This window comes from Variovorax sp. Soil_C_39 (assembly GCF_057656815.1).
This window is the reverse complement of the sequence record NZ_JBDGJQ010000004.1, coordinates 220,213-275,826: the sequence shown is the minus strand read 5'-3', so window position 1 is coordinate 275,826 and position 55,614 is coordinate 220,213. Positions and strand designations below refer to the sequence as shown.

Genomic DNA, 55,614 nt, shown 5'->3' with positions numbered 1-55,614 from the left:
TCGGCTACGGCTTCAATTCGAACGGACGCTACGGCCAGGGCAAGCTGATGCGCGAGCGGTTCATTCCGCGCATCCTCGAAGCGGACCCGGCTTCGCTCGTCGACGAGACGGGCGACAACCTCGATGCGCACAAGATCTGGAGCACCATGTTCACCAACGAGAAGCCGGGTGGCCATGGCGAGCGCTCGGTCGCGATCGGCACGATCGACATGGCGGTGTGGGACGCAGTGGCCAAGATCGAAGGCAAGCCCCTCTTCCAGCTGCTGGCCGACCGCTATGGCGACGGCAAGCCGAACCGCAAGATCTTCGTTTACGCCGCCGGCGGCTACTACTACCCGGGGCAGGACCACCGAAAGCTCCAGGACGAGATGCGCAGCTACATCGACCGCGGCTACACGGTGGTCAAGAAGAAGATCGGCGGCGCCTCGCTCGACGAAGACCTGCGCCGCATCGACTCGATCATGGAAGTGCTGCAGGACGGCCAGAAGCTCTGCGTCGATGCCAACGGCCGCTTCGACCTCGAGACCGCCATCGCCTACGCCAAGGCGCTGTCGCAGTACGACCTGTTCTGGTACGAGGAGCCTGGCGATCCGCTCGACTTCGAGCTCCAGGCGGCGCTGCGCAACTTCTACAAGAACCCGATGGCCACGGGCGAAGACCTCTTCTCGATGCAGGATGCGCGCAACCTGATCCGCTACGGCGGCATGCGCCCCGACCGCGACTGGCTGCAGTTCGACTGTGCGCTGAGCTACGGCCTGGTGGAGTACTTGCGCACGCTCGACATGCTGAAGGAGCACGGCTGGTCGGCCACCCGCTGCATCCCCCACGGCGGGCACCAGATGTCGTTGAACATCGCCGCCGGGCTCGGCCTGGGCGGCAACGAGTCGTACCCCGATCTGTTCCAGCCCTTCGGCGGATTCCCTGACGGCGTGAAGGTCGAGAACAGTTTCGTGACGCTGCCCGACTTGCCCGGCATCGGCTTCGAGGGCAAGGCCGACCTGTACCGCGAGATGCAGGCGCTGTCGGCCTGACCCCCCATCCAAGAAAAACCCCAGGAGACAAGACCATGACCCATTTCTGGCGCTGCGGCGCCGCCCTCGCCGCACTCGGCTTTGCTTCGCTGGCCTGCGCGGAATTTCCCGACAAGCCTGTCACGCTGATCGTGCCTTTCGCCGCCGGTGGCCCGAGCGACAAGATCGCGCGCGACCTGGCCGAGGCGCTGCGCAAGCCGCTCGGCCAGACCGTGGTGGTCGACAACGCGCCCGGCGCGGGCGGCACGATCGGCTCGGCCAAGGCTGCCCGTGCCACGCCGGACGGCTACACGCTGCTGGTGCACCACATCGGCATGGCCACCGCGCCGGCCCTGTACCGCAAGCTCAGCTACAAGGTGCCGGAAGATTTCGAAACCCTGGGCCTCATCAACGAAGCGCCCTCGGTGCTGATCGGCAGGCCGAGCCTGGCCGCCGGCAGCTTCGCCGAGTTGCGCCAATGGATCGCGTCGAGCGGCGGCAAGGTGAACCTCGCCAACGCGGGGGTGGGCTCCGCATCGCACCTGTGCGGCCTGATGCTCCAGAGCGCGCTGAAGACGAGCATGACGCCCGTGCCCTACAAGGGCACCGCACCGGCGATGACCGACCTCATCGGCGGCCAGGTCGATGTGATGTGCGAACAGGCGACCAACGCCGTGCCGCAGGTCGAGGGCAGGAAGGTCAAGGTCTACGGTGTCACCAGCCTGGCGCGGCTGCCGCTCGCCGCGCTGAAGGACACGCCGACCCTGTCCGAAGCCGGCCTGAAGGACTTCGACGTCCAGGTGTGGCACGGCCTGTACGCGCCGCGCGGCACGCCGAGCGCGGTGCTCGCGAAGCTCAACGCCGCGTTGCGCGCCGCCTTGAAGGACCCCGAGCTGATCAAGCGCGAGGAAGCGCTCGGGCTCAGCATCGTGAATGACGACCGGCTCGATCCTGCGGGGCACAGGAAATACCTCGAAGCCGAGAAGGTGCGGTGGTCGAAGGTGATCAAGGAGGCGGGGGAATACGCCGATTGATGCGGCGTTCGACATCTCGAGAAAGGTGGCAAGTCAGGCGGACTTGCCCTTGGCCTTCTTGCTCAAGAAGGCATTCATGTGATGCTGCGGCTCGCCCGTGTTGAAGGCCTCGCCGAACTCCGCCACACTGTTTTCGACGGCAGCGTCGAGCGTCATGGTCTCCCACCGGCGAAGCAGGCGCTTTTGCTGGCGCAGCACCGACCGCCCGATCTGCGAGAACGCATGCGCGACGGCCTCGATCCGCGCATCGAGTTGGTCCTGCGGCACGCACTCGCTGATGAGGCCCCAGTCGCGCGCCTGGATGGCGCCGATGTTCTCGCCGGTCAGCAGCATCCAGGATGCCCGGGTCGTGCCGATCTGCGAAGGCATCATGGCCGCATGAATGACCGATGGGATGCCGACCTTGACCTCCGGCATCCCGACCACGGCGTTGTCAGCTGCGATCCTCAGGTCGCCCGCCATCGCCACCTCCAGGCCACCCCCCAGGGTATGCCCCTCCAGGCGCACGATGACTGGCACCGGAAAGTGGCGGATGGCATTGCAAAGGTCGCGCAGACCGCTGATGAACGTTCGGCCGCTCTCAGCATCGAGGCCTGCCATCTCCTTGATGTCCGCGCCCGCAATAAAGGCCCGCGAGCCACTGCCGCGCAGAACCACGCAGTTGATGTCTTCATTGCTTGCCAGGCGCTCCAGCGTCTGGATGAGGCCCTGAATCACTGGCGTGCCCAGCACGTTGAGGACGCCGCCGGCGGTGATGGTGACCACCGCGGTGGCGGGCATCGGGAACGAGACCTCCGCAGGGGCAGCCGTTGCATTCATTTGTTCAGTCGCTGCCATCACATCTTCTCGAAGGCGATGTCCTGGACGAGCTTGGACCATGCCTTGTTCGAGCGCTCCACCGTTTCCTTGAACTGCTGCGGCGTCGTGTAGTCAATGATGGCGCCTTGATCCTGAATCGTCTTTTTCATTCCCGGGTTCTCCAGCGCTTTCCTGGCTGCCGAGCTCAGCTTGGCAAGGACGGCCGGATTCAGGCCCTTGGGCGCGCCGATTCCATACCAGGACATGTTGTTCATAGCCTTCAGGCCAACCTCGGCGAAGGTTGGAACGTTGGGCAACTGGGGCAGACGCTCCGGGCTCGAGACAGCCAGCGCGCGCAACTTGCCCCCGGCGATCAGCCCGCCAGAGGAGGGCATGTTGTCGAAGACCACGTCGATCTGGCCGGACATCAGATCGTTCAAGGCCGGGCCCAGGCCTTTGTACGGCACGTGGGTGATCTGGGTCTTGGTCGTGCTTCCAAAAAGCGCGCCACTCAGGTGGCTGTAGCCGCCGTTGCCCGACGATCCGTAGTTCAGCTTGGTCGGAGCTTTCGTCGCGGCGTCGATGACATCCTGGACGCTCTTGTAGTTCGATGACGGGTTCACCACCATCACACCGGGAACGTTGGCGATGTTGGTGATGGGTGTGAAGTCCTTGACGGGATCGTAAGCCCGGGTTGCATACACGTTCGGGTTCACGGCGTGGGAGCTTTCCACCATCATGACCAGCGTGTAGCCGTCTGCGGGCTGGGTGGCCGCGAAGCTCGATCCGGTGCTGCCGCCGGCCCCTGGCTTATTTTCAACCACGACCGACTGACCGAGCGCTTCGCCAAGGTAGCGCGCCATGACGCGGCCGATCACATCGGTCGCACCACCCACCGCATAGGGAACGATCAGGCGAACTGGACGATCTGGATACGATGAGGCGTCTGCCGCCTGCGCCATGGGGAGGGCGCTCATGCACAACGCCAGGGACAATATGGTTGTCGAGAGTTTCACTGCTGTCTCCATTCTTGAAGTTGACCGTCATCGCGCACCAAGCCACATCGAGCCGCAGGCGCGCGGGTGATTGCTTGGACCTAGGCGAGTTCTGGCCTGGCGTTCTCCACGGCTGATCGGCCCAGCGCAGGCGGTGGATGAACCGTGTTCTGTTCGTCGGGCAAGACCATGGGGTTGCGCACGAGCTTGAGCGTGCCGAACGTCGGATGCTCGACGGTCTGCAGCATCTGACGGTGAACGACCTGCGGATGCTGGAAAACCTGCTCCATGGTGTGGATGTTTCCCCAGGAGATGCCGCGCGAATCCAGTGCCTCCCCCAAAGGGCTTGCGCACCAGCGCTTCATGGCGTCCCGAAGGAGTGGACGAAGCTCACGCATGTTGGTCAGGCGCCCCGCGTTGCTGGCAAACCGGGGATCCAGATGCCATTGAGTCTCCATGAGCGCACAGAAGGACGCGAACTGCTTGTCGTTGCCGATGGCCAGGATGATGTAGCCGTCCGCGCATTCGAAGACCTCGTAGGGCGCCAGGTTCGGGTGAGCGTTGCCGCTGCGCGTCGGGCTTTGTCCGGAGACCAGGTAGTTGGCACCCTGATTCGCGTTCATGGCCACCGATACGTCGAAGAGCGCAATGTCCAGGTGCTGCCCCGTGCCGGTCCGTCCGCGCTCGATCAGTGCCGCCAGCACGGCGCTTGTCGCATACATTCCCGTCATGAGGTCAACGACTGCGACTCCCGCGCGAAGTGGTCCTGCGCCTTGCTCGCCGTCGGGTATGCCGGTGTAGCCCATGAGTCCGCCCATGCCCTGGAAGATGTAGTCGTAACCTGGCTTGTGAGCAAACGGGCCGGCTTGTCCGAAGCCAGTCACGGACAGGTAGATCAGCCGCGGATTCATCTTGACCATGCTTTCGAAGTCCAGGCCGTAGCGCGCGAGGTCCCCTACCTTGTAGTTCTCGACCAGGACATCGGCCTCACGGATCTGCTGAATCAGCCATTCACGCTCGGTAGGGCGGGCGAAGTCGAGGGTGACTGAGCGCTTGCCGCGATTGCACGACAGGAAATAGGCGGAGACTTGCTCTCCGGTTTCGCCGACCACGAAGGGTGGGCCCCAGCTGCGAGTGTCGTCGCCCACCTGCGGGCGCTCGATCTTCAAGACGTCGGCACCGAGGTCCGCGAGGTTCTGGGTGCACCACGGACCCGCCAGGATTCTCGACAGGTCGACGACACGGACGCCGCTAAGCGCATTTGCAAGCATTCAATCTCCGATAGCTGGGCCCGATTCTTGGCGCAGCGTATCGGAGGGTCAATTGAACAGTATCAAAGTGAGCGTTCGTGAAAGTTGGACGCGGCCAAGCGAGCCCCGTCACTGCTCGCCGTCGCTCGCCTGTCGCGTCGCTGCCACCCGGGGGTCGTCCAGCAGAAAGTCCACGCACGCCTTGATGAAGTCCGGGAAGCGCGCATCGGCTCGGACGGCCAGACTGAGTTCTCGGCGTGCCCAAGGCTCGTCAAGGGCAAGCCGTGCGACCCGGCGAGGCTCCTGACGATTCTCAAGAACGCTGCTAGGAACCAGCGCAACCCCGACGCCCGCGGCTACCAGCGAGAGCACTGCTTCGAACCCCTGTGCATGCAACCGCGCCGTGACTGTTCTGCCTTGCATGGCGGCCGCGTCGCGAAGAAACAGGTAGTTGCTGCTGTCACGATGCATGCAAACAAACTCAAAGTCCAAGGCATCACACAGGCGCACGGACGAACGCGTCGATATCTCATGCTCCGGCGGCGCAACGATGACCAGCTGATCGATGGCGTAGGGGTGAATGGCCAAGCCCTGGACATCGGTCTTGCCGGCAAAGATCCCGATGTCCGCCTCTCGGGCGAGCACCGCGGCCGGAATGATTTCGCTCTGACGCTCCTCGACATCTGCATCAATGCCAGGGTGAGCGACCAGGAAGCGCCCCAGGGTCTGGGTGACGAAGCTGTTCAGTGAGCTGCTGTTGGCGATGATGCGGACGTGGCCCTTGATGCCAGAGATGAACAGGCGCACGTCGCCTTGCATTCTTTCGACGTCTTCGAAGATGTCTCGAACATGCGCAAGGACCGCCTCGCCGGCTCGGGTCAATTCCATGCCGCGCGAGTTGCGTTCGAACAGGGGTGTACCAAGGGCCTGCTCCAGGTTCTTGAGCCGGTAGCTGGCTGCCGAGCTGGTGATGAACAAGGCTGCAGCTGCCGCGGTCAGGCTTTTCGCCTGGGCGATCTCCAGGAAGAGCCGAAGATCCGTGAGTTCGTATCGCATGGAATGGTCTTGCTCGAGGAGTTTCCGGATTACTGACTTGCCGGCGTGCCGGATGTGCGCGCGCCGAACTGACGCGCAGCCGCAGTGTAGATTTGGCGCGGGCAGAATCACCCGACCAGGCCGAAGACCGCTTCGCGAGGAGCGGAACTTCTTCATTCTTGCAACGGCGGCGCACTCACACTGCAGCCGCCATTCACACTTTGATTCCATGGCCAATCGCTCTTATCTGTACAGCCTCAGCAACCGGCCCACGTCGTATGTGGACCGGCCCGAAACGATCTCGGGCGTGTCCGAGTGGAACTACGACGTGCCGTTCATGTACCGGCTGCTGATGTCGGGCGACCCACAGCTGTGCGCGTCGCTGATCGCCGATGGGCTCGACGACGACGAGGCGGACGAAAAGGTGAAGCTGTATGCGATCAGCAGCCGCTTCGAGCCCGGCTTTGCGCGGGTGAAGCGCTTCATCGAGATCGTGCGGTTTCTGGCAGCGCAGGGGCCGATGCCATTGCCCTCGGCCCCGCCCGCGGCGCCTGCTGCGGCACCGGAGGCCCTGTCGCTGATCGACCGGATCAAGGGCCGGCTATCGTCGGCCGCCGCATCGAAGGCGCCCCCTGCCATTGCCGCGCCCGCAGCCACCACACCCGCGACGGGTTCAACGCAGCTGCCAGCATGGCTGGACGAGACCCTGGTCTTTCTTGAAGCCCACCGCGATGAGCACCTGCTGCTGGAGACGGTCGAGCTCGACACCATGTCCGAATCGGAAGAAGCCCCGCTGCGGGCCTGCGTCGAGCAGGAGCTGGCGCGCTGCCAGCAGGCCGGCGCCGCGCTCGATGCGCTGCCGCAAGACATCGCGGCGGCGGCGCAGTTGCTGCGCGAGGCCGGTGCGGCCAAGCAGGCGGCGCCGCTCGATGCCTTCTTCGGGTTGCGCTTCGACGACGACTGCGACAGCACGCGCAGCCGCGCGACGGAATATCCGCTGGGGCTGCAGTGGTCAGAGGTTCTGTACTTCGGCCTGTTCAACCGCGCCGAGTTCGAAGCAGCGCAGCACGGCGACGACGCGGCTGCCTAGCGTTTCAGTCATCTGCCCTCAACCGAATTGGCACGATGCGCCCGGCTTGAGATGCTGATGGAATTCTTGTCGACGTCTTTCGCATTTGCGAACGCATACCCGTTGGCTTCGTGGACTGGACCGAATGCGAGACCTCGCATCTTGGCTTGCGCGGCAAATGCCGCGACGTCGCGCACGTGGAAGCTCAGCTTCACACCCACTTGGCCAAGCTTCACAGACTTGGCTGCTTGATGGACCAGCAAGCCGGCGCCGGCGCCTGGATGCTTCAGCTCGATCAGGCCCTCGATGACCTCACCGGTGGTCTGGAAGCCGAAATGCAGGGCATAGAAAGCAGCCGTCTTCTGCATGTCTCTGGCGTAGATGATGACTGTTCCCAGTGGCGAATCCATGTGTGCTTCTCGTTTCGGTAAAGGATGCCAAGCGTCGGCTTCTGTTCGACATGCATGCTACGGCGCCGCTCGCGGCAGCGGGCGCGCATCGACCGCCTCGCCATCGACGATGAAGTGCCCGCCCGCCACGTGGTGCAGCGTGCGCAGATCGTCGTGGCCCTCGAAGTGCCAGCGCCCTTCGGAGAACACGCGCGCGTCGGCCTGCGCCGCGATCACCTCGCCCAGGAACAGGTCGTAGCGCTGCTGGATCGGCGGCTCGGGCAACAGCCGGCATTCGAGCCAGGCCGCGCAGCCTTCGAGCAGCGGCGCACCGGTGGCCTCGCCAGTGAAGGTCGAAAGGCCGTAGGCCGCGAACTTGTCGCTGCCGTCGCGCTCGGCGATCTCGCGGCCCGAGCTGTTGCCCAGCGCGTCGGTCAGGTCGAGCTGTGCGCGCGTCGGCACCTGCAGCGCGAAGCTGCCCGCGCCTTCGAGCAGCACGCGCGTCCAGGTGCTCTTGTCGAGCACGACCGCGACCTTGGGTGGGTCGAAATCCAGCGGCATCGCCCAGGCCGCGGCCATGATGTTGCGCCGCCCGTCGTGCGCGGCGCTCACGAGCACGGTGGGTCCGTGGTTCAGCAGCCGGTAGGCCTTGTTCAATGAAACCGGCCGGCGGTGAGAAGCATTCATGCGCGAAGGACCTGTGCGGGCGAGCCCGCCTGCCGCCTGAACTCGCTCGGGCTGCCGCCCGTGTGCGCGCGGAACACGCGGCTGAAGTGCGAAAGGTTGCCAAAGCCCGCGCCGAGCGCGATGTCGGTGATGGAGCGCGCGGCGTTCGCGGGGTCGATCAGGTCGCGGATGCTGGCGGCCAGCCGCTGGTGCTGGATGTAGCCGGTGAGCGTGTCGTCATCACCCGCGAAGGCTTGGTGCAGAAGGCGCTTGCTGCAACGCAGCGCCAGTGCCATGCCGTCGATCGACAGCGCGGGGTCGCGCAGGTTCTGCGCCACATGGCGCTGGATGCGGTCCTTCAGCGCCTCGCGCTGGGTCTGCGCGGTGCCCTGGCCCGCGAGTTCCATGAGCGACAGGCGCACCAGCTGGATCAGCAGCTCGCCCGCGCCGCGCGCGGCGGCCTCGCTCATGTAGGGCAGCTCCAGGTAGGTGTTGCGCATGGTCTCCAGCGCCACGCGCGAGATGCCGCTGTCGCCGCCGATGCGCCGCGCGACGAGCTCGCGCAACGGCAGTGCGGGCGAGGCGATCTGGTCCTTCGGCAGCATCACGATGAGATGGTCGCTGCGCTCGGGGTTGGCCACCGTGTAGTCGAGCGTGGTGTCGTACAGCGTCCAGCCGCCCGCACGCACCGCCGCCGCGCGCCCGCGCTGCGTGACCTCGGCCGAGCCCTGCCAGGGCGCGACGATCTTCAGGTAGGGCGCGTCGCTCAGGCGCGCCATCTGCGGGGTTCGCAAGACGCGATGCCGGTTGGCCTCGAGCCGCGTGAGGATCACGTCGCCCGCGTGCGAGGACGCGAGGTGGCCGTCGAAATCGCTGTCGCCGTACAGGTCGGAGCCCAGCCCGCCGAAGTGGCGCCACACCCACTCGCACCACAGCGGCCCGCGTTCCTTCGGCGGAATCTGGTCGGTGGACAGGAGCAGGGACGCGGTCATGGGCGAAAGCAGTGAAGACGAACGAAAGATTGCAGCACGGAGCCGGGTGCCGCGCATTGTGGAGTGCCCGGAAGGCCCTCGCCCTTGCGGGTTAACCACTAGGCGCCTGCACGCTGCGTCAAGTGCTTTGTGCGCGGCGGGCACAGCGGCCGAAGGCGTGCCTTCCTACGATCCCGGTCAGCGGGCGCATACCGACGCCCGGAAGGAGACCTCCATGCTTCACCCCACCCGCCGCCACTGGATCAAGGGCACGGCCACCGCGCTGGGCGCGGCCGCCGTCGCCCCGCAGCTGTTCGCTCAAAGCGCGCCGGTTCGCATCGGCTACGCCATCGCCCGCACCGGCCCCTGGGCCGCGGGCGCCCAGGTGAGCCAGGAGCCCAACTACCTGCTGTGGACCGAGCAGGTCAACGCCGCGGGCGGCCTGTCGGTGAAGGGCGCCAGGCGGCCGATCGAGCTGATCGGCTACGACGACCGCAGCGAGACAGAGACCTGCGTGCGCACCTTCGAAAAGCTCATGGGCAGCGACAAGGTCGACCTCGTGCTGCCGCCCTGGGGGTCGGGCGCCAACTTCGCGGTCGCGCCGCTGGCCAACCGCTTCGGCTATCCGCTGCTGGCGCCCACGGCGCTGTCGCGCAAGCTCATCGACATGCGCCTGCCCTTCTTCTTCTCGCTGCTGCAGCAGCCCGACAAGATGATGGGCGCGCTGGTCGACATGCTGGTGGCGCAGAACGTGAAGACCATCACCATCGTCTACATGGACGACCTGTTCGGGCTGGAGAACTTCGCGGCACTGAACAACGCGCTGAAAAGGACGCAGATCCAGGTGCTCGACCGCAAGAGCTACCCGCTGGGCGTGAAAGACCTCGCGCCCGTGCTGCGCAGCATGAAGGACCTGAACCCCGATGCCTTCATCGGCATCACCTACCCGCCCGACACCATCCTCGCGAGCCGGCAGGCGCGCGAGGTGGGCTTCAATCCGAAGTACTTCTACGCCTCGGTGGGCACCGCCTTCCAGCTCTACAAGAACGTGATGGCCGCCAACACCGAGGGCGTGATCGGCATGGGCTCGTGGAACGGCAAGACCAGCCCCGAGGCCCGCGCCTACTTCGATGCGCACACCAAGAAGTTCGGCAAGGAGCCCGACCGCTGGGCCAGCGGCCACGCGTGGGCCGGCCTGCAGATCCTGCAGCAGGCGGTGGAGAAAGTGGGCCTCGACCGCAAGGCGCTGCGCGAGCAAATCGCCAGGAACGAGTTCAAGACCATCCTCGGGCCGATCCGATTCGAGGGTAGCGAGAACGCGTCGATCCCCGGCACCGTGTCGCAGTGGCAGGGCAGCGACTTCGAAGTGGTGTGGCCGAAAGACCGCGCCACCGCGCAACTGATGCCCAAGCCGGCCTGGAAATAGCAGCGTGTCGTTCTCTGGATGGGCCGAACTGCTGGCCGGCGGATTGATCACGGGCGGCATCTATGCGCTGGTGGCCATCGGGCTGAACCTGCAATACGGGCTGATGCGCATCATGAACATCTCGCACGGCGAGTTCCTGATGCTCGGCGCCTTTCTCACGTGGTGGGCGCACACGGCGCTGGGCATCTCGCCGCTCCTGTTCATGCCGGTGGCCTTCGCGCTGCTGATGGCGCTGGGCATGGCGGTGCACTGGCTGTGTTTCCGGCAGGTGGCGGCGCGTGCGCCGAACGTCGACGTGTTCGAGGCGCGCAGCCTGATGGTCGGCTTCGGCCTGATGTTCTTCGTGCAGAACACCGCCCTGCTCGTGTGGGGCGGCGACCTGCGCGGCTACGACTACCTGGCCGAACCGGTGCAGCTAGGCGAGATGCGCTTCACCGCCAACAAGCTGGTGCTGTTCGGCGTGGCGCTGGCGCTGAGCCTCGTGCTCATCGCGCTGCTCAAGCTCACGCTGCTGGGCAAGGCGGTGCGCGCGCTGATGCAGTCGCCCACCGGCGCGCAGCTCGTGGGCATCAACACCAAGCGGCTGCACCCGCTGATGTTCGGCATCGGCCTGGGCCTGTCGGGCGTGGCCGGCGCGCTGCTGTCGATGACCTATGAAATCTCGCCCTCGATGGGCGAGCCCTACACGGTGACGGCGCTGATCGTCATCACCCTCGGCGGCTTCGGCAGCATCGCGGGCAGCCTCGTCGGCGGCCTGCTGCTGGGCGTGGTCGAGGCGCTGGGCATGTACTACACGAGCCCCTCGCTCAAGATGCTGCTGTCGTATGCCGTGTTCATCGGCGTGCTGATCTGGCGGCCCAACGGACTGTTCTCCCGCAAATGATTTCACTCTTTCAAAACAAGCCGTGGTGGGTGCTGTGCATCGGCCTCGCGCTGGCGGCCGCCATACCGTGGATCGCGAGCGAATTCATCGCGTCGGTCGCGCTCGGCTGCCTGATGTACATCGCGCTGGCCACGAGCTGGTCGTTGTTCTGCGGCGCCACGCGGTATCTCTCGCTCGCGATCTCGGCCTTCTTCGGCCTGGGGGCGTATGCGAGCGCCACGCTGCTCGAGGTGCTGCCCTGGCCGCTGGTCATTCTGAGTGGCGCGGCCATTGCGAGCGCGGTGGCTGTGCTGATGGGCGCGGCGGTGCTGCACCTGCGCGGCACCTATTTCGCAGTGCTGACCTTCGGCATGACCGAGCTGATCCGCCATGCGGTCACCTTCGTGGAGAAGCAGGTCTCGGGCACCGTGGGGCGCGTGCTCACTGTGGTGCCGTCGAACGAGACGGTGTACCTCACGGTGCTGGCGATTGCGGGCGCGGCCATCGCCACCGCGCTGCTCGTGAAGCGCAGCCGCTTCGGCCTTGCGCTGGCCGGCATCGGCGCCGACGAGCAGCGCGCGCAGACGCTGGGCGTCGACACGCGCCGCGTGAAGATCGCCGGCTTCGCGCTCACCGCCGCCTTCGCCGGTGCGGTCGGCGCGGCCATGGCCGTGCGCTGGACCTACATCGAGCCCGCGGCCGTGTTCAGCCCCTTCATCGGCTTCCAGACCGTTCTGATCGCGATGATCGGCGGCGCCGCCAGCATCGGCGGTCCGGTGGCCGCGGCCATCGTGTTCAGCCTGTTGTCGGAAACGCTGCGGCTGCAGCTGCCCTACGGCTACATGATGGTGCTGGGGCTGCTGCTGATCCTGTGCGTGATGTACCTTCCCAACGGCCTCGCGTCGCTGTGGCAACGCAAGCGCGCGGCCCTGCGGAGGCATGCGCCATGACGGCAACAACCCCGCTTCTCGAAGCCCGTGAACTCACGGTGCGCTTCGGCGGACTCACGGCCGTCGATGCCGTGAGCGCAACCTTCCATGCCGGCGAGCTGGTCGGCATCATCGGCCCGAACGGTGCAGGCAAGACGACCTTCTTCAATGCCATCTCGGGCGTGGTCATGCCGACCTCGGGGCGGCTGCTGGTGGAAGGCGATGTCGACCTGACCCGGCGCGGGCCGCACCTGTACGCCGCGCACGGCATCGCACGCACCTTCCAGACGCCGCGCGTGATGGCCGACATGACGCTCGAAGACAACGTGCGCTTCGGCATGCAGTTCGCCGGACGCCGCCGCGCGCCCATCGCGGGCCTGGGCAGCACCGGCGAGATCCTCGACATGCTGGGACTGGCCGGCCTGGCGACGCAGGCCGCGGCCGACGTCACGCCCTCGCAACAGCGGCTGCTCGAGATCGGCATGGCGCTCGGCACGCGGCCGCACGTGCTGCTGCTCGATGAAGTGGCGGCCGGCCTCACCGAGGCAGAGGTCGATGCGATGGCCAGGCGTATCCGGCGCCTGCGCGACGACCACGGCCTCACGGTCGTGTGGATCGAGCATGCGGTGACCACGCTGCTCAAGTACGTCGAGCGCGTGCTGGTGCTGCACCAGGGCCGCAAGATCGCCGACGGCACGCCGGCCGAGGTGGTGCGGGATGCCGGCGTGGTCGAGGCCTACCTGGGCGACGAGATGGAGGCCACGGCATGAGCGGCACCTCCATGACCGTGCGCGGCCTTGCGGCCGGCTACCACGGCTTCCAGGTCATCCAGGGCCTGGACCTCGACGTGACGCCCGGCGTCACCGTCGTGCTCGGGCCCAACGGCGCGGGCAAGACCACGCTGCTCAAGGCGCTCGCGGGGTTGCTTGCGCGCACGGGCGACGCAGTGCTCGACGGTGCGGCGCTGCCATCCGCCGACGCCACCGCCTGCGTGCGGCGCGGCCTGGCGCTGGTGGCCGAAGGCCGGCAGCTGTTCCCGCAGATGACCGTCACCGAGAACCTCGAGCTCGGCGGTTGGCTGGTCCCCGCGCGGCTGCGCGCCGAGCGCCTGGCGCGCGCCTTCGACGACTTTCCGCGTTTGAAAGAACGCGCCACGCAGTTCGCCGGCACCATGAGCGGCGGCGAGCAGCAGATGGTCGCCGTGGCGCGCGCCCTGATGAGCGGGCCGCGCCTGCTGATGCTCGACGAGCCCTCGCTCGGCCTCGCACCGCGCATGGTCGACGAACTGCTGGCGATCGTGCGCCGCATCGCGAACCAGGGCGTGACCGTGCTGATGGTCGAGCAGAACGTGCGCAAGGCGCTGCAGGCCGCCGACCGCGGCTATGTGCTCGAGCGCGGACGCGTGGTCGCCGCGGGCGAAGCGCAGGCGCTGCTGCATTCCGACGCCGTTCGCCAGGCCTACCTGGGAGTAGCCTGAACACCCCTCTTCCTCTCTTCATTTGAAAAGGACACCCATGACCGACATCTCCATGCTCATCGACGGCGAACGCCGCGCGGCCACCGGCGGCGCGACCTTCGAGCGCCGCAACCCGCTGGACGGCGGCATCGCCACGCGCGCCCCCGCGGCCACGCCGGCCGATGCCGTGGCTGCCGTCGAGGCCGCGCAACGCGCCTTCGCCACCTGGTCGCAGACGGGGCCCAACGAACGCCGCGCGCTGCTGCTGAAGGCCGCCCACGCGCTCGAGGCGCGTGCCGACGCCTTCGTGCAGGCCATGGCGCGCGAGACCGGCGCCTCGGCGCTGTGGGCGGGCTTCAACGTGCACCTCGCGGCCGGCATCCTCACCGAGGCCGCCTCGCTCACCACGCAGATCGCGGGCGAGGTCATTCCGTCCGACGTGCCCGGCAGCCTCGCCATGGGCGTGCGGCAGGCGGCCGGCGTGGTGCTGGGCATCGCGCCGTGGAATGCGCCCGTGATCCTGGCCACGCGCGCCATCGCCACGCCGCTGGCCTGCGGCAACACCGTCGTGCTCAAGGGTTCCGAGCTGTGCCCCGAGACGCATGCGCTCATCATCGAAGCGCTCGCCGAGGCCGGCCTGCCCAAGGGGACGGTCAACTTCGTGACCAACGCACCGGCCGATGCCGGCGCTGTGGTCGAGGCCATGGTCGCGCACCCGGCGGTGCGGCGCGTCAACTTCACGGGCTCCACGCGCGTCGGCCGCCTCATCGCGCAGACCTGCGCGACGTACCTGAAACCCGCCGTGCTCGAACTCGGCGGCAAGGCGCCCTTCGTGGTGCTCGACGACGCCGACATCGACGCGGCCGTGAACGGCGCGATCTTCGGCGCGTTCGCCAACTCGGGTCAGATCTGCATGTCGACCGAACGCATCGTCGTCGACAACGCCGTTGCCGACGCGTTCGTTTCCAGGTTCGCGGCCCGCGCGCAGGCCCTGCCGCTGGGCGACCCGCGCGAAGGCCCCGTGGTGCTCGGCTCGGTGGTCGACATGAGCACCGTGACGCGCTGCAACGCACTGATCGACGACGCGCTCGCCAAGGGCGCGGTGCTCGTGTGCGGCGGCAAGGCGCAGAACACCTTGATGCCCGCCACCGTGCTCGACCACGTCACGCCCGCCATGGCGATCTACCGCGAAGAATCGTTCGGGCCGGTGAAGGCGGTGGTGCGCGTGAACGGCGTCGAAGAGGCCGTGGCAGTGGCCAACGACAACGAGTTCGGCCTGTCGTCCGCAGTGTTCGGCCGCGACGTGGCGCGCGCTTGGAACGTGGCGCAGCGCATCGAGGCGGGTATCTGCCATGTCAACGGACCGACGGTGCACGACGAGGCACAGATGCCATTCGGGGGCGTCAAGGCGTCAGGCTACGGGCGCTTCGGCGGGCGGGCGGGCGTGGAGGCTTTCACGGAACTGCGCTGGATCACGGTGCAGATGGCGCCTCGGCACTATCCGTTCTGACCACCGGAAGCCTTGGCGGCGCGCCGCTGGCGACGTAGCGCGCGCCCGACCACTGGCCGCTCTCGCAGAGGTCGCGCACCAGCTCGCAGATCAGCCGGCAGATCGCGAGCTTGGCGTTGGTCGCCGGGATGTGGCGCGAGACGCACAGGCCGAGCACGCGCACCATGTCTGGCGAGTCGATGCGGTGGGCCACGAGGCGCCCGTCCGCCACCTCGCGCTGTGCGAGGCCGAGCGGCATGATGGTGGGACCGATGCCGGCCTCGACGGCGCTCTTGAGGACGTAGACCGAATTGATCTCGGCCGCGATGCTCTGCGGCGGAAGGCCGGCACGCTTCAAGGCGTTGTCGACGGTCCAGCGCGTGCAATGGCCATGCTGCGGGCTCGGCAGGACGAGCGGTCGCGCGACGGCCGCGTGCAGCGACACGTCGCCCGCCGCGGGCGCTTGCGGGTCCTGCGGCGAATGCATGAGAACGAAGGCTTCCTCGACCAGCGGCGTAAAGACGATGTCGCGCGGCGGCATGGTGTCGGTGAAGATGGCCACGTCGACGCGGCCGCCGAGCAACTGGTCCGCCATGTTGCCGGTGAGCTCCTCGTTCAGGTGGAACAGGATGTTCGGATAGCGGCGTGACACCGCGCGCATCAACGGGAGCGCGAGCGTGGCGGCCACGCTCTGCGGCAATGCCGCCACCACCGAGCCGACCACCGTGTCGGCGGAGCGCAGCACTGCCGCCCGGGCATCGCTGATCTGCTTGGTGATGCCTTGGGCGTACTCGTAGAACACCTTGCCTGCTTCGGTCGTTGCAACGCCGCTTCGGCTGCGTGACAACAGCTGCACGCCGAGTTCCGACTCCAGTTCGGCGACCTGCTTGCTCAGTGCCGACTGCGCCACGTGCAGGTGCTCGGCGGCGCGCGACAGGCTCTTGTTCTCGACGATTGCAAGGAAGTATTTGAGCTGGCGAAGTTCCATTCCCGGATTTTGAACCGATCGCGTTCAGGGGCTCGCGCAGACGAAGCTCGCCGCGTCGTTCAGGTCGCCGCTGCCCTTGTAGCGCGGGTAGGCCGGGTACTTGCAAAGCGGGCGCGACGCAGTGGTCGCGCCACCCGCATCGACCTTGCGATGCACCAGCGATTGCGCCGATGCCGGCGTGCCCTGCTCCACCCATGTCGCGAGGGCTTGGAGCAGGTCGACCCGGTCGGGTCCGGCGCCCCCGTAGCAGTGACCCACGCCGGGCGCCAGGAACAGCTCGACGGTCTGGTCGGCCTTGGCCTGCCCCATGGAGCCCACGACATCGTCGTAGTAGCGCTCGGTGTCCCGCGGGCTCACCGAGCTGTCCGTCGTGCCGTTCCAGAGGATCATCTTGGCGCCCCGGGCGTTCAGCGCCGTCAGGTCGGGATCGAAGGCCTGGAACATGCCTCCGACCACGCCCATGCGCGGCAGCCAGTCGTCGTAGTTCCAGGAGAGCGTGTCATGGCCGACATCCTGCGTGATGAAGGAGCGCACGAAGCCGTCCGAGAACATGCCCTGCACCGAATTGCCGCCGAGCGCCATGCTGGGCCAGATGTATTCGCCCCAGCCCTTGGCCGTGTTCTCGGCACCCGGGTTGTAGCCCGGATGCGTCCAGGCGCCGTCGGCGGTGGCGATGGCCGACGTCACCGTTCGGACGGTGGCGATCTGCGCATCGGACAAGCAGGTGTCGCCTGCGTCTGCGCCCCCTGCGCAGCGCAGAGGCGCCGGATCGTAGTGGCATGCGCCGGGCCTGGAGATCACGCCGTCCGTGGCGCCGTCCAGCGCGTCGCACTGCGCAAGCACCGCGTTCGCCAGCAGGCTCTGCTTGGGCGCATCGAGCGTGTTCGCGGGCGTGCGCACCTGCTTCGCGATGCGGTTGAACTGCATGAACAGGCCCATGATGTTGCCGGCCGGCGCCCGCGCGACGATGCCGTCGAAGTCTTCGGGGTAGCGCTGTGCCTGCACCAATGCATCGTGCCCGCCCATGGAGCAACCCTCGAAGTAGCTGTGGGACGCGGGCGCACCGAAGAAGTCGGCAACGAGCGCCTTGCCCGCGGGCAATGCGCGGTGTTCCGATCGGTGCGTGAAGTCTGCCAGCTGTTCGGGGTCGAGCGCGAACGCTGCCTTGAAGTAGTCGGGGCCGCGCACGCCCGGGTAGTCGTAGCCGCCATTGGTGCCGAGCGTGGCGTAGCGCTCGCCGACGATCGATGGGCTGAACTGCAGGTCGGTGGCGACCGGCATGGTGCCGTCGAAACCGCCGCCCCCGAGGAACGCGATCTTGCCGTTCCATCCACTGGTCGGCATGCGGGCTTCGAAGCGCAGGGTCGAGCCGTCGAGCCTGGCCTGCACCACGCAGTATTCGGGTTGCGCGCCGGTGGAGGCAACAACCTGTGCGCTCTGCACCGTGGCGCCGCCGCCCAGGGCCTGGCCGGCCAGCAGCGGGCACTTCTGGGCAAGCGTTGGCGTCGGCGCGGGGGCAGGTGCAGGTGCGGGCGGCGGGGCAACGAAGCCGCTGCCGTGCCCGCCGCCGCCGCCGCATGCCGCGGTCGTCAGCACGGCAATCAAACAAACGCTGCGCGAGAAATGCATGGTCATACCTTGGTGATGTGATCGGCTGTTTGCAGGGCGCTGCCCTCAGCCGAAATGGACAACCTTGCCCGGGTTGAAGATGTTGTGCGGATCGAAACTCCGCTTGATCGCGCGCATGAGCGCCACCGTGTGAGGCCCGTGCTCTTCGACGAGGTACTGCATCTTGTGGAGCCCGACGCCGTGCTCGCCGGTCGAGGTGCCGCCGTGCTTCAGCGAACGCTGGACCAGCCGATGGCTGAAGGCTTCGGCTGCATCCACCTGTTCGGCCGCCTCAGGGTCGACCAGCACCAGGCAATGGAAGTTGCCGTCGCCGACATGGCCGAAGACGGGCGCCAGCAAGCCGTGCGCCCGGATGTCGTCCAGCGTCTCTTCCACGCAGGTAGCCAGCGCAGACAGCGGCACGCATGCGTCGGTGGTGATGCTCCGGCTGCCGGGCTTGAGTTGCAGCGAGGCGAAATAGGCGTGGTGCCGCGGCGTCCAGAGCCGCGACCGCTCTTCCTGCTGGATGGCCCATTGGAATTCGCCACCGCCATGGCCGTTGGCGATGTCGCGCACGACGGCGGCCTGCTCGTCGATCTGCGCCTGGCTTCCCGCAAACTCGAGAAAGAGCGTCGGCCGCTCGGTCAGCGTGGTGCGGCTGTGCGCATTGACGGCCTTGATCGTCAAGGCGTCCAGCATCTCCGCGCGCGCGAGCGGCACGCCCAGCTGAATCGATTCGATCACGCAATCCACGGCCGCGCGCACCGTCGGAAAATGCACCACGGCGGCTGCGGCCACTTCGGGGTGCGGATGGATGCGCACGGTCGCCTCGGTGATCAGCCCGAGCGTGCCTTCGGAACCGCAGAAAAGCTGCGTCAGGTTGTAGCCTGCAGAGCTCTTGCGCGCATGCGACGCGGTGCGGATGACATCGCCCTGCGCCGTCACGACGGTCAGGCTCACGAGGTTGTCGCGCATCGTGCCGTAGCGCACCGTGTTGGTCCCCGAAGCGGCCGTGGCGACCATTCCGCCGATGCTGGCATCGGCGCCGGGGTCGACCGAGAAGAAGAAGCCGGTGCCCGCCAGCGCCGCATTGAGCATGTTGCGCGTCACGCCCGCCTGCACCGTCGCCGTGAGGTCCTCGGTGCGGATCGCCAGCACTTCGCTCATCTGCGAGAAGTCCACGCAGACGCCGCCTTCGACGGCCAGCACGTGGCCCTCGATCGACGAGCCGACACCGAAGGCGATCACCGGCACCCGCTCGCGTGCACAGGCGCGCACCACGAACGCCGCCTCGTCGGTGCTGTGCACGTAGACCACCGCGTCGGGCGGTGCCGGACGGTAGCTCGACTCGTCGCTGCCGTGCTGCAGCAGCACGCTGTCGGCCGTCGAAAGCCGCGCGCCGAAGCGGTGCCGCAAGGACGCCAGGAGTTCGGCAGACGGTGCGCGGCGGTCGCCGGGCGCGGCAACGGCGCGCACAGGGTTCATCAGATCGGCATCCATGGTGCTAGCGCGCCGTGCGTTGGGCGGTCGGGCTCGACGGCTTGACCCAGAACACCAGCACCGCGCCCAGTACCAGGAGTGCTGCGAGCATGTGCAGCCCGGCGTCCGTGCTCTGGGTCGCATCCTTGATCACACCGATCATGAAAGGCGCGGCGAAGCCGGACAGGTTGCCGAACGAGTTGATGAAGGCAATGCCCGCCGCTGCTGCGGCACCACCGAGGAACCCGGTGGGCATGCCCCAGAAAACGGGCAGGGTCGACATGATGCCCATCGTCGCAATGGTCAGGCCGACCATCGACCAGGTGGCGCTCCCATGCATCGCCACGCTCATCATCAGTCCCGCCGCGCCCACCACGGCCGCGATGGCCGAGTGCCAACGGTGCTCGAGGCGACGGTCGGCACTGCGTGCCGTCAGGTACATCGCAACGACGCCGAAGGACCAGGGGATCGCGCTCAGCAGGCCGATGTCGAGTGCACCCTTCACCCCGATGGCCTTGATGATGCTGGGCAGCCAGAACGAGATACCGTAGAGACCTGCCACGAAGGAGAAGTAGACCAGGGCCAGCAGCCAGACCCGGCCGTTCGAGACCACACGCCATACGCTCGCTTCGGACTTGCCTGTGCCGTCCGCGGCGATGTCGCGTGCGATCAGCTCGCGTTGCTCCGCGCTCAGCCAGGCCGCATCCTTCACGCGGTCGTCGAGGTAGCGCCAGACCACCATGCCAAGCGCCACGGTGGGCAGCCCCTGCAACAGGAACATCCACTGCCACCCCTGCCAGCCGTTGACACCCGCCATGCTTTGCAGGATCCAGCCGGAGACAGGCCCACCCAGGATGCCGGCGAACGGGATCGCCGCCAGGAAGAGCGAGGTGGCCTTGCCGCGCCGGGCAGCCGGATACCAGTAGGTGAGGTAAAGGATGATGCCGGGGAAGAAGCCCGCCTCGGCCGCGCCCAGGAGGAAGCGGATGACATAGAAGGTCATCGGCGAATTCACGAACATGGTCGCCGCCGACAGCAGGCCCCAGGTGACCATGATCCGGGCGATCCAGCGGCGCGCGCCCACCTTGTGCAGGATGACGTTGCTGGGCACTTCGAAGAGGAAGTAGCCGACGAAGAAGATCCCCGCGCCCAGGCCATACACCGCTTCGCTGAACTGAAGCGCATCCTGCATCTGCAGCTTGGCGAAACCGACGTTGACGCGGTCCAGGTACGCGACGATGTAGCAGAGGAACAGCAGCGGTATCAGCCGCCAGCTGACCTTGCGGTAGACCGCATCCGCAGCCGAAGAAAGAGAATCCGCGCCGCCGTGGGGGGCCGACAGGGTAGTGGTGGTCATTTCGTGTGCCTCGCGTTGCTTGCTCGGCACGATGGTCGATCCACGCGGCAACCGGACGTACCGGGTTAACTCGCGAAATTCATACCGATGGGAGAAGGCACCATCTCTTGCAGAGATGACCTGGCCGGCCAGCGTGCGCCCCGCCGAAGCGAGCGACCGCTTCGGCGCCGCGGGCTGTTGCTATGGCCTTCAGTCGCCGCAGTCGGCGGCCTCCTTTTTGTAAGGCTTTGGGCCTACACGAGCGCAGCGCGAAGGCGCAGTGCGGCTGCCGAGGCAGACAGCTAGTTTGTGATTTCTTTGACATACATGTGTCAACAAAATCAACTGTCCCGCCGGTGCCGCCATTGCTGCGCCGTCCTGGATGCCAGCAATCGGAGGAATGAATGCCGCTTTTATTTCTGATGAGACTGCAGCATGTGCAACTCCCTGTCCGCGTGGGATGCCCTGAAGAACTGCGCCAGGTCTCGGTGCTCGTCGCCACCGGCCTGATCGAGGCCGAGATCGCGCCGGCCGATCCGTCCGGGCGCTACGCCTTGCCGCGGCTGGCGACCGTGCTTCGCATCACCGAGGCAGGGCGCGCCGAACTTGCGGCCATGAACCGGCCGCCAGCGCCCCGGCCCTACACCCCGCACCCGCGCGCGCGTCCACGACGGGGCTTGCAACTGATGTGAGCGCGGCGCGACCGGGGTACCTATGCCCCGTTTGCATCCACAATCCTCAACAAAAGGAGCGTGCGATGCCATCTGCCAACGATTTTGAGTCCATGTTCGAGTTCGCGCCCATGTCGCTGTGGCTCGAGGACTACAGCGGCCTGCAGCGGCTGTTCGGGGCCTGGCGCGCCGAAGGCGTGATCGATGTCGCCGCACACCTGAAGGCCGACCCGCAGCGCGTGCGCGACTGCATGGCCCAGCTCAAGGTGGTGAGCGTCAACCGCAGCACGCTCTCGCTCTTCGGCGCGCGCGACCAGGCCGAGCTGCTGTCGCAGCTGCACAGCGTGTTCCGCGACGACATGGCGGCGCCGGTGATCCTCGAGCTCGAGCAGCTCTGGCGCGGCAACCTGTGCTTCGACAACCAGAGCTTCAACTACACGCTCGATGGCCGCCGGCTCGACGTGCATGTGCGCGTGCGCGTGCTGCCGGGCCACGAGGCATCGTGGGACCGCGTGCTGGTGTCGCTCGAGGACGTCACGGCTCGCGTGCAGGCCGAGCGGCTGCGCGACGAGAGCGAACGCTATGCGCGCGAACTGTTCGAGCGCTCGCCGGTGTCGCTCTGGGTCGAGGACTTCAGCGCCGTGAAGGCGCTGCTCGACGACATCCGCGCGCGCGGCATCACGGACTTCGGGACCTTCATCAAGGTGCACCCCGAGTTCGTGACGCGCTGCATGAAGGAGATCCGCGTGATCGACGTCAACCGCGAGACGCTGCGCATGTTCGCCGCCGCCGACAAGGAGACGCTGCTGCAGAACCTGTCGGACGTGTTTCGCGACGAGATGCACGACTCGTTCGCCGAGCAGCTGCAGGACCTGTGGAACGGCAAGATGCAGCAGCAGCGCGAGGTGGTCAACTACGCGCTGACCGGCGAGCTGGTCAACATCCACATGCAGTTCGCGGTGCTCGACGATCGTCTCGACAGCTGGGACCTGGTGCTGGTCTCGCTGATCGACATCACCGCACGCAAGAAGGCCGAGGCCTACCTCGAATACCTCGGCAAGCACGACGTGCTGACGCAGCTGCGCAACCGCGCGTTCTTCAGCGAGGAGCTGAACCGGCTTTCGCGCAAGGGGCCATGGCCCGTGTCGGTGCTGGTGATCGACATGAACGGCCTCAAGCCGGTGAACGACGAAGAAGGCCATGCCGCCGGCGACGCCCTGCTGCGTCGGGTGGGCGAGGTGCTCTCCAAGGCGGTCGAGGAGCCAGGCTGGCCCGCGCGCATCGGCGGCGACGAGTTCGCCGTGGTGCTGCCGAAGACCGACGAGCGCGGCGCGGAGGCGGTGCGCGAGCGCATCGTGTCGATGCTCGAACTCAACAACCAGTTCTATGCCGGGCACACGGGCCGGCTCCTGCACCTGGCGATCGGCATGGCCACCTGCGAGGCCGGCGAGCCGCTCGATGCCGCGCTGCAGCGCGCCGACCGCGCGATGTACGAAGACAAGACGCGCTACTACCGCGAGAACCCGGGCGAATCGCGGCGCCAGCAGATCGCGGACGCGGTGCCGGGCGACAGCCTCTACTGAGCGCTGCCTTCGGCGCGCAGCGCCTTTGCCGCCATCGCGCCGAGCGTGCGCAGGCCCTTCTCGATGCGCGCATCCCAACCATGGCCGCCGCTCAGCCGCAGGCAATGCGCGTACTTGCCGCTGGCCGAGAACACCACGCCCGGCGCAAAGCAGATTCCCTTGTCGAGCGCGTGCGCGAACAGGCGCTGCGTGTCCGCCGGGGCCGGCAGCTCGACCCATAGCACGAAGCCGCCTTGCGGCCTCGACACCTTGGTGCCCGGCGGAAAGGCCTGTTCGATCACCCGCGTCATGTGCACCAGGGTGTCGGCGAAGCCGCGCCGCATGCGGCGCAGGTGGCGGTCGTAGTCGCCGTTCGACAGGAAGTCGGCAAGCGCCACCTGCGTCAGCACCGGCGTGGCGAGACTGGTGGCGAACTTGGCCTCGAGCACCCGCGCCATGTGGCGGCCCGTCGAGATCCAGCCGATGCGGTAGCCGGGCGCGAGCGTCTTCGAGAAAGAGCCGCAGTGGATGACGTTGTCGTGCGTATCGAGCGCGCTGAACGGCTTGGGCCGCTCCTCGCCGAAATGCAGGTCGCCGTAGACGTCGTCCTCGATCAGCGGCACGCGGTGCGCCGCCAGCAGGCGCAGCACGGCGCGCTTGTTCTTCTCGGGCATGGTGCAGCCGAGCGGATTGCTGAAGCTCGACGCCAGCACGCAGGCGCGCACCCTGCCCGAGGCCACGGCATTGCCAAGCGCCTCGACGTCGACGCCGGTGACCGCATCGGTCGGCAGCTCTACCACCTTGAGCTTCTTGGCGCGCAGCACCTGCAACAGCCCGAAGTAGGTCGGCGACTCGATGGCGACGGTGTCGCCCGGCGCCGTGACTGCGTCGAGCGCGAGCGCCAGCGCCTCGGTGCAGCCGCAGGTGATGGCGATGTCGTCGGGCGCGAGCGCCTGGCCGAAGCGCAGCGCGCGACGGGCGATCTCCTGGCGCAGCGAGAGCTCGCCGCGCGGCGGCGAGTAGGTGTTGCAGCGGCCGCCCTTCACGCGGGCCGTGCGCGCCAGGACGAGGTCGAGCCTGGACGAGGCCAGCAGGCGCTGGTTGGGGATGGCGCAGCCGAGCGGCACCAGCGCCTCGTCCGAGGCGTGCTCGAGCAGGTGCAGCATCAGGCCGGACAGTTCGACGTTGGCGGCGCGCACCGAATGCCGCGTGGTCGTCGGCACGGGGAGCGCAGGCGGCGGCTTGGCCACGTAGTAGCCCGACTGCGGCCGCACCTCGAGGATGCCGCGGTCCTCGAGCAGGCGGTAGGCCTGCACCGCGGTGCTGAGGCTGGTGCGCTGCTGCGTGCTGATCTCGCGCAGCGACGGCGCCCGCATGCCCGGCTGCAGCGCGCCGCGCCCGGCCAGCCCGGCGACGAAATCTGCAATTTCTTCATAGCGGAACCGGGGCGACTGGGACACGGGGACTGCTCCTTGCCTTGTGGCGAGCGCAGCTGCGCCGCCGGACCCAACTGTACTGCATCGAATTCAGGAAAATTGTGGCTGTTATCGCGAGCCCCGAATCTGCATCATCGATGCTGGCTTCATCCCGACAACACATCGACGCATCGCGCGGCAACAACAACAGCACATGGCACGTTTTCCGGACAACGAGATCATTTCCCTGGTGAGCAAGGCACCGCGCTTCGACCTTGCCGAGAGCGTGGGGCCGAGCGTGCGGCTGGCCGAACTGTTCGAGACGGCGTTCGGCGATGACGGCCTCGCGCTCGACTACGGCACCGCCGCGGGCAGCCCCGCGCTGCGCGGCGAGATCGCGGCAGACAACGGCGTCGATGCCGATGACGTGGTGGTCACGGTCGGTGGCATGCATGCCCTCTTCCTCATTGCCTTCACGCTGTGCCAGGCCGGCGACGAGGCGATCGTGGCCGAGCCGGTGTTTCCGCTCGCGCGCAATGCACTGACGGCGGTCGGCGCCGTCCCGCGCGCGCTGCCGCTCAGCTTCGACGACGGCTACCAGGTCGACCTGGAGGCGCTGCGCGCGCTGCTGTCGCCGAAGACCAAACTCGTGAGCCTGGCCTCGCCGCAGAACCCCTCGGGCGTCGCGATCCCGGCACGCACGCTGCGCGCCGTCGCGGCGATGCTCACCGCGCATGCGCCCGAAGCCTGGCTCGTGATCGACGAGACCTACCGCGAGGCCGCCTACGGCAACGACGACGTGGCACCCGGCGCAGCTTGCCTGGGGCCGAAGGTCATTTCGGTGTCGTCGCTGTCCAAGGCGCATGGCGCGGCGGGCCTGCGCATCGGCTGGGCCATCACGCGCGATGCGTCGCTGCGCCAGGCACTGGTGACGGCAAAGTTCAGCACCGTGATCTCGTGCTCGCCGGTCGACGAGGCGCTCGCGCTCGCGGTGTTGCGCCAGCGCGGCCGAATCATCGGCGAGCGGCGCGCGCTGCTCGCGCAGAACCTGCAGGTGGTCGCCAACTGGGTCGGGCGCCATGCCGCGCAGATCGAATGGGTTCGCCCCGACGCCGGCGCGCTGTGCTGCGTGCGGCTGAAGCGCGAGGTGTTCGATGCGGCGGCCGTTGCGCGCTTCTATGCCACGCTCGCCCGGTACAGCACGCGCGTGGCACCCGGGCCCTGGTTCGGCGACGAGCCGCTGGTGTTCCGCCTGGGCTTCGGCTTGCCCACGGTCACCGAACTGGCGATAGCGCTCGAGTGCGTATCGGTCGCGCTGACCGAGGCCGCTTTGCCGTCTACAGGCGTGGGCGCCGACCAGCCGGGCTGAGCGCGCGCGGGTCGAACGCGCTGTCTTTTTTGCGCGCGCAGGCACGCCGGCTGCGCACGCATCGGGGCACAATGGCCTCGCCATGAGCACCACCGCCGAACTCTCGCCTCCCGCCCCGCGCGCTGCGCCGCGCATCCGCGTGCTGATCGCCGACGACCAGGCGCTGATACGCCGCGGCATGGCGATGCTGCTCGACGCCGACCCCGACATCGAGGTCGTCGGCCAGGCCGCCGACGGCATCGAGGCCGTGGACCTCGCACGCCGCCTGCTGCCCGACGTGGTGCTCATGGACCTGCACATGCCGCGCAAGGGCGGCGTGCTCGCCACGCGCGAGATCTCAGCCGCGCTGCCGCACACGCGCGTGATGGTGCTGACCACCTTCGACCGCGACGACCTGGTCTTCGATGCGGTGCGCGCCGGCGCGCAGGCCTACCTGCTCAAGGACGCTTCGGAGGAAGAGGTGTTGGACACGGTGCGGGCCGTTCACCGCGGCGAGTCGCGGCTCACGCCGCAGATCGCGCGCAAGGTGATGGACCAGTTTCGGCTCCTGGCCGACCGTGTGGCCCAGGAGCCGGCGCCCGCGCCTGCGCCTGAACTGCCGGCGGCGGGCCAGCCCTTGTCGCCGGCCGATGCGACCAAGCCGCTGACCGAGCGCGAGGTCGCGGTGCTCGAATTGATCGCCAAGGGCTACGGCAACCGCCAGATCGCCACCGCGCTGAACCTGGCCGAGGGAACAGCCAAGAACCACGTCAGCCGGATCATGCAGAAGCTGCACGCGAACACCCGCACCGAACTCGCGGTACTGGTCTTGAAGAAGTAACCCCCGAAGCGCCTTCCCAAAAGGGAACGCACCCGCAGACCCGGCATCGCCGGTTCCACGGGTGCGCTGGCCCGCCCGATCAGGCGGGCGAGGTTGCGTCTGTCAGGCCGTGCGCCCGGCGGGCGAGAGCCCCGGCATCGCCAGGTCGGGTGCGGCCGGCGGCGGGGCGGCTGCCGCATTGCCCGCGGTGTGCTTCGCGAGCATCGGGCGCAGCGCGACGATCGCGAGGAACGCGGCGAACAGGTCGAGCGCGGCCACCGTGTAGAGCACCGACGACCAGGTGCCCGTGGCTTCCATCATGAGGTTGCCCAGCGGCACAAACAGCGCGCCGACGCCCTTGGCGCAGTACAGCACGCCGTAGATCTTGCCGATGTGCTTGGTGCCGAACGCGTCGCCGGCGAGCGCCGAGAACAGCGAATACACCTCGCCCCAGGCCAGGAACACCACGCCCGACAGGATCAGGAAGGCCCACGGGTTGTGGCCGAAGTAGCCGAGCGCGATGATGCCGAAGCCTTCGAGCGTGAAGGCGATCACCATGGTCTTCTCGCGGCCGATGTGGTCGGAGATCCAGCCGAACAGCGGGCGCGAGATGCCGTTCATGATGCGGTCGAGCATCAGCGCGAGCGGCAGCGCGGCCATGGTGACGAAGTACAGGTCGACCTTGAAGTCCTTCACGCCCAGGTCTTGTGCGATCACGCCGAGCTGCGCCACCGCCATCATGCCGCCCGTGACGACGCACGAGAACATCAGGATCATCAGCCAGAACAGCGGCGTGCGAAGCGCCTCGCCCAGCGTGTAGTCGCGCCGGCTCTGTGCGAGCTTGGACGATGCGCGCACCTCATTGCCCTTGGGCTGACGCAGGAACCACGCGGCCAGGAAGGCCAGCGTGCCCTGCAGCACGCCGAAGAACAGGAAGGCTTCCTGGAAGCCGGAGGATTCGATCATCGCAGCGATCGGCAGGATGGTGGCGGCCGAGCCGGCACCGTAGCCGCCCGCGGTGAGGCCCACCGCGAGACCGCGGCGATCGGGGAACCACTTGAGCGCGTTGTTGATGCAGGTCGCGTAGATCGAGCCCACGCCGATGCCGCCAACGGCCGCGCCGATGTAGAAGCCCAGCAGCGTCGTCGCCTGCGAGTTGATGATCCAGGCCGCGCCGATGAACAGCGCGCCGAAGGCCACGATCAGTCGGGGCCCGAACTTGTCGATGAAATACCCTTCGATCGGCGCGAGCCAGGTCTGCACCAGCACGAAGATGGTGAACGCGATCTGGATCGAGGCGCGCTCCCAGCCGAACTTGCCCTGGATCTCGGGCACGAACAGGGTCCAGGCGTACTGGATGTTGGCGGTGGCGATCATGCAGACGATGCCGACCACCAGCTGGAACCAGCGGTTGTCGAACAGCCGCGGCGGTGCGCCGGACACGGTCTGGGTCGGGGAAGAAGGGTTCATTCGCTTTGTCTCCATTCGATGTCATGCCGATCGCGTTGCGGCACGTTCGGGGGTTGGTTTCATCGCGCTGAGGCACGGATCGCGATGGGATGCAACTGTTGCCGCAATCGGCCGCCGCCGCGCCTGCCGGAAGTCACGCGGCGAGTCGAGACAAACCCCGAGGTCTCAGGGGAACTACCCGTGCCGAAAGTCATGGCCGCTGTTTGCGAGAATGCGCGGGCCCCATGAACCTCGCGCGCCGCATCGACCCCCGACGATCCATGGCCGCCGCCATCGGCTGGCTGCTGATTGCGCTCACCCTGTGCCTGGCACTGGCGGCGAACCTGTGGCTGCGCAGCTTCGTGCGCGCGACGCTGCTCGAGCAGCACAGCCAGCGCCTCGAGGCCGCGGCCGAGCACGTCAACGCCGAACTCGACACCGCGCTGCTGCTGCGGCTGCAGGCGGTGAGCGTGGTGGCGGCCATGCTGTCCGAAGACGTGCAGCAAAGCGAGGGCGAGCGCCTGAAGCGTTCGCTGGCGGCGGTGCGCCAGGGCGTGCCCGACCTGATCTGGCTCGCGGTGACCGACGCCGACGGCTTCATCGTGGCCGCGACCGACCCGCAGGTGGTCGGCCAGAACGTCAACCAGCATGCGTGGCTTTCGCAGGGCCTCGACGCGGCATGGATCGAGGAAGGCCGCTCGCCGGCCGAACGCTTCCTGAAGCTCACCGCGCCGGTCAGCAATGCCGACGGCGCGATCATCGGCGTGGTCGCTGCGAACCTCAGCTGGCGCTGGGTACAGAAGATGGTGTCGGAGATCCGCGCCTCACCGGGCGAATGGCTGCTGATCGACCGCGACGGCATCGTGCGCCATGGGCCGCCCGCGCTGCTGGGCCAGCGCTGGGAGGACGTGGGCGATCCGGTCACGCCCTTCGACCCGGCGGTGGCCGGGCTCGGCAACGACGGCGCCGACCTGCCCACGCGCATCCGCACGCGGCGCCTGCTCGACAACCGCCCCTACCTGATCGCAAGCCCGCCGAGCGCGCGCGACGGCACCTTGCGCCGGCTCGGCTGGCAGGGTGTGGTGATCCAGCCGGTCGAATCGGTCGCGGCCTTCGCGACCGCCATCGAGTGGCGCATCTCGATCGTGCTGAGCCTGCTGGGCCTCGGCGCCGCTGTCACCGGCATCATCGTGGCGCGCCGGCTCACGCGCCGCGTGAGCCTGATCGCGCATTCGGCCGACGCGGTGCTGGCCGGCAGCGCAACGTGCATCGAGGTGCCGCATGGCGTGGACGAGGCCGCGCGGCTGGGCAGCGCGCTCGACCGCCTGCTCGACACGCTGCAGCGCGAGCGCGACGAGCTGCGCCGCCTCAATGCCGAACTGGACGAGCGCGTGCAGCAGCGCACCGGGCAGATCAACCGGCTCGCGCAGGAGTCGCGCGATGCCGCGGTGGTGCGCGAGCGCCTGCGCCTCGCGCGCGGCCTGCACGACACGCTGGCGCATTCGATGATGGCCATGCTCACCGAGATCCGCGTCCTCAAGCGGCTCGCATCGAGCCGGCCCGATGCGCTGCCCGACGAGCTGGTGCGCGCCGAGCGCGCCGCGCGCGACGGGCTCGACGAGGCACGCCGCGCGATCGAGCAGCTGCGCAGCAACCCGGTGCGCGACATCGGGCTTGGCGCGGCGCTCGCCGAACTGGCCAAGAACCTCAGCGAGCGCTCGGGCCTCGAGCTCGACTGCCAGATCGAGCCGGCGCTGGCCGCGCTCGCCGCCGAGCCCGCCGAGACCGTGTTCCACATGTGCGAGGAGGTGCTGCGCAACGTCGAGCGCCATGCGGGCGCGCGGCGCCTGCTGATCCGGCTGCGGCGCGCGGGCGAGGAACAAGTCGAACTGGAGATCGGCGACGACGGCGTCGGCTTCGAGCCGAGCGCCGGTGCGCCGGGGCACTACGGCCTGGTGGGCCTGCGGGAGCAGGCCGATGCCATCGACGCCAGCCTGCGCATCGAGAGCCGCCGCGGCGAAGGCACCTGGGTCTCGCTGCGATGGGTGCAGCAGCGGACCGCCAGTGGAGTCAGTGCAGCGTGACGACGATCGGTGCGGCCTGCGTGATGATCATCGTGTGCTCGTACTGCGCCGAGAGGTTGCCGCGGGCACCCGCGAGCGTCCAGCCGTCGCCCGTCTCCGAGACGATGCGGCTCTTGGTCGACAGGAAGGGCTCGATGGTGATGACCATGCCTTCTTCGAGCAGGCGCCGGTCCGACGGGTCGAAGTAGCCGGCGATGTGTTCCGGCTCCTCGTGCAGGGCGTGGCCGACGCCGTGGCTGCCGAGGTTCTCGATGACCTTGAAGCCGTAGGCCTTGGCGGTGCGCTCGATGGCCGCGCCGATGCCGTTGATCGGCATGCCGGCCTTGGCGCTCTTCATGGCCTCGGCCAGAGCGGTGCGCGTGGCATGGCACAGGCGCGTCTTCTGCGGCGTGCTCGGCGGCACCACGCGCGTGCCGCCGGTGTCGGCGAAGTAGCCGCCGAGCTCCGCCGACACGTCGATGTTCAGCACGTCACCGGCGCGGATCACGCGGTCGCCCGGAATGCCGTGAGCAGCTTCCTCGTTGATGCTGATGCAGGTCGCGCCCGGGAAGTTGTAGGTCAGCCGCGGCGCGGAGCGCGCGCCGTGTTCGTCGAGCAGGCGCTCGCCGAGCCGGTCGAGCTCACGCGTGGTCATGCCGGGTTCTGCGGCATCGAGCATCTGCCGGAGCACCAGGGAGACGATCCGGCCGATGCGCTTGAGGGCGATGACGTCGTCCTGCGTTTCGATGGTCATGGGGAAGAAATCCTTGTGAAAGACCCAGCAATGGTAGACCGCTGCGCAGTCGCCTCAGTCGCGGCCGGCGTTCTTCAACGACGCCGCCGCGAGCGCGACCATCCTGTCGCCGAGCGTCGACCCTGCGAAACCCGCGTGCGTGAGCGCGAAGATGCCGAGCGTCGGACTGCCGACGATCGGGCGAAAGTCCAGTTCCTGGCTCCGGAAAGCGTGCGCCGTCAGGTCGTCGACGATCGCGACGCCCGCGCCGCTCGCAGCCAGCGCGCAGGCGATCTGGCCCGAGCGAACCTCCACCGACGACGCCGGCTTCACCTTCCGGCTGCTGCACCAGTCGTCGATGATGCGGCCCTGCGGCGTGTCGCGGCTGAACGAGATCAGGCGCTCCGCAAGCACGTCGCGCGGGTGCAGCAGGCGTTTCGCCGACAGTGCATGGCCCTTCGGAAACACGCAGACCAGGCGCCACTTCCCGATGGCCTTCGAGGCCAGCAGGGCGTTGTCGGTCGGGATCGTCGAGATCGCGAGGTCGGCTTCGCGGTGGGTCAGGCGCGCCAGCATCTCCCGCGTGGGCAACGTCTCGATGAAGATCCTCGCCGCCGGATACTCGCCCGCCAGCTTGGCCACGGCGCGCGGCATCGCGACGAGCGCCGTGCTGGGGCTGCAGAGCACGCGCAGCGAGAGCCTCGCGCCTGCCTTGAGCTCTTCGGCGAGCTCGCTCACCCGGCGGATGCCGCCATACACCTCGGCGACCTCGGCATGCAGCACCTGCGCCTCGGGCGTGGGCAGCAGCCGGCCCTTGCGCCGCTCGAACAACCTCAAGCCCGACTGCAGTTCGATGTGCGCGAGCATGCGGCTGATGCCGGGCTGCGACACATGGAGCAGCCGCGCCGCATCGGTGACCGATCCCGCGAGCATCACTGCGCGGAACACCTCGATTTGCCTCAGGTTCATGGGAGCCTCCACATACCCTCATGTTATGGGAGCGGCCGATCTTGGTATTGGCTGGCTTGGGCGGCGCTTTCTAAGATGCCCGAATCACACCAATGAAGGAGACACCACGGATGAACACATCGCTTTTCCGCCCGAACCGACGCACCGCCCTGTCGGCCATTGCGCTTGCCGCGGCCCTCGCGCACGCAGGACCGGGCTGGGCCGCAGAGGCCTGGCCGAGCAAGACGGTGCGCATCATCGTGCCGTTCGCACCGGGCGGCGGCGCCGACAGCTCGGCGCGCATCCTGGCCGAACTGCTGGCCCCGAAGCTGGGCCAGAGCGTGATCGTCGAGAACAAGCCCGGCGCCGGAAGCGCCATCGGGGTGATGGCGGCCGCACAAAGCAAGGACGGGCACACACTGCTGATGGGCAGCAACAGCATGGTGATCAACCCGGTGCTCAACCCGTCGATCAGCTACGACGTGGCGCGAGACTTCGATGCGGTGGGCATGGTGTCGGCGCAGCCGCTGGTGCTGGTTGTGCCGGCAACGTCGGCGATCACCAGCTATGCCGAGCTCGTGGCCCAGGCCAAGGCCAGCCCCGGTGCGCTCACCGCGGGCAACAGCGGCAACGGCACGCTGGCGCATCTCACGGCGGAGCTGTTCGCGCTCGAGACCCAGACCGCGGTCACCAGCGTGCCCTACAAGGGCGAGAGCGCGCTGCTGCCCGACCTGATCGGCGGGCTGGTGTCGTGCGGGTTCCTGAACCTGCCGAGCGTCATCGCCCACATCAAGTCGGGCCGGCTGCGCGCGCTGGCTGTGTCTGCGCCGGCGCCGGTGGCCGAGTTGCCCGGCGTGCCGACCTTGCGCTCGCTGGGCCGGCCCAGCCTCGAGGTGCAAGGCTGGGCGGCCATCGTCGCGCCGAAGGGCAGCATCCCGCCAGACGGCCTCGCGCGGCTCGAGGGCCTGCTCGCGCAGGCGCTCGACAGCGACACCGTGAAGACACGCTTTGCGGCCAGCGGCCTGGAGCCCGTCGTGCGCACGCGGGATGCCACGGCGCAGCTGCTGAAGGAAGAAGCGGCGCGCTGGCGGCAGGTGATCCAGGCGCGCGGCATCAAGGTGGACCGGTGATGGACCGCGCCGCCCTCGGCTTTCGCGTCGCCGCCACGATCGATGCGCAGGTGATCGTCTGCGGCGGTGGCGTGGCGGGTGCCATGGCCGCGGTCGCGGCGGCACGCGCGGGTGCGTCGGTCGTGCTGGTCGAGCGCTACGGCTTCCTCGGCGGCAATGCCACGGCCGGCGCCGTCGCGCAGTTCAACAGCTGGCAGACCGCCAACGGACGCCGCGTGGTCGCAGGGCTGGCCGATGAAGTGGTCGAACGCCTGACGCGCTACGGGGGTGCCGGCGCGCATGCGACCTTCACGATGTCGACGGGCCACCGCATGGACCGCGTCGAGTACGCGCCCGAAGTGCTCAAGCTGGTGCTCGACGACATGGTGCGCGAGGCCGGCGTACGCCCGTTGCTGCACGCGAGCGTGCTCGACGTCGTGGTCACGGGGCGCCGCGTCGATGGCCTGCTGGTGCTCACGAAAAGCGGCGTCGTCGCGCTGCAAGGCCAGGTGCTCGTCGATGCGTCGGGCGACATCGACGCGATGAAGCGTGCGGGCGCCGCCTTCCAGGAACTCGAGGCCGGCGAGGCGCTGCAGCCGGCCACGATGATGTTCCGCTTCGGGCCGATCGACTTCGCGCGTTTCGACGCGCTCTCTCGCGAAGAGGTGGCCGCCCTGGCCGCGCGCGGCTACGAAGACGGGCAGCTCGCGCGCGCTGCGCTGCATTCGAGCCGCGATCCGTTCAGCGACGATGCCTGGTTCAACATCAGCCGCCTCGGGATCGACGCGACGGACGCGATGGCACTGGGCGCCGCGGAGATCGAGGGCCGCAGGCAGGCCTGGAAGGCGGCGCAGTACCTTCGGCAATGCGTGCCGGGCTGCGAGCACGGCCAGTTGCGCGCATTCGGCACCCAGGTCGGCGTCCGCGAGACCCGGCGCATCGTCGGCGACCACATCCTGACGAGCGAGGAACTCCTGCTGCCCGAACAGTTTCCCGATGCCATTGCGGCCGGCGCCTACCCGATCGACATCCACCCGGCCACGGGCGGCGCACTGCAGTACGAAGGCCTCGGCGACGACCACGCCTACCAGATCCCCTACCGCAGCCTGATCCCGGTCGCTTTCGACAACACGCTGGTGGTGGGACGCGGCATCTCGGCCACGCACAGCGCACACGCGGCGATTCGCGTCATGACCATCTCGATGGCCGTGGGCCACGCCGCCGGGCTGGCCGCGGCGATGGCGGCGTCGGCGCACGGCGCCGAGGTCCGCGGCGTGCCGATGCGGGAACTGCGTGAGAAGTTGCTCAGCGAGGGGGCGAAGCTGGCCTGACCTGCGCGCGGCCCGGCAGGCAGGACAGCAACACCGTCACGCCCAACGCGCCCGCGCTCAGCAGACACAGCCACACGACGATGCCCACGCTGGCGCCCCAGGCAAGCAGGCAAGGCACCAGCGCGGCAGCGATCAGCAGGCTGCCGAGCGCGCGCAGCAGCGCCCGCAGCAGGCGAGGCGTGTCGCGCCGACGCGTGAGTTGCTCGAAATGGCGGTCCATCGAAAAGCTCAGCGCAACCATGCCGGCAAAGGCCAGCGCAAGCGCCAGCAGCGACGCATTAAAGGTGCTCATGGCACCGCCTTCGCGGTGTCTTGCGCGCGGCGCCCGCGCATAAAACGCAAGGCGCCCACGGCGGCCAGGCCGAAGGCCAGCGACACCGCCTCGACCCCCGCGCTTTCCCAGTCGCCGCGCAGCCATTGCGCGGGCAGGTGGTCGCCGGTGGTCGCGAAGTTCAACAGCGGCAGCAGCAGGCACAACCCCGCCAGCAGCGCGAGCTGCTCGCGCCAGGCAGCGCTCGGCCGGCGCAGCAGCGCATGGAACAGTGCGAGCAGCCAGAGCCCGAAGAAGACGCCTAATTCCCATTCGGCGCGGTGCGCCAGGTCCAGCGGCAGCATCCGGTTGCCCCAGAGGTAGCCTGCGCAGGCGATGCCCAGCCCCGCGGTCGCGGTCACGTTCAGCCCTTCGATCCACCGATGGACGCGCGCGCTGGCGCTGCCGAACTCGCCGCCGTGCCGGCCCCGGCGCTTGACCATGAACAGGATCGCGCCCGTGGCCATCATCGCGGCGCCGGCCAGTCCGCAAACGAAGTAGAGCCACTTCACGGCCCAGCCGCCGAAGGTCGCCTTGTGCAGGCCGCCCATTGCGGATTGCGCGCGCGCCGCGGCGCCGCCGTCGGCCATGCCGGGCAGGCGCACCTGCAGCGTCTCGCCCGTGGCGGCCGAGAACATGGCCATGCCGGTGGTGGCGCTCAGCCGGTGCAGCGTGTCGGCGTCGCCGTTCCAGCCGTAGACGCCGATGCGCGCCGCGGCATCGCCGGGGTGGTCGATCACGATCGCGCGCACCGGCTGGCCCATGAGCGCCTGGCCGCGCGCGGCGAAGGCTTCGAGATCCGGCACGGGCATTGCGTTACCGCTCGGCGCCGGCCGGCCGCCGCCGTTCATTTCGGCGACGAACTGCCGCTCTGCGACCGGGTCGCTGCCGTAGTGCATGAGCTTGCCCGCGGGCAGGAAGGTCATGCCCGAAATGACGATGCCGGTATAGGCGATCATGAACTGGAAGGGCAGCGTGAGCACCGCGGCGGTGTTGTGCGCATCGAGCCAGCTGCGCTGGCCCTTCTTCGGCCGGAAGGTGAAGAAGTCCTTGAAGATGCGCCTGTGCGTGACAACGCCCGAGACCAGCGCCACCAGCATGGCCAGCGTCGCGATGGCCACGGTCCACAGGCCGATGCGGCCCGCATGCAGTTCGTAGTGCAGGTCGATGAAATGCTGGCCGCCGAAGGTGTCGCGCGCCGGCGTGTGCGTCTGCGCGGCCAGCGGCGCGCCGGTGCGCGGGTTCAGCTTGGCGGCCACGTACTGCTGCCTGGCATCGAACCAGTACACGGTGAGCCCACCGCCGCCCTGCGCATCCGAAGGCCAGATCTCCCACATCGGCGCCGACGGGTGGTGCTCGGCCATGTAGGCCGCGCCCCAGGCAAGGCGCTGCGCGCGGCCGGTCTCCGTGCCGTTCGGCGTGTCCGCCGCCTTCTCTTCCTCGGCATGGTGCTCGGGCGTCATCCAGTGCGAGATCGGCTCGGCGAACACCGCCAGCGTGCCGGTGAGGAACACCGCGAACAGCAGCCACGAGAACCACAGCCCGCACCAGGTGTGCAGCCAGGCCTGCGCCTGACGGAAGCCGCCTTCGCCAGCACTGCTCATCTCAGCCTCCCAGGCGCGGCCACAGCCAGCCGCATGCTGCGAGCGCGGCAGTCGGCACGAGAAGGCCGGCCCACATGCGGGCCAGTGGCACCGGCGAAAAAGCCCAGATCACGGCAAGCGGATAAGCGACAAAGCCGAGCTGCATGCCCGCCAGCACCGCATCGGCGCGCGCGGACGGCAGCACCGCGCCCACGAACACGGCCAGCGCGGCAGCCAGCGCATAGCCGCCGAGCACAGCGGCCGCGAGGCGGGAAAGGACGGCAAGGCCCGGATGGGCAAGGATGGAAGAAGGCATCGGGCGGGGTGAGTGAGCGGACGAGGCGCCAACAAAAAAAGCACCTCTCCCCTACATGCGCAACGAGGCCGAAAAAAGGGCCATCCGAAAGCCCGCGCGGCGCGGCCGGGCATCGATGCTTATAAAATGAGATTAGTTCTCAATTGCATTGGCGTCTTCTTCCTCCTTCATGTCTCCCGCCGACACCCGCGCCATGCAGGCGCTCTACACCGAGCACCACGGCTGGCTCAGCAGCTGGTTGCGCCGGCGCCTGGGCTGCACGCACAGCGCCGCCGACCTGGCGCAAGACACCTTCGTGCGCGTGCTGCTGCGCCCGCAGGTGCTGCCCACGCTGCGCGAACCGCGCGCCTACCTGACCACGCTGGCCAAGGGCGTGGTCAGCGAGCACTGGCGCCGGCAGGCCCTGGAGCGCGCCTACCTCGAGGCGCTCGCGCTGATGCCCGAGGCGCTGGCGCTGTCGCCCGAAGACCGCCTGCAGCTGCTGCAGACGCTCGACGAGATCGACGCGATGCTCGACGGCTTGCCGCCCAAGGCGCGCGAGGCCTTCGTGCTGTCGCAGCTCGAGGGGCTGACCTACGCGCAGATCGCCGAGCGCCTGGGCATCAGCGAACGCACCGTCAAGCGCCACATGGCGCTGGGCTTCGAGCGTTGTTTGGCGCTGGTCGAGTGAGCGCCGCGCCGGGCCGCCCCAAGCAAGCTCGCTCCCGCTTGGCGGGAAGGCGCGCAGCGCCAAGGGTGCACCCGTGAGCGCCTTGCCGCCGGTGCCGGACGCCGCCGTGCTGCGCGAAGCCGCGCAGTGGCTGGTGCGGCTGCACTCGGGCCAGGCCGGCGCAGCGGACCACGCGGCCTGCGCGGCCTGGCGCCATGCGGACCCGGCCCACGAGCACGCATGGCGGCGCGCCGAACGCCTGTCGCAGAAGTTCGGTGCCGTGCCCGCAGCGGTCGGCGTGCCGGTGCTCGCGCGGCAGGCCCGCGGCAACCGACGCGCCGCGCTGCGCACGCTGGCCCTCGTGACCACGTCCGCGCCGGCCGCCTGGCTCGGCTGGCGCCTCGCGCCGTGGGACAGCTGGACTTCCGACCACGCCACCGCCACCGGCGAACGGCGCGAGGTGCACCTGGTCGACGGCAGCCGCGTGCTGCTCGACACCGGCAGCGCGATCGACGTGCGCATCGACGGTCTGCAGCGCACGGTGCAACTGCGCGCCGGCGCGATCAGGGTCAGCACCGCCGCCGATGCGCGGCCGTTCGTCGTCGAGACGGTGCAGGGCCGGCTTCGCGCGCTGGGCACGCGCTTCACCGTGCGGCAGGACGACGCGGAGACCGCGGCAACGCACGGGCCTGCCGTGCGGCTGGCCGTCACCGAAGGCGCCGTCGAGGTCACCCTGCGAGGTGCCTCGTCGCCGGCCGCGGTGGTGGCCGCCGGCCAGCAGACCGTGCTGAGCGGCCAGGGCGCCTCGGCCCTCGCCGCGGTGTCCCCCGAGAGCCAGGCCTGGACGCAGGGCGTGCTCTACGCCGAGAACATGCGCCTGGCCGACTTCTGCACCGAGCTGTCGCGCTACCGGCCCGGGCTGCTGCACTGCAGCCCGGAGGTCGCGAACCTGCGCATCTCCGGCGCCTTTCAGCTGCGCGACACCGACTACGTGCTGTCGATGGTGGCGAGCACGCTGCCGGTGCAGGTGCTCATGCGCACGCGGTGGTGGGTGACGGTGGCGCCGGCCTGAGATTTTTTCCGCCGGCCCTGTCCCCTTTTGGTGGTTCGTCGGGCAAGCCATGGAGCCGCACTGCAAGTGCGGCAAGAACAGGACCACCACCGACCATGCCAACGCCCTCTTCCCGCAACGCAGCCCTGCGCCCATCTTCCCTCTGCCTGGCCATCGCGCTCGCCGCTTCGGGCGGCACGGCCGCAGCGCAGGCGAACCCGCCCGCCGGCGCAGCCACCGCGGCCCACGACATTCCCGCAGGCGCACTGGGCCCGGCGCTGTCGCGCTTTGCCGCGCAGGCCGGCGTCACGCTGTCGTTCGACCCGTCGCTGACCGACGGCCGCCGCACCGGTGGCCTGCGCGGCAGCCATGCAGTGGGCGAAGGCTTCGCGCGCCTGCTCGCGGGAACCGGCCTCGAAGCGGTGCCGCGCGAAGGCGGCGGCTACACGCTGCGCCAGCAGCAGGCGGCAGACGCGAGCCCCTCCGCCGCATCGGCGGGCGCGGGCGCGCCGATGCTCAGCGAAGTGCGCGTCACGGCGCAGGCCGAGCGCAGCGCGGTCACCGAGGGCTCGGGCTCGTATGCCAGCCGCCGCGTGACCGTGGGCAAGGGCGAGCAGACGCTCAAGGAGATCCCGCAGTCGGTCACGGTGGTCACGCGCCAGAAGATGGACGACCAGAACCTGAACACCATCGACGACGTGCTGGCCCAGTCGACGGGCATCACGATGTACGACAGCCCGATGGGCGGGCGCTATGTCTATTCGCGCGGCTTTCGCGTCGACACCTACCAGTACGACGGCGTGAACCGCGCCTTCTACTATCCGCAGGCCAACAGCTTCACGAGCAATGCCGCCACGCTGGACCGCGTGGAGGTGGTGCGCGGCGCCACCGGCCTGCTGCAAGGCGCCGGTTCGCCGAGCGCCACCATCAACCTGGTGCGCAAGCGCCCGACGGCTGACAAGCAACTTCAGGTGTCGGCCGGCGCGGGCTCATGGAACAACTACCGCGCCGAGGTCGATGCGAGCGGCCCGTTGAACGAAGCAGGCACGCTGCGCGGCCGCGTCGTCGGCAGTGCCAACGACCGCGACTATTTCTACGACCATGCGAAGAGCCGCACCGGCGTGCTGTATGCCGTGCTCGAGGCCGACCTCGGCCCGCAGACGCTGCTCACCGTCGGCGCCAGCCACGAGACGCTGCGCGCGCGGCCGTTCTTCCAGGGCCTGCCGCGCTACAGCGACGGCGCCGACCTGCGCCTGCGCCGCTCGACCTCGCTGGCGGCCGATTGGAACCGCTGGGAAAGCGCGCAGACCTCGGCATTCGCCGAACTCGCGCACCGCTTCAATGCCGACTGGTCGCTCAAGGTCACGGCGGGCTACGTGCGCGAGGCGCAGGACATCAAGTACGCCTTCGCGCTCGGGGCCGTCAACCCGGCGACCCTGAGGGGCAATGTGATGTACGCCGGGCTGTTCGATTTCGAGACCGACAACAAGACGCTCGACGTTGCCGTCGACGGCAAGTTCGAGGCCTTCGGCCGCAAGCACTCGGTGAACTTCGGCGCCAACACCGCCCGCATGCGCAACCACAGCGACTTCTCGCTGATCCAGTTGCCCGGCGTCGCCAACAACGTCTTCGCGCCGGTTTCGGCGATCCCCGAGCCGACCCGCGGCACCTTCCTGGCGAACCGCTACCGCGGCGGCGACACCGACACGCGCATCACGCAGTCGGGCGCCTACGGCGTGGCGCGCCTGAGCCTCAGCGATCCGCTGACGCTGGTGCTCGGCGCCCGCGTCACGCGCTACCAGGCCAACGAACGCGACCGCATGACCGGCGAGGCAATTGTCGATCCGTACCGCGAGAGCGGCGTCCTCACGCCCTACGGCGGCCTGGTCTACGCGCTGAACCCGCAGTGGTCGGCGTATGCAAGCTACGCCGACATCTTCCAGCCGCAGAACGCGGTGACCGCCGCCGGCGACATGCTGCCGCCGGTGAAGGGCCGCAACTACGAACTGGGCCTGAAGGGCGAGCTGATGGACGGCAAGGTCAATGCGTCGCTGGCGCTGTTTCGCGTGGACCAGAACAACCGCGCCCAGGAAGACCTGACCAACGTCTGCTCGCGCAGCACCTACTGCTACGTGTCCACCGGCAAGGTGCGCAGCCAGGGCTTCGACGCGGAAATCAGCGGCGAGGTGGCGCGCGGCTGGCAGGTGTTCGCGGGCTACACCTTCAACGAATTCAGGTACCTGAACGACACCGCGAACGCCGGCATCGACTTTGCCAGCACCTATTCGCCGAAGCACATGCTGCGCCTGTGGACCGACTACCGCCTGCCCGGCGCGCTGAACGCGTGGACCGTGGGCGGCGGCGTCAACTTCCAGACCGCAAGCTCGCGCACCACGGGCGCGATCACGCTCGAGCAGGCCTCCTACGCGGTCTGGGGCGCGCGCATCGGCTACCAGATCAACCGCAACTGGTCGGCCGCGCTGAACGTGAGCAACCTGTTCGACAAGACCTACTACCAGACCATCGGCGCGCCGGCATGGGGCAACGTGTATGGCGAGCCGCGCAGCGCGATGGTGACGTTGCGCGGGAAGTTCTAGGCGGCTGCCCGGCGTGGGCAGGGCCGGCTAGAATGAGAATGCTTCTTATTTGATAACGTCGGCCCGGCCGGCGTGCCGCAAGCCATGCCCGCCGCCCAAGCCGTCCAAGCTGCCCACCCGCAAGTCCGCACCCTCTACAGCGACCACCACGGCTGGCTGCAGTCGTGGCTGCGCCGCAAGCTCGGCAATCCGAGCGATGCGGCCGACCTGGCGCAGGACACCTTCACGCGCCTGCTCACCGCACGCCATCCCGAAGTGATCGTGCAGCCGCGCGCCTACCTCACGAGCGTGGCCAAGAACATCCTCGTCAACTGGTATCAGCGTCAGGCGCTCGAGCGCGCGTACCTCGAGGCGCTGGCCACCATGCCCGAACCCGAGGCACCGTCGCCCGAGCAGCGCCTGGCGATCCTGCAGACGCTGCACGAGATCGACGCCATGCTTGATGCGCTCAAGCCGGCCGCGCGCCGCGCATTTTTGCTGTCGCAGATCGATGGCTGGAAGTACGAGGACATCGCACGCGAACTGGGCCTGTCGCTCGCCACGGTGAAGCGCTACATGCAGCAGGGCTTTCGCGGCTGCCTGGCGCTGATGGAAGGCTGAGCGGCGTGAAAGGCATGGACGCACTCGCGCCGCGCGTGCTCGACGAGGCCGCCGAATGGCTGATGCGGCTGAACGACAGCGCCGCCTCCGACGACGACCGCCGCGCCTGCGAGCGCTGGCGCCAGAGCCACCCCGACCACGCCCGCGCCTGGGCCCGCGCCGAGCTGCTGATGAACAAGCTCGGCGCCCTGCCCTCGTCGCTCGCGATGCCGTCGCTGGCGCGGACCGAACGCCGGCACGGCGGACGGCGCGCCGCGGTCGGTCGGCTGGCCGCGCTGGCGGCGGCCGTGCCCGCAGGCTGGCTCGGCTGGCAACTCGCCACCGAGCGCGGCTGGACCGCAGAGCACCGGACCGCGACCGGCGAACGCCGCGTGCTGCGCCTGGCCGACGGCAGCAGCGTGACGCTCGGCACCGCGAGCGCGATCGACGTGCGCTTCGACGCGGCCGAGCGCCTGCTGGTGCTGCGCACGGGCGAGATCCTGGTCGCGACCGCGCCCGACACCAGCACAGCCGTGCACCGGCCGTTCCGCGTGGCGACCCAAAGCGGCGTAATGGAAGCGCTGGGCACCCGCTTCAGCGTGCGCACCGGCGACGACGACGGCGGCGCGACACGCATCGCGGTGTTCGAAGGCGCGGTGCGCATTGCGCCGCACCGGGCCGCATCGCGCGTGCTCGCGGCGCCGCAGCAGGCGCGCTTCACGGCCGAGCGCATCGGCGACTTCACGCCGGCCGATGCGGCCGACGCGGCCTGGGCAGAAGGCATGCTGACGGCCGACGGCATGCGCCTGGCCGAGTTCGCGGCCGAGCTGTCGCGCCACCGGCCCGGCCTGCTGCAGTGCGACGCGGCCGTGGCCGACCTGCGCATCTCGGGCGCGTTTCCCCTCGACGACACCGACCGCGTGCTGCGCATGCTGGTGTCGACCTATCCGGTGGACGCGGTGAGCCGCCTGCGCGGGCACTGGGTCACGCTGGTGCCGGGACCGGCTCGAAAAAATATTTCCGCGGCGGGGTGAGACTTTTTTTCGTTTCGGCTGGCAAGGGAGTGAACACGCCTCCTTCTTCCACCGGTCCGAACGACATGCCACTTTCTCTTCCTCCTTCTCTTCGCGCCCTTTCCGCCCTTCGCCAGGCCGTGCTGGCGCTCGCCCTCGGCGGGCTCGCGAGCGCGGGCATGCCCGCCTTCGCGGCCGGCGAAGCGACGCTCGACGCGGCCTCGCCCCGCAGCTGGAACATTCCCGCCGGCCCACTCGGCCGCACCCTGTCCAGCTTCGCGGCGGGCAGCGGCATCGCGCTGTCGTTCGACCCGGCGCTCACGCAGGGCCGAAGCAGCCCGGCGGTGTCGGACCGCTACACCGCGCGCGAGGCCGCCGAGCGGCTGCTCGCCGGCAGCGGCCTGCAGCTCGCCTTGCGCAGCGACGGCAGCTACACGCTGAGCCGCAGCGGTGCGGACGGCAGCGCTGCGGGCATCGCCACGCTGGCGCCGATCACCGTCCTGGCCGCGGCCGACCGCAGCGGCACCACCGAAGGCACCGGCGCCTACACCACGCCCGCCACGGCCGCCGCCACCGGGCTCGCGCTCTCGCTGCGGCAAACGCCGCAATCGGTGACCGTCATCACGCGCCAGCAGATCGACGACCAGAACCTGCTGTCGCTGGGCCAGGCGATGAAGAGCGTTCCCGGCGTCTTCTCGGTGAGCTCCGACAGCGACCGCACCGATCTTTACGCGCGCGGCTTCTACATCGACAACTACCAGTACGACGGCGTGCCGACCAACGTCACGACCGACTTCTTCGGCGCCTCGACCAATGACCCGGTGCTGTACGACCGCATCGAGGTGGTGCGCGGCTCCACCGGTTTGCTGACCGGCGCGGGCAATCCGTCGGCCTCGGTCAACCTGGTGCGCAAGCATGCCGACAGCCGCGTGTTCGCGGGCACCGCGTCGCTCGCGCTGGGCTCGTGGAACCTGCGCCGCGCCACGGTCGATCTCTCGACACCGGTGACGGCCGACGGCCGCGTGCGTGCGCGCTTCATCGGCATGACGGAAGACCGCGATTCGTTCATCGACATGTACCACGGGCGCAAGCACGTGCTCTACGGCGTGGTCGACGCCGATCTTTCGCCCGACACGACGCTGAGCGTGGGCATCGACTCGCAAGCCAACCGGCCCACCTCGTCGACCTGGGGCGGCCTGCCGCTGACCTTTGCCGACGGCGGCCCGACGCGCTGGGATGCGGGCAAGACCATCGGCACGCCGTGGACGCACTGGGACACGACCAGCACCACGGCGTTCGCGAACCTGGCGCACCGGCTCGACAACGGGTGGGCGCTCAAGGCCAACGCGTCGCATCGCGACAGCAAGCAGAACGCCAAGCTGCTGTACCTCTTCGGCGGGCTCGACCGCCTGAGCGGCACCGGCCTGGGCTCGCTGCCCGGCTACTTCGAGCATGCGTTCCGACAGAACAGCCTCGACCTGCAAGCGACCGGCCCGTTCCGGCTGCTCGGCAGGCAGCACGAACTCGTGGTGGGCATCACGCACAGCGTCTCGCGCTACGAAGAGGCCAACCATGCGCGCAACAGCCCGCTGCCCAGCACCGGCAATTTCTATCTCTGGAACGGCGCATACGCCGAGCCGAGCTGGGGCGCGCTCGACGTGACAGCCGTCAACAAGACGCGCCAGACCGGCTACTACGGCGCCGCGCGCCTGTCGCTGGCCGATTCGCTCAAGCTCATCGTTGGCGGCCGGCAGAACAACTGGCGCTCGCACCGCCTCTCGGACGACGACCGCGCCACGCGCCGCCACGAGGTGTTCACGCCCTATGCGGGCCTGGTGTACGACCTGAACGAGAGCGTCTCGCTGTATGCGAGCTACACCGACATCTTCCAGCCGCAGAACTACCGCGACGCGAGCGGCGCCTACCTCGACCCGGTCACCGGCCGCAGCTACGAGGTCGGCATCAAGGGCGAGCACCTGAACGGCAAGCTCAACACATCGATCGCCATCTTCCGCGCCGAGCAGGAGAACGTCGCACAGCGCGACGGCACCCGACTCGTGCCCAATTCGACCGAAGGCGCCTACTACGGCGCGCGCGGCGTGACGAGCAAGGGCATCGAGCTGCAGGTGTCCGGCGAGCTGGCCGAAGGCTGGCAGCTGAACGGCGGCATCGCACGCACGCTCGGCCGCGACGGCAGCGGCGACCGGATCAACCCCACCATGCCGACCACGCAGGCCACGCTCTTCACCAGCTACCGCCTGCCGGGCGCCTGGCACCGGCTCACCGTCGGCGGCGGCGTCAACTGGCAGAACCGCGTGTACCACCCGTACAGCGTGGGCGGCGTCGACATGCGCTACACCCAAGGCTCCCGCGCGGTCGTGAGCCTGATGGCGCGCTATGCGTTCTCGCCGCAGCTGTCGCTGCAGCTCAACATCGAGAACCTGCTCGACAAGCGCTACTACAGCAACATCGACGGACAGGCGTTCTTCGGCACGCCGCGCAACGCGGTGGCGACGCTGAGCTACAAGTTCTGAGTGCGCGCGGCGTCGGCTGGCGGCCCGCCGATGCCTGCGCAGGTCGGCACTGAGACAATGGGGGTGTAACCAAGGACCCCGAATGTTTTCCCATGTCTTCCTCGGCGTCAGCGATTTCGACCGCAGCCTGTGCTTTTCAGGCCTTCGCCCGCACCACCCCCACGACTACCACGGCGCATCCGTTCGCGAACCCGAAGCGAACAGGCTGTGCGTCGCCTGCCATGCACCGACGGCCGCTGATGCGTGAGGTGGTCGACACGCCAATCAAGACCTGGGACCACGACCCCGATCTCGTCGCCACCCACACCACCGCCGCGCATGCCTCGGTGGTGCGATGGGTGACGCAGCACCACGGCATCGCCGTGCGGCAGTGCCACCTGATCCGCCGCGGCCTGAACGACAACTACGCGCTGCATTCGATCGACGGCACCCGCTACGTGGCGCGCCTGTACTCGATCCGTCCGCGCGGCGACTTCAACATCGACTTCGAACTCGCGCTGCTCGCCCACCTGGCAGCCAAGGGCGCGGGCGTGGCGGCGCCGGTGCCGACGGCGGACGGGCGCACGCACATCCGGCTGCGGTTTCCCGAAGGACCGCGCGCACTGGCCCTGTTCCACCATGCCGAAGGCACCACGCCTGACTCGCTCGCCGACTACGAACTGACGGCCCGCACCCTGGCCCACATCCACGAGGCAGCGCGCGACTACGCGGGCCCGCCCAGCCGCTACACGATCGACGGCCACCATCTGGCGGGCAGGACCCTGGTCCACCTCCGGACGCATCCGGAGCTCGACGCCGCGCTGTTCGATGCGTACCGCAGCCTGACGCACCGCCTCGTCGACGAGCTCGCCGCGGTCGAGGGCGGACTGACGCGCGTGATCTGCCATGGCGACACGCACGGCTTCAACAACCATGTGTACACCGACGCGGCCGGCACCGCGCGGTCGGTGTTCTTCGACTTCGACGATGCGGGCCCCGGCTTTCTCGCGTACGAGCTCGGAGTGCTTCCATGGTCGCACCTGATGCGCAAGAACCTCAAGGAACCCGACGACGTGCTGCGCGAGCGCTGGACGCACTACCTGCGCGGCTACCGCGTGGGCGGCGGCGAAGTCAGCGAGCGCGACATCGCGGCGCTGCCGCTCTTCGTGCAGCTTCGGCACCTGTGGAACATCGGCGAAGCCGCCGGACGGCTGCACCACTGGGGCACGAACTCGGCGCCTGCGGACTGGCTGCACAAGCAGGTCGAGATGTTCGAGGCGTGGCGGGGGCTGGACCTGCGCGCCTGAGGGGCTGCCTCAGCCCTCAGGCGCGAAGCGCCTCTTCGCCCACCCGTGCATACAGCCCCGGCGGTTGCCCCACATGGCGACTGAACGCGGTGCTGAAGGTGCTGGCCGAGCCGTACCCCACGCGCTCCGCCACCTGCGCGATTGCCAGGCCGTCGCGATGCAGCAGGTTCTTGGCGAGCGCCATGCGCCACGACAGCAGGTATTCCATCGGCGGCATGCCGACCGCGCGCGTGAAACGGTCGAAGAAGGCCGAGCGTGAGAGTGCGCTCTTGCGGGCGAGCTGCGCCACCGTCCATGCGCGGCCCGGATGGCCGTGCATCTGCCGGAACGCGGCAGCCAGCCGTGCGTCGGCCAGGCCGCGCAGCAGGCCCGGCGGCGCCGCGTCGCCGGGCGCGGTGCGCAGCGCCTCGATCAGCAGCAGCTCGACGAGACGCGTGAGCACCAGTTCGCGCCCGGCCCGCCGCTCGAGCGATTCGTCGCGCACCAGGCGAACCAGCAGCGGCAGCCGCTCCGAGCCCCGCACATGCAGCACGGCCGGCAGCAACGACACCAGCATGGCCGCATCGGGCGAGCCGAACGCGAAGTAGCCGCCCAGCATCCGCACCTCGGCCCGGCCGGTGCGCGTGCCGTGCCGGATCTCGCCGGCGCCGCCGCTGTTGTTGCTGCCGGCCGCGGCGGCCAGCGCATCGATGGCGACGGCGGGGCCCGGCACGAGGCTGGTCATGGTGAAGCCCGGCGTTGCAGGCAGCAGGACGAAGTCGCCGGCCGTGAGCGTGATCGGCGCGTGCCCATCGAGCGCGAGCAGGCAGCTGCCTTCGAGCATGGTGCAGAAGCTGGGTTGCTTGAACGCCGAATAGCGCACGCCCCACCGCCCGGCGCCACTGATCACCTTCGAAAAAACGGCGCGCGGCTGGAGGATGGCGATCACCTCGGCCAACGGATCGCTGGTCATGCCTGGACTCCTGCCAATGGAATGTGGACTCCCGATTGTAGAAAGTCCGTCCCGGTCCTTCTATCGTCGAGGCTTCACGCACCACCAGCAAGGAACACCATGAACACCGCCACCGTCCTGATCACCGGCTGCTCGTCCGGCTACGGCCTGCAGACCGCCCGCCATTTCCATGCCATGGGCTGGCACGTCGTCGCCACCATGCGCACGCCGCGCGGCGATCTTCTGCCCGACTCGCCGCGCATGCGCGTGCTGCCGCTCGACGTCACGCAGCCCGCGAGCATCGCAGCCGCACTGGAAGCGGCCGGGCCCATCGACGTGCTCGTCAACAACGCGGGCATCGGCCTCTTCGGCGCATTCGAGGCCACGCCGATGACCACGGTACGCGAGCTCTTCGAGACCAACACCTTCGGCGTGATGGCGATGACGCAGGCGGTGCTGCCCGCCTACCGCGAACGCCGCCGCGGCGTGGTGGTGAACGTGACCTCGAGCGCCACGCTGGCGCCGATGCCTCTGGTGGCCACGTACACCGCCAGCAAGACGGCGATCCAGGGCTTCACCGCCTCGCTCGCGCACGAACTCGCGGGCTTCGGCATTCGCGTGAAGCTCGTCGAACCCGGCTATGCACCGACCACGCGTTTCGCCGCCAACGGCGAGGCGCGCATGCAGGGGCTGGTGACCGAAGCCTATGCACCCTTCGCGCAGTCGGTCTTCGAGATGTTCACGACGATGCCGGCCGTGACCACCGAAGCGGACGTCGCCGAGGCCGTCTGGCAGGCGGCCACCGACCCTGGTGACCGCCTGCACTTCCCGGCCGGCGCCGACGCCCTTGCGCTCGCGGCGGGTGCCTGAGTTCAGCCCGCGGCGGCGTCCGGCTCGGCGAGCGCTTCTTCCGCTTCCTCGGCGCGCCGGTGCACCATGCGGTAGAGGATCGGCAGCACGAAGAGCGTCAGCGCGGTCGACGAAAGAATGCCGCCGATCACCACGGTGGCCAGCGGGCGCTGCACCTCGGCACCGGTGCCCGTGGCGATGGCCATCGGCACGAAGCCGAGCGACGCCACGAGCGCGGTCATCAGCACGGGCCGCAGCCGCGTGAGCGCGCCTTCGCGAATCGCCGCGTCGAGCGGCATGCCGCCTTCGCGCAGGTTGCGGATGAACGAGATCATCACCAGCCCGTTCAGCACCGCCACGCCCGACAGCGCAATGAAGCCGACCGCGGCCGAGATCGAGAGCGGAATGCCGCGCATCCAGAGCGCCACGATGCCGCCCGTGAGCGCGAACGGAATGCCCGTGAACACGAGCAATCCGTCGCGCACGTTGCCGAACATCGCGAACAGCAGCATGAAGACCAGCAGCAGCGACACCGGCACCACCACCTGCAGCCGGCGCGTGGCCGACTGCAGGTTCTCGAACTGCCCGCCCCAGGTGGTCCAGTAGCCCGGCGGCACCTTGACCTTCTGTTGGATCGCCTCCCCGGCCTCGCTCACGAACGAGCCCAGGTCGCGCCCGCGCACATTGGCGCTCACCACCACGCGGCGCTTGCCGTCTTCACGGCTGACCTGGTTCGGACCGGGCGCGAGCCGCAGCGTGGCGACTTCGCCGAGCGGGATGAAGTGGGTCTTGGCCCCGCCCCCCGCTTCGTCCGAACGCGGCAGTGCCAGCGGCAGGCGCTGGATGGCCGCGATGTCGCCGCGCAGCGCCTCTGGCAGCCGCACCAGGATGTCGAAGCGCCGGTCGCCCTCGAACAGCGTGCCGGCTTCGCGCCCGCCCACGGCGGTCGACACGGTGTCCTGGATGTCCGAGATGTTGAGCCCGTAACGCGCCGCCTTGCCGCGGTCGATGTCCACGGTCAGCATCGGCAGCCCCGTGGTCTGCTCGACCTTGACTTCGGCCGCACCGCTCACCGTGCCGAGCACGCCGGCGATCGCGGTGGCAGTGTCGTTCAGCACATCCATGTCATCGCCGAAGACCTTGACGGCCACGTCGCTGCGCACGCCCGAGATCAGCTCGTTGAAGCGCAGCTGGATGGGCTGCGACAGTTCGTAGCTGTTGCCGGGCAGCGCGGCCAGCTCCTCCTGCACCGCGGCCAGCAGTTCATCGCGCGTCTTGCGCGGGGTGGGCCACTGGTCCATCGGCTTGAGCATCACGTAGGCGTCGGAGATGTTCGGCGGCATCGGGTCGGATGCGATCTCGGCCGTGCCCGTGCGCGCGAACACGCGGTCGATTTCGGGAAAGCGTTCCTTGAGCCGGCGCTCGAGCTGCATCTGCATCTCGACCGACTGGCTCAGGCTGGTGCCCGGGATGCGAAGCGCCTGCACCGCGAAGTCGCCTTCGTTGAGGCTCGGCACGAACTCGCTGCCCAGCCGCGTGGCGACCAGGCCCGACAGCACCACCGCCACGATCGCAAAGGCGACCACGACCGGCCTGGCATTCATCGCGCGGTCGAGCAGCGGCGCGTACGCGCGGCGTGCCCACTGCATGAGCCGGTTCTCCTTCTCGGCCACCTTGTGGCCAATGAAAAGGGCGACCGCCGCAGGAATGAAGGTGATCGAGAGGATCATCGCGCCGAGCAGGGCGACCACCACGGTGAACGCCATCGGGTGGAACATCTTTCCTTCGACCCCGGTGAGCGCAAAGATCGGCAGGTACACGATCATGATGATCAACTGCCCGTAGAGCAGCGGCCGGCGCGCTTCCTGGGCCGCGGCAAACACCTCGTGGAGGCGTTCGCGCCGCGTCAGCGCGCGCCCGGCATGGGCCTGCGCATGCGCGAGCCGCCGCACGCAGTTCTCCACGATGACCACCGCCCCGTCCACGATGATGCCGAAGTCGAGCGCGCCCAGGCTCATGAGGTTGGCGCTGACCTTCTGGCTCACCATGCCACTGAAGGTGAACAGCATCGACAGCGGAATCACCATCGCGGTGATGAGCGCGGCGCGGATGTTGCCGAGAAACAAAAACAGCACGGCGATCACCAGCACCGCGCCTTCGAGCAGGTTCTTCTTGACCGTGTCGATCGCCTTGTCGACGAGCACCGTGCGGTCGTACACCGTGACCGCCTTCACCCCCGCGGGCAGCGTGCGGTTGATCTCCTGCATCTTGCGGTCGACCGCCTGCGACACCGAGCGGCTGTTCTGCCCGATCAGCATGAACACCGTGCCGAGCACGACTTCGCGGCCGTTGTCGGTCGCCGCGCCCGTGCGCAGCTCGCGCCCGATGCCGACCTCGGCCACGTCGCGCACGCGGATCGCGACGCCGCCGACGTTGCCCAGGATGATGTTGTTCAGGTCCTCGATGCCGCGGGCCTGGCCCGGCGTACGGATCAGGTACTGCTCGCCGCGCCGCTCGATGTAGCCCGCGCCCACGTTGGCATTGTTGCGCTCGAGCGCGCTGACCACGTCGGCCATGGTGAGGCCGTAGGACGACAGGCGTTCCGGGTTCGGCGCCACCTGGTACTCCTTCTCGAAGCCGCCGATCGAGTTGATCTCGGTCACGCCGGCCACGTTGCGCAGCTGCGGCTTGATGATCCAATCCTGCACCTCGCGCAGGTCGGTCGGCGTGTAGGGCGTGCCGTCGGCCTTGCGCGCGCCCTCGTCCGCCTCCACGGTCCAGAGGTAGATCTCGCCGAGACCGGTCGAGATCGGCCCGATGGCCGGGCTGATGCCGTCCGGCATCTGGGTGCGCGCCGACTGGATGCGCTCGTTGACGAGCTGCCGCGCGAAGTAGATGTCGGTGCCGTCGTCGAAGATCACCGTGACTTGCGACAGGCCGTAGCGCGACAGCGAGCGCGTCTGCTGCAGGCCTGGCAGGCCGGCCATCACGGTCTCGATCGGATAGGTGATGCGCTGCTCGGCCTCGAGCGGCGAGTAGCCCGGCGCCTCGGTGTTGATCTGCACCTGCACGTTGGTGATATCGGGCACGGCGTCGATCGGCAGCTTCTGGTAGCTGTAGACGCCGAGCCCCGCCATCGCGGCAACCGCGAGCAGAACCAGCCAACGCTGCGCGATGGCGAAGGTGATGATGCGTTCGAACATGTGTTCTTCGTTCCGTGGGCTCAGTGGGTGTGCGACGCGGAGCCCTTGCCCTGCTCCGCCTTGACGATGAAGCTGCCTGCGGCGGCATGCGCGGCGCCGGCTTCGAGCCCTCTGACGATCTCCACGCGCTTGCCGTCGGTGCGCCCGGTCTGCACCGGGTGCGCCATGAAGCCGCCGTCCACCTTGACGAAGACCGTCGGCTTGCCGTCGATGGTCTGCAGGGCTTCGGTCGCGACCGTGACCGGCGCACGGGTCTCCTCGGCGACGACCTCGACGTTCACGAACAGGCCCGGACGCCAGGCGAGGCTGGGGTTCGGCAGCACCACGCGGGCGCGCGCGGTGCGCGTCTGCTCCCCGATCAGCGAACCGACGTAGGCCACCTTGCCCTCGGCCGCCGCATCGATGGCGCTGGCGCGCACCATGACCTGCTCGCCCACGCGCACGCGCGGCAGGTCGCCGGCACCGATATTCATCTCGGCCCACACGGTCGACAGGTCGGAAACCGTGAAGACGTTGGCGTCCTCCTTGACCGCTTCGCCGAGCGCGATGTGCTTCTCGACCACCATGCCGTCGAAGGGTGCGCGCAGTTCGTAGCGCCCGAGGCTGCCCGCCGAGGGCGTGGCGCCGAGCGCCTGGAGCTTCTGGCCGGCGTTGGCCGCGGCGATCTCCGCCTCGCGCAGCGCCTGCCGCGCCTGCAGCACGTCCTGCTCGGGCGAGATCTTTTCCTCCCAGAGCTTCTTCTCGCGCGCGTAGGTGGTTCTCGCGAGCTCGAGGCGCTTCTGCGCGGTGCCGAGTTCGCTGCGCTGCTCGGAGACAGCGGCGCTCGAGATCACCGCCAGCACCTGGCCCTTCTTCACCTGCTGGCCGAGATCGGCCGACACGCGCTCGACCACACCCGCAACGCGCGGCACCACGTGCGCCGTGCGGTCTTCGTTGAAGCGGATCTCGCCGGGAAACTGCAGCACCTGGCGCAGGGTGGCCTCGGTGGCGGTCTCCAGCGCAATGCCCGCGGCCTTGGCCTGGGCTTCGGACATCGCGATCTTGCCGGGCTCCTTGGCATGTTCGGCTTCGCCCTTGTCGGCGTCTTCCTCCTTGTGAGTGCCCTCGTCCTCCTCATGCCCTCCGCCTTCGCCGTGGCCGTGTTCATGTGCGTGCTCGCCGCCAGGCATGCCGCCTGTCTGCGGGCGAAGCATCATGGCGCCGGCAACGATGCCGACGATGACGATGAGCGCCACCGCGATCCACTGCTTGCGGCCGGTCGGGCGCGGGGAATTCTGTTCGGGTTTCATGGTCGGTCCTGGAATGAGGTTGCGGCAAGCGGTACGGCGGACGTGCCGATCAGCCGGTCGATGTCGGCGGCGGCGCGATGCGCGTCGCCGAGCGCCCTGAGGTGCTGGGCACGGGCCTGGAACAGCGTGCGCTGGGCATCGAGCGCTTCGAGGAAGCTGAACTTCCCGAGCTCGAAGCCGCGGGTGGCGGCATCGAAGGCGCTCTGCGCGCCGGGTACAACTTCACTCTCCAGCGTCTCGGCTTCGATGCGTGCAGTCGCTAGCCGCTGCTGTGCAAGCAGCAACTCCGCGCGCAGGCGCACCCCGACCGCGTCCGCCTCGTCGCGTGCCTTGTCCTCGCGGCGCAGCGCCTCGCGCAGGTTGCCGCGGTTGCTGTCGAAGATCGGCAGCGGCACCGAGATACCGATCAGCACCTGATCACGACCCGAATCGGGAGTGCGCTTCGCACCGAGCGTGAGGGTGACATCGGGCACGCGCCCGGCCCGCTCGATCGACGCGAGTGCGCGCCGGTGCTCGACCTCCAGCGCCGCCAGCCGCAGGGCCGGTGCCTCGTCCAGGCGCTGTGCCAGGTCGGGGCCGCGCGGCGGCGGCGGCAGGCTTTGCGCACTGCCGTCGAGCTGCGACAGGTCGAGATCGGCAACGCCGATTGCGCTGCGCAGGCTGTGCAGGCTCGCTTCGCGTTCGCTGCGCGCCTGGGCCAGTTCGACGGCCACGCTGGCCGCGGCGACCTTCGCCTTGGTTTCTTCGACCGGCGACACCTTGCCGGCCGCAACCCGTTTGGCGGCGCCCTCGCTACCGCTTCGGGCCAGCCGCAGCAGCGCCTCGGCGAGCCCGACACGCTCCTGAGCAACCAGCGCCGCGAAGAAGGCCGCGCTCACGCCGGCGCGAACCTCGGCTTCGCGCACTTCTCGCTGCGTGCGTGCCACTTCGCGTGCGCGCTCGGCCGCATCGATGCGCGCGGCGCGCTTGCCGCCGAGTTCGATCGGCTGGCTCAGCAGGATGGTGGTCGTGCGCGTTTCACGCCGCGTGTCCTCGATCTCGACGCCGAGCGTCGGGTTGGGCAGCAGCACGCCGGCCTGTTCGCGCGCGGCGTCCACGGCCTCGATCTCGCGCGACGCGGCGCGCAAGTCGGGGTGCCGGTCGTGCGCGAGCGAGATGGCGCGCGCCAGCGTCAGCGGGTGTGTAGTTGCTGGCGCGGCCGCCAAGGGGGGCTGCGCGAGCGAGGGGTTGATTGCCAATGCCGCCAAAAAAGCCAGCGGCACAAGAAGCCTGTGCATCGAATTCTCCAGGTTGTGAAAGGAACAACGGGGGAATCCGGCGCGCGCGTCAACGCATCATCCGAAGATGAATACGAAGAGGAAAAAGGGGTCGGGGGCGGCGCGCCGGACTAGCCGACGCGGACCCAATTGGGGCGGTCGATGCGATCGGCGCCGAGCGCCGCATGCGGGGGCGGCGATGCGCTGGCAAAGTGCTGGCGCAGGTCCAGCGTGCAGTCGGCCATCGCGCTCGCGAACGGCTTGGCGCAGCCGAGATGGCAGACGCTGCAGTCGCCGTGGTCCAGGCCGAGCGGCGCGGCGCTGTCGCCGTCACTGTCCGGTGCCGCTTGCGAGGTTTTTGCCGCGGCACCCTGCCCGTCGGCATGCTCGTGCGAATGATGGCCGAGGTGCCACGCCTTCGCGTCCTGCTCGTGCTGGCAATAGCCAGCCGCACCGGCCCAGGCGAACTGGAGCGGCAGCACGAACAGAAGAAAGACCAGGAGCCAGCGGCGCATCGGCCAAGTATATCGAGGGGGGGGCGCGGCCGGTGCAGCAAAGTCCTTACGGCCAGGCCGCCCTCACCCATGCAGCCTCAACGCGCGCCAGGTATCGCGCAGCTCGCGCGCTCCTGCTCATCGGCCGCGCTGCTGCATTTCAGAAGGTCTTCGAAATCATTGGCACGGCTGGCGGTCAGCCCGGCCACACAGCTGGAAACGTTCATCGGCTGCATGCTGCCATCGGCGCTGCGCACGGTCCGCAAAGTGCATTCGGCGTCGCGGAAGGCCAGCCATTTCTTCTGGGCATCGACCAGCAGCTTGCTGGTGCGCGGGTCGGCTTTCAAGCGCGCCTGCATCTGCTTGTACAGCTGGTTGAGCCGGGTGTCGGCCTGCTTCAGGTCGGCTGCGGCACAGGCATTCAGCTGGGCCTGGGTCTGGGCCTTGTCCATGCAGGCATCGTCGGCTTGCGCCGGCGACACGAGCGCCGCCGACATCGCGAGACCCAGCCACCAGGCCGCGCGTTGGGCAATCATTTTCATAAGGGTCCTCAATCCAGCGTGTCGAAAAGACGGAAGATCCACGACAGCTGGTAGACCAGCATCGCGGCGACGAAGAGTCCGTGGAAGCGCCGGCTGCTGCTCATTGCCGCCGCGACGCAAAGCAGCACGAGCACCGGCGTGCGGATCAGGTACTCGAACCCGAAGCGCGCGAAGTGCGCTTCGCCCTTGATCAGGGTGTCGACCACATCGAGCAGGAAGGTCGCGCCCAGCAGGCCGAAGAACCAGGCGCGCCGGGCATAGAAGTAGTCCTCGTAGCTCTCGTAGTCGCGCATGCTGTCGGGAAAGAGCAGCGCGCACAGCAGGAACAGCACGACCGCATAGCTGACGAGGAAGGCGTAGGTCCCGAAGGTCCAGACATGGACCTGGAACAGGCCGAACTCCCACCACCAGAAATGCACCAGCGCCAGCAACACCGAACCGACCCAGGCAAGGTGCACCGCATAGAGCCGGTACTGGGCCGGATGCTGCACGATGCGCGCGACACCCGAGAGCAGGCGCGTGAGGCCGAGGCCAATCACCATGCCCATGACGATGCGGATGTGCGGAAAGATGTCGTGCGCGGAAAGAACCTCTTGCTGCATGCCGGAACGCGCGTCAGGAAGCTGCTACTGCTGATGCCGCAGCGCAGCCTTCGGGCTTGAACACCCGCGTGGTCGAGGCCGGGTACTTCGCGAGCTTGGCCGCAGGCCGCGCTGGGCGCGGCAGCAATGCGCCGCCACAGTTGGGGCACGTGCCTGCGAGCTTGTGGCTCGCGCAATCGCTGCAGAAGGTGCACTCGAAGGAACAGATGCGGGCATCGGTCGAATCGGCCGGCAAGTCGCGGTCGCAGCACTCGCATCCGGGGCGCATTTGAAGCATGGCGAAACCTCGAG

At 68.6% G+C, this 55,614-nt stretch carries 50 protein-coding genes (1 of these 50 only partly in view); 24 read left to right on the top strand and 26 right to left on the bottom strand.

Features of this window, described 5'->3' with window-relative positions:
• A protein-coding gene (locus AC3A6J_RS12780; protein ID WP_487860316.1) for a mandelate racemase/muconate lactonizing enzyme family protein crosses the window boundary here: on the top strand, positions 1-1,031 show its 3' portion. It extends 136 nt beyond the left edge of the window; the window shows 1,031 of its 1,167 coding nt (coding positions 137-1,167); its start codon lies off the left edge, out of view; its stop codon occupies positions 1,029-1,031.
• A 35-nt stretch (positions 1,032-1,066) separates the two neighbouring features.
• Positions 1,067-2,044, top strand: a complete 978-nt coding sequence (locus AC3A6J_RS12775; protein WP_487860315.1) for a tripartite tricarboxylate transporter substrate-binding protein — start codon at positions 1,067-1,069, stop codon at positions 2,042-2,044.
• Between the two features lie 33 nt (positions 2,045-2,077).
• Here AC3A6J_RS12775 and AC3A6J_RS12770 read toward each other — a convergent pair whose 3' ends face one another.
• The 4 genes from AC3A6J_RS12770 to AC3A6J_RS12755 all read right to left on the bottom strand — a co-directional run bounded on the left by AC3A6J_RS12770 (position 2,078) and on the right by AC3A6J_RS12755 (position 6,143).
• Entirely contained in the window at positions 2,078-2,863 is a 786-nt protein-coding gene (locus AC3A6J_RS12770) for an enoyl-CoA hydratase (RefSeq protein WP_487860314.1), read from the bottom strand.
• A 17-nt stretch (positions 2,864-2,880) separates the two neighbouring features.
• The gene (locus AC3A6J_RS12765) at positions 2,881-3,819 is read right to left on the bottom strand and encodes a Bug family tripartite tricarboxylate transporter substrate binding protein (protein WP_487860605.1); all 939 of its coding nucleotides are present in this window, start codon (positions 3,817-3,819) and stop codon (positions 2,881-2,883) included.
• A 119-nt stretch (positions 3,820-3,938) separates the two neighbouring features.
• Positions 3,939-5,108, bottom strand: a complete 1,170-nt coding sequence (locus tag AC3A6J_RS12760) for a CaiB/BaiF CoA transferase family protein (RefSeq protein WP_487860313.1) — start codon at positions 5,106-5,108, stop codon at positions 3,939-3,941.
• A gap of 108 nt (positions 5,109-5,216) precedes the next feature.
• Positions 5,217-6,143 (bottom strand): LysR family transcriptional regulator, encoded by a 927-nt coding sequence (locus AC3A6J_RS12755; RefSeq protein WP_487860312.1) that lies wholly within the window; start codon positions 6,141-6,143, stop codon positions 5,217-5,219.
• A gap of 208 nt (positions 6,144-6,351) precedes the next feature.
• Between AC3A6J_RS12755 and AC3A6J_RS12750 the strand changes: the two genes are divergently transcribed.
• Positions 6,352-7,212: a DUF7822 domain-containing protein gene (locus AC3A6J_RS12750; protein ID WP_487860311.1), complete on the top strand. Its 861-nt coding sequence runs from the start codon at positions 6,352-6,354 to the stop codon at positions 7,210-7,212.
• 8 nt (positions 7,213-7,220) lie between these two features.
• Here AC3A6J_RS12750 and AC3A6J_RS12745 read toward each other — a convergent pair whose 3' ends face one another.
• From AC3A6J_RS12745 to AC3A6J_RS12735, 3 genes are read right to left on the bottom strand one after another with little or no spacing between them, the layout of a single operon-like run.
• On the bottom strand, positions 7,221-7,601 hold the full coding sequence (locus tag AC3A6J_RS12745) for a VOC family protein (protein ID WP_487860310.1): 381 nt from the start codon (positions 7,599-7,601) through the stop codon (positions 7,221-7,223).
• Between the two features lie 57 nt (positions 7,602-7,658).
• Complete coding sequence (locus AC3A6J_RS12740; protein WP_487860309.1) at positions 7,659-8,267, bottom strand: flavin reductase family protein; 609 nt, start codon at positions 8,265-8,267, stop codon at positions 7,659-7,661.
• Positions 8,264-9,238, bottom strand: a complete 975-nt coding sequence (locus tag AC3A6J_RS12735) for an AraC-like ligand-binding domain-containing protein (protein ID WP_487860308.1) — start codon at positions 9,236-9,238, stop codon at positions 8,264-8,266. Before AC3A6J_RS12735 ends, AC3A6J_RS12740 begins: the two co-directional genes overlap by 4 nt.
• Before the next feature lie 214 nt (positions 9,239-9,452).
• On the opposite strand from AC3A6J_RS12735, the gene AC3A6J_RS12730 reads away from it, so the two are divergent.
• From AC3A6J_RS12730 to AC3A6J_RS12705, 6 genes are read left to right on the top strand one after another with little or no spacing between them, the layout of a single operon-like run.
• A complete protein-coding gene (locus AC3A6J_RS12730; RefSeq protein ID WP_487860307.1) occupies positions 9,453-10,643 on the top strand; it encodes an amino acid ABC transporter substrate-binding protein in 1,191 nt (396 codons plus the stop codon).
• Between the two features lie 4 nt (positions 10,644-10,647).
• A complete protein-coding gene (locus AC3A6J_RS12725; protein WP_487860306.1) occupies positions 10,648-11,526 on the top strand; it encodes a branched-chain amino acid ABC transporter permease in 879 nt (292 codons plus the stop codon).
• Complete coding sequence (locus tag AC3A6J_RS12720) at positions 11,523-12,455, top strand: branched-chain amino acid ABC transporter permease (protein ID WP_487860305.1); 933 nt, start codon at positions 11,523-11,525, stop codon at positions 12,453-12,455. Before AC3A6J_RS12725 ends, AC3A6J_RS12720 begins: the two co-directional genes overlap by 4 nt.
• The gene (locus AC3A6J_RS12715; RefSeq protein WP_487860304.1) at positions 12,452-13,204 is read left to right on the top strand and encodes an ABC transporter ATP-binding protein; all 753 of its coding nucleotides are present in this window, start codon (positions 12,452-12,454) and stop codon (positions 13,202-13,204) included. The genes AC3A6J_RS12720 and AC3A6J_RS12715 overlap by 4 nt, the downstream gene beginning before the upstream one ends.
• Positions 13,201-13,911 carry an ABC transporter ATP-binding protein gene (locus AC3A6J_RS12710; protein WP_487860303.1) on the top strand — a complete coding sequence of 237 codons (711 nt, stop codon included), beginning with the start codon at positions 13,201-13,203 and terminating at the stop codon, positions 13,909-13,911. Before AC3A6J_RS12715 ends, AC3A6J_RS12710 begins: the two co-directional genes overlap by 4 nt.
• 37 nt (positions 13,912-13,948) lie before the next feature.
• Complete coding sequence (locus tag AC3A6J_RS12705) at positions 13,949-15,400, top strand: aldehyde dehydrogenase (protein WP_487860302.1); 1,452 nt, start codon at positions 13,949-13,951, stop codon at positions 15,398-15,400.
• On the opposite strand, the gene AC3A6J_RS12700 is transcribed toward AC3A6J_RS12705, so the two are convergent.
• The 4 genes from AC3A6J_RS12700 to AC3A6J_RS12685 are packed head-to-tail and all read right to left on the bottom strand — an operon-like array spanning position 15,363 to position 20,811.
• Positions 15,363-16,367 (bottom strand): LysR substrate-binding domain-containing protein, encoded by a 1,005-nt coding sequence (locus AC3A6J_RS12700; protein ID WP_487860301.1) that lies wholly within the window; start codon positions 16,365-16,367, stop codon positions 15,363-15,365. The two genes, AC3A6J_RS12705 and AC3A6J_RS12700, sit on opposite strands and share 38 nt — an antisense overlap.
• A 24-nt stretch (positions 16,368-16,391) precedes the next feature.
• Entirely contained in the window at positions 16,392-17,996 is a 1,605-nt protein-coding gene (locus AC3A6J_RS12695; protein WP_487860300.1) for a tannase/feruloyl esterase family alpha/beta hydrolase, read from the bottom strand.
• A 45-nt stretch (positions 17,997-18,041) separates the two neighbouring features.
• On the bottom strand, positions 18,042-19,460 hold the full coding sequence (locus AC3A6J_RS12690) for an FAD-binding oxidoreductase (protein ID WP_487860299.1): 1,419 nt from the start codon (positions 19,458-19,460) through the stop codon (positions 18,042-18,044).
• Positions 19,461-19,479: 19 nt separating this feature from the next.
• A complete protein-coding gene (locus AC3A6J_RS12685; protein ID WP_487860298.1) occupies positions 19,480-20,811 on the bottom strand; it encodes an MFS transporter in 1,332 nt (443 codons plus the stop codon).
• A 416-nt stretch (positions 20,812-21,227) separates the two neighbouring features.
• Here AC3A6J_RS12685 and AC3A6J_RS12680 point away from each other — a divergent pair, with 416 nt between their 5' ends.
• The gene (locus AC3A6J_RS12680; protein WP_487860297.1) at positions 21,228-21,482 is read left to right on the top strand and encodes a hypothetical protein; all 255 of its coding nucleotides are present in this window, start codon (positions 21,228-21,230) and stop codon (positions 21,480-21,482) included.
• A gap of 65 nt (positions 21,483-21,547) precedes the next feature.
• Positions 21,548-23,044: a sensor domain-containing diguanylate cyclase gene (locus tag AC3A6J_RS12675; RefSeq protein ID WP_487860296.1), complete on the top strand. Its 1,497-nt coding sequence runs from the start codon at positions 21,548-21,550 to the stop codon at positions 23,042-23,044.
• On the opposite strand, the gene AC3A6J_RS12670 is transcribed toward AC3A6J_RS12675, so the two are convergent.
• Positions 23,038-24,483, bottom strand: a complete 1,446-nt coding sequence (locus AC3A6J_RS12670) for an aminotransferase-like domain-containing protein (RefSeq protein ID WP_487860295.1) — start codon at positions 24,481-24,483, stop codon at positions 23,038-23,040. The two genes, AC3A6J_RS12675 and AC3A6J_RS12670, sit on opposite strands and share 7 nt — an antisense overlap.
• Before the next feature lie 169 nt (positions 24,484-24,652).
• On the opposite strand from AC3A6J_RS12670, the gene AC3A6J_RS12665 reads away from it, so the two are divergent.
• Entirely contained in the window at positions 24,653-25,807 is a 1,155-nt protein-coding gene (locus AC3A6J_RS12665; RefSeq protein WP_487860294.1) for a pyridoxal phosphate-dependent aminotransferase, read from the top strand.
• An 82-nt stretch (positions 25,808-25,889) separates the two neighbouring features.
• Complete coding sequence (locus AC3A6J_RS12660) at positions 25,890-26,627, top strand: response regulator transcription factor (RefSeq protein ID WP_487860293.1); 738 nt, start codon at positions 25,890-25,892, stop codon at positions 26,625-26,627.
• Between the two features lie 102 nt (positions 26,628-26,729).
• Here AC3A6J_RS12660 and oxlT read toward each other — a convergent pair whose 3' ends face one another.
• Positions 26,730-28,076: an oxalate/formate MFS antiporter gene (oxlT, locus tag AC3A6J_RS12655; RefSeq protein WP_487860292.1), complete on the bottom strand. Its 1,347-nt coding sequence runs from the start codon at positions 28,074-28,076 to the stop codon at positions 26,730-26,732.
• A gap of 224 nt (positions 28,077-28,300) precedes the next feature.
• Here oxlT and AC3A6J_RS12650 point away from each other — a divergent pair, with 224 nt between their 5' ends.
• A complete protein-coding gene (locus AC3A6J_RS12650) occupies positions 28,301-30,139 on the top strand; it encodes a sensor histidine kinase (protein WP_487860291.1) in 1,839 nt (612 codons plus the stop codon).
• Here the strand turns inward: AC3A6J_RS12650 and map are convergent.
• Positions 30,126-30,872, bottom strand: a complete 747-nt coding sequence (map, locus tag AC3A6J_RS12645) for a type I methionyl aminopeptidase (protein ID WP_487860290.1) — start codon at positions 30,870-30,872, stop codon at positions 30,126-30,128. The genes AC3A6J_RS12650 and map overlap by 14 nt on opposite strands.
• Before the next feature lie 54 nt (positions 30,873-30,926).
• Positions 30,927-31,820 carry a LysR substrate-binding domain-containing protein gene (locus tag AC3A6J_RS12640; RefSeq protein WP_487860289.1) on the bottom strand — a complete coding sequence of 298 codons (894 nt, stop codon included), beginning with the start codon at positions 31,818-31,820 and terminating at the stop codon, positions 30,927-30,929.
• A 110-nt stretch (positions 31,821-31,930) separates the two neighbouring features.
• On the opposite strand from AC3A6J_RS12640, the gene AC3A6J_RS12635 reads away from it, so the two are divergent.
• Together AC3A6J_RS12635 and AC3A6J_RS12630 are read left to right on the top strand one after the other, a co-directional pair.
• Positions 31,931-32,929 (top strand): Bug family tripartite tricarboxylate transporter substrate binding protein, encoded by a 999-nt coding sequence (locus AC3A6J_RS12635; protein ID WP_487860288.1) that lies wholly within the window; start codon positions 31,931-31,933, stop codon positions 32,927-32,929.
• Positions 32,929-34,239 carry an FAD-dependent oxidoreductase gene (locus AC3A6J_RS12630; protein ID WP_487860287.1) on the top strand — a complete coding sequence of 437 codons (1,311 nt, stop codon included), beginning with the start codon at positions 32,929-32,931 and terminating at the stop codon, positions 34,237-34,239. The genes AC3A6J_RS12635 and AC3A6J_RS12630 overlap by 1 nt, the downstream gene beginning before the upstream one ends.
• On the opposite strand, the gene AC3A6J_RS12625 is transcribed toward AC3A6J_RS12630, so the two are convergent.
• From AC3A6J_RS12625 to AC3A6J_RS12615, 3 genes are read right to left on the bottom strand one after another with little or no spacing between them, the layout of a single operon-like run.
• Complete coding sequence (locus AC3A6J_RS12625; protein WP_487860286.1) at positions 34,214-34,531, bottom strand: DUF3325 domain-containing protein; 318 nt, start codon at positions 34,529-34,531, stop codon at positions 34,214-34,216. The genes AC3A6J_RS12630 and AC3A6J_RS12625 overlap by 26 nt on opposite strands.
• Entirely contained in the window at positions 34,528-36,153 is a 1,626-nt protein-coding gene (locus AC3A6J_RS12620; protein WP_487860285.1) for a PepSY-associated TM helix domain-containing protein, read from the bottom strand. The genes AC3A6J_RS12625 and AC3A6J_RS12620 overlap by 4 nt, the downstream gene beginning before the upstream one ends.
• A 1-nt stretch (position 36,154) precedes the next feature.
• A complete protein-coding gene (locus AC3A6J_RS12615) occupies positions 36,155-36,448 on the bottom strand; it encodes a hypothetical protein (protein ID WP_487860284.1) in 294 nt (97 codons plus the stop codon).
• A gap of 169 nt (positions 36,449-36,617) precedes the next feature.
• Here AC3A6J_RS12615 and AC3A6J_RS12610 point away from each other — a divergent pair, with 169 nt between their 5' ends.
• The 7 genes from AC3A6J_RS12610 (at position 36,618) to AC3A6J_RS12580 (ending at position 46,157) form a co-directional block, all read left to right on the top strand.
• Positions 36,618-37,118: a sigma-70 family RNA polymerase sigma factor gene (locus AC3A6J_RS12610; protein ID WP_487860283.1), complete on the top strand. Its 501-nt coding sequence runs from the start codon at positions 36,618-36,620 to the stop codon at positions 37,116-37,118.
• A 73-nt stretch (positions 37,119-37,191) separates the two neighbouring features.
• On the top strand, positions 37,192-38,169 hold the full coding sequence (locus AC3A6J_RS12605) for a FecR domain-containing protein (protein ID WP_487860282.1): 978 nt from the start codon (positions 37,192-37,194) through the stop codon (positions 38,167-38,169).
• 95 nt (positions 38,170-38,264) lie between these two features.
• Positions 38,265-40,745 carry a TonB-dependent siderophore receptor gene (locus tag AC3A6J_RS12600; RefSeq protein ID WP_487860281.1) on the top strand — a complete coding sequence of 827 codons (2,481 nt, stop codon included), beginning with the start codon at positions 38,265-38,267 and terminating at the stop codon, positions 40,743-40,745.
• Positions 40,746-40,829: 84 nt separating this feature from the next.
• Complete coding sequence (locus AC3A6J_RS12595) at positions 40,830-41,345, top strand: sigma-70 family RNA polymerase sigma factor (protein WP_487860280.1); 516 nt, start codon at positions 40,830-40,832, stop codon at positions 41,343-41,345.
• Positions 41,346-41,359: 14 nt separating this feature from the next.
• Positions 41,360-42,358, top strand: a complete 999-nt coding sequence (locus AC3A6J_RS12590; protein WP_487860604.1) for a FecR domain-containing protein — start codon at positions 41,360-41,362, stop codon at positions 42,356-42,358.
• A 65-nt stretch (positions 42,359-42,423) separates the two neighbouring features.
• Positions 42,424-44,871 carry a ferric-rhodotorulic acid/ferric-coprogen receptor FhuE gene (gene fhuE / locus AC3A6J_RS12585; RefSeq protein ID WP_487860279.1) on the top strand — a complete coding sequence of 816 codons (2,448 nt, stop codon included), beginning with the start codon at positions 42,424-42,426 and terminating at the stop codon, positions 44,869-44,871.
• A 221-nt stretch (positions 44,872-45,092) separates the two neighbouring features.
• Complete coding sequence (locus AC3A6J_RS12580) at positions 45,093-46,157, top strand: phosphotransferase enzyme family protein (protein WP_487860278.1); 1,065 nt, start codon at positions 45,093-45,095, stop codon at positions 46,155-46,157.
• A 16-nt stretch (positions 46,158-46,173) separates the two neighbouring features.
• Here the strand turns inward: AC3A6J_RS12580 and AC3A6J_RS12575 are convergent, their stop codons facing one another.
• The gene (locus AC3A6J_RS12575; RefSeq protein WP_487860277.1) at positions 46,174-47,109 is read right to left on the bottom strand and encodes an AraC family transcriptional regulator; all 936 of its coding nucleotides are present in this window, start codon (positions 47,107-47,109) and stop codon (positions 46,174-46,176) included.
• A gap of 99 nt (positions 47,110-47,208) precedes the next feature.
• Between AC3A6J_RS12575 and AC3A6J_RS12570 the strand changes: the two genes are divergently transcribed.
• A complete protein-coding gene (locus tag AC3A6J_RS12570) occupies positions 47,209-47,958 on the top strand; it encodes an SDR family oxidoreductase (protein ID WP_487860276.1) in 750 nt (249 codons plus the stop codon).
• Between the two features lie 2 nt (positions 47,959-47,960).
• Here the strand turns inward: AC3A6J_RS12570 and AC3A6J_RS12565 are convergent, their stop codons facing one another.
• The 7 genes from AC3A6J_RS12565 to AC3A6J_RS12535 all read right to left on the bottom strand — a co-directional run bounded on the left by AC3A6J_RS12565 (position 47,961) and on the right by AC3A6J_RS12535 (position 55,600).
• Positions 47,961-51,140, bottom strand: coding sequence for an efflux RND transporter permease subunit (locus tag AC3A6J_RS12565; protein WP_487860275.1), 3,180 nt, complete (start codon positions 51,138-51,140; stop codon positions 47,961-47,963).
• Positions 51,141-51,160: 20 nt separating this feature from the next.
• Positions 51,161-52,429 (bottom strand): efflux RND transporter periplasmic adaptor subunit, encoded by a 1,269-nt coding sequence (locus tag AC3A6J_RS12560; RefSeq protein WP_487860274.1) that lies wholly within the window; start codon positions 52,427-52,429, stop codon positions 51,161-51,163.
• Complete coding sequence (locus tag AC3A6J_RS12555; RefSeq protein ID WP_487860273.1) at positions 52,426-53,706, bottom strand: TolC family protein; 1,281 nt, start codon at positions 53,704-53,706, stop codon at positions 52,426-52,428. Before AC3A6J_RS12555 ends, AC3A6J_RS12560 begins: the two co-directional genes overlap by 4 nt.
• A gap of 110 nt (positions 53,707-53,816) precedes the next feature.
• Positions 53,817-54,200 carry a cation efflux protein, CzcI family gene (gene czcI, locus AC3A6J_RS12550; RefSeq protein WP_487860272.1) on the bottom strand — a complete coding sequence of 128 codons (384 nt, stop codon included), beginning with the start codon at positions 54,198-54,200 and terminating at the stop codon, positions 53,817-53,819.
• A gap of 77 nt (positions 54,201-54,277) precedes the next feature.
• Positions 54,278-54,676, bottom strand: a complete 399-nt coding sequence (locus tag AC3A6J_RS12545; RefSeq protein WP_487860271.1) for a lysozyme inhibitor LprI family protein — start codon at positions 54,674-54,676, stop codon at positions 54,278-54,280.
• Between the two features lie 53 nt (positions 54,677-54,729).
• Positions 54,730-55,323, bottom strand: a complete 594-nt coding sequence (locus tag AC3A6J_RS12540; protein ID WP_487860270.1) for a hypothetical protein — start codon at positions 55,321-55,323, stop codon at positions 54,730-54,732.
• Positions 55,324-55,336: 13 nt separating this feature from the next.
• Positions 55,337-55,600, bottom strand: a complete 264-nt coding sequence (locus AC3A6J_RS12535) for a DUF1272 domain-containing protein (protein WP_487860269.1) — start codon at positions 55,598-55,600, stop codon at positions 55,337-55,339.
• Positions 55,601-55,614: the final 14 nt, after the last annotated feature.

What these genes read in the sequence shown, in the direction of transcription:
- AC3A6J_RS12775 (WP_487860315.1), top strand. Translation starts at nt 1,067, where the DNA reads ATGACCCATTTCTGGCGCTGCGGCGCCGCCCTCGCCGCACTCGGCTTT.
- AC3A6J_RS12770 (WP_487860314.1), bottom strand. Translation starts at nt 2,863, where the DNA reads ATGAATGCAACGGCTGCCCCTGCGGAGGTCTCGTTCCCGATGCCCGCC.
- AC3A6J_RS12765 (WP_487860605.1), bottom strand. Translation starts at nt 3,819, where the DNA reads ATGAGCGCCCTCCCCATGGCGCAGGCGGCAGACGCCTCATCGTATCCA.
- AC3A6J_RS12760 (WP_487860313.1), bottom strand. Translation starts at nt 5,108, where the DNA reads ATGCTTGCAAATGCGCTTAGCGGCGTCCGTGTCGTCGACCTGTCGAGA.
- AC3A6J_RS12755 (WP_487860312.1), bottom strand. Translation starts at nt 6,143, where the DNA reads ATGCGATACGAACTCACGGATCTTCGGCTCTTCCTGGAGATCGCCCAG.
- AC3A6J_RS12750 (WP_487860311.1), top strand. Translation starts at nt 6,352, where the DNA reads ATGGCCAATCGCTCTTATCTGTACAGCCTCAGCAACCGGCCCACGTCG.
- AC3A6J_RS12745 (WP_487860310.1), bottom strand. Translation starts at nt 7,601, where the DNA reads ATGGATTCGCCACTGGGAACAGTCATCATCTACGCCAGAGACATGCAG.
- AC3A6J_RS12740 (WP_487860309.1), bottom strand. Translation starts at nt 8,267, where the DNA reads ATGAATGCTTCTCACCGCCGGCCGGTTTCATTGAACAAGGCCTACCGG.
- AC3A6J_RS12735 (WP_487860308.1), bottom strand. Translation starts at nt 9,238, where the DNA reads ATGACCGCGTCCCTGCTCCTGTCCACCGACCAGATTCCGCCGAAGGAA.
- AC3A6J_RS12730 (WP_487860307.1), top strand. Translation starts at nt 9,453, where the DNA reads ATGCTTCACCCCACCCGCCGCCACTGGATCAAGGGCACGGCCACCGCG.
- AC3A6J_RS12720 (WP_487860305.1), top strand. Translation starts at nt 11,523, where the DNA reads ATGATTTCACTCTTTCAAAACAAGCCGTGGTGGGTGCTGTGCATCGGC.
- AC3A6J_RS12715 (WP_487860304.1), top strand. Translation starts at nt 12,452, where the DNA reads ATGACGGCAACAACCCCGCTTCTCGAAGCCCGTGAACTCACGGTGCGC.
- AC3A6J_RS12710 (WP_487860303.1), top strand. Translation starts at nt 13,201, where the DNA reads ATGAGCGGCACCTCCATGACCGTGCGCGGCCTTGCGGCCGGCTACCAC.
- AC3A6J_RS12705 (WP_487860302.1), top strand. Translation starts at nt 13,949, where the DNA reads ATGACCGACATCTCCATGCTCATCGACGGCGAACGCCGCGCGGCCACC.
- AC3A6J_RS12700 (WP_487860301.1), bottom strand. Translation starts at nt 16,367, where the DNA reads ATGGAACTTCGCCAGCTCAAATACTTCCTTGCAATCGTCGAGAACAAG.
- AC3A6J_RS12695 (WP_487860300.1), bottom strand. Translation starts at nt 17,996, where the DNA reads ATGCATTTCTCGCGCAGCGTTTGTTTGATTGCCGTGCTGACGACCGCG.
- AC3A6J_RS12690 (WP_487860299.1), bottom strand. Translation starts at nt 19,460, where the DNA reads ATGAACCCTGTGCGCGCCGTTGCCGCGCCCGGCGACCGCCGCGCACCG.
- AC3A6J_RS12685 (WP_487860298.1), bottom strand. Translation starts at nt 20,811, where the DNA reads ATGACCACCACTACCCTGTCGGCCCCCCACGGCGGCGCGGATTCTCTT.
- AC3A6J_RS12675 (WP_487860296.1), top strand. Translation starts at nt 21,548, where the DNA reads ATGCCATCTGCCAACGATTTTGAGTCCATGTTCGAGTTCGCGCCCATG.
- AC3A6J_RS12665 (WP_487860294.1), top strand. Translation starts at nt 24,653, where the DNA reads ATGGCACGTTTTCCGGACAACGAGATCATTTCCCTGGTGAGCAAGGCA.
- AC3A6J_RS12660 (WP_487860293.1), top strand. Translation starts at nt 25,890, where the DNA reads ATGAGCACCACCGCCGAACTCTCGCCTCCCGCCCCGCGCGCTGCGCCG.
- oxlT (WP_487860292.1), bottom strand. Translation starts at nt 28,076, where the DNA reads ATGAACCCTTCTTCCCCGACCCAGACCGTGTCCGGCGCACCGCCGCGG.
- AC3A6J_RS12650 (WP_487860291.1), top strand. Translation starts at nt 28,301, where the DNA reads ATGAACCTCGCGCGCCGCATCGACCCCCGACGATCCATGGCCGCCGCC.
- map (WP_487860290.1), bottom strand. Translation starts at nt 30,872, where the DNA reads ATGACCATCGAAACGCAGGACGACGTCATCGCCCTCAAGCGCATCGGC.
- AC3A6J_RS12640 (WP_487860289.1), bottom strand. Translation starts at nt 31,820, where the DNA reads ATGAACCTGAGGCAAATCGAGGTGTTCCGCGCAGTGATGCTCGCGGGA.
- AC3A6J_RS12635 (WP_487860288.1), top strand. Translation starts at nt 31,931, where the DNA reads ATGAACACATCGCTTTTCCGCCCGAACCGACGCACCGCCCTGTCGGCC.
- AC3A6J_RS12630 (WP_487860287.1), top strand. Translation starts at nt 32,929, where the DNA reads ATGGACCGCGCCGCCCTCGGCTTTCGCGTCGCCGCCACGATCGATGCG.
- AC3A6J_RS12625 (WP_487860286.1), bottom strand. Translation starts at nt 34,531, where the DNA reads ATGAGCACCTTTAATGCGTCGCTGCTGGCGCTTGCGCTGGCCTTTGCC.
- AC3A6J_RS12620 (WP_487860285.1), bottom strand. Translation starts at nt 36,153, where the DNA reads ATGAGCAGTGCTGGCGAAGGCGGCTTCCGTCAGGCGCAGGCCTGGCTG.
- AC3A6J_RS12615 (WP_487860284.1), bottom strand. Translation starts at nt 36,448, where the DNA reads ATGCCTTCTTCCATCCTTGCCCATCCGGGCCTTGCCGTCCTTTCCCGC.
- AC3A6J_RS12610 (WP_487860283.1), top strand. Translation starts at nt 36,618, where the DNA reads ATGTCTCCCGCCGACACCCGCGCCATGCAGGCGCTCTACACCGAGCAC.
- AC3A6J_RS12600 (WP_487860281.1), top strand. Translation starts at nt 38,265, where the DNA reads ATGCCAACGCCCTCTTCCCGCAACGCAGCCCTGCGCCCATCTTCCCTC.
- AC3A6J_RS12595 (WP_487860280.1), top strand. Translation starts at nt 40,830, where the DNA reads ATGCCCGCCGCCCAAGCCGTCCAAGCTGCCCACCCGCAAGTCCGCACC.
- AC3A6J_RS12590 (WP_487860604.1), top strand. Translation starts at nt 41,360, where the DNA reads ATGGACGCACTCGCGCCGCGCGTGCTCGACGAGGCCGCCGAATGGCTG.
- fhuE (WP_487860279.1), top strand. Translation starts at nt 42,424, where the DNA reads ATGCCACTTTCTCTTCCTCCTTCTCTTCGCGCCCTTTCCGCCCTTCGC.
- AC3A6J_RS12580 (WP_487860278.1), top strand. Translation starts at nt 45,093, where the DNA reads ATGCACCGACGGCCGCTGATGCGTGAGGTGGTCGACACGCCAATCAAG.
- AC3A6J_RS12575 (WP_487860277.1), bottom strand. Translation starts at nt 47,109, where the DNA reads ATGACCAGCGATCCGTTGGCCGAGGTGATCGCCATCCTCCAGCCGCGC.
- AC3A6J_RS12570 (WP_487860276.1), top strand. Translation starts at nt 47,209, where the DNA reads ATGAACACCGCCACCGTCCTGATCACCGGCTGCTCGTCCGGCTACGGC.
- AC3A6J_RS12565 (WP_487860275.1), bottom strand. Translation starts at nt 51,140, where the DNA reads ATGTTCGAACGCATCATCACCTTCGCCATCGCGCAGCGTTGGCTGGTT.
- AC3A6J_RS12560 (WP_487860274.1), bottom strand. Translation starts at nt 52,429, where the DNA reads ATGAAACCCGAACAGAATTCCCCGCGCCCGACCGGCCGCAAGCAGTGG.
- AC3A6J_RS12555 (WP_487860273.1), bottom strand. Translation starts at nt 53,706, where the DNA reads ATGCACAGGCTTCTTGTGCCGCTGGCTTTTTTGGCGGCATTGGCAATC.
- czcI (WP_487860272.1), bottom strand. Translation starts at nt 54,200, where the DNA reads ATGCGCCGCTGGCTCCTGGTCTTTCTTCTGTTCGTGCTGCCGCTCCAG.
- AC3A6J_RS12545 (WP_487860271.1), bottom strand. Translation starts at nt 54,676, where the DNA reads ATGTCGGCGGCGCTCGTGTCGCCGGCGCAAGCCGACGATGCCTGCATG.
- AC3A6J_RS12540 (WP_487860270.1), bottom strand. Translation starts at nt 55,323, where the DNA reads ATGCAGCAAGAGGTTCTTTCCGCGCACGACATCTTTCCGCACATCCGC.
- AC3A6J_RS12535 (WP_487860269.1), bottom strand. Translation starts at nt 55,600, where the DNA reads ATGCTTCAAATGCGCCCCGGATGCGAGTGCTGCGACCGCGACTTGCCG.